A 43,800-nucleotide genomic window follows, 5' to 3' on the forward strand; every position below is an offset into this window, starting at 1 on the left:
GCTGCTGCCGCACGAGGGTTTCCTGTGGATCACGCGCATCGGGCTGCTCGTCGCGCTCGTCGCGCACGTGACGGCCGCGGTGATCCTCGCGAACCGTGCGCGCCGCGCCCGCACCCAGCGCTACGCGGTCAAGAAGAACCGCGCCTCCTCGCTCTCGTCGCGGACGATGCGCTGGGGCGGCGTGACGCTGCTGCTCTTCATCGTGTGGCACCTCGTGAACTTCTCGTTCGGCAAGGTCAACGTGGCGACCGGCGAGACCGGCGACGCGGCCGGCGACCCGTACTCGCTGCTGGTCGACACGTTCGACGTGTGGTGGATGACGGTGATCTACCTGGTCGCGATGCTCGCCCTGGGCTTCCACCTGCACCACGGCACCTTCAGCGCCGTCCAGACGCTGGGCTACACCAACACCGCCGCGTCCCGGAAGCGGGCGAAGCAGGCCGGTTGGCTGCTCGCGATCGTCATCGCCGGCGGTTACTCGCTGGTCCCGCTGGCCGTGCTGACCGGCATCATCGAGAAGTAAGGGAGCCACGACACCATGGCTGGAACCCAGCTCCACGACGGCCTCACCCCGCTGAACAAGGCTTCCGAGCAGATCTCGGACGACGCGGCCGGCTTCTACACCCTCGGTGAGAAGCTCGTCGACGCGTCGGCCCCGGTCGGCCCCATCCGGGACCGCTGGACGACCCGCAAGTTCGAGAACCGCCTCGTCAACCCGGCGAACCGCCGCAAGCTCGACATCATCATGGTCGGCACCGGCCTGGCCGGCGGCGCCGCCGCCGCCACGCTCGGCGAGGCCGGCTACAACGTGAAGACGTTCTGCTACCAGGACTCGCCGCGCCGGGCCCACTCGATCGCGGCCCAGGGCGGCATCAACGCGGCGAAGAACTACAAGGAGGACGGCGACTCCACGTTCCGTCTCTTCTACGACACGGTCAAGGGCGGCGACTACCGCGCCCGCGAGTCGAACGTCTACCGCCTCGCCGAGGTCAGCGCCAACATCATCGACCAGTGCGTCGCGCAGGGCGTCCCCTTCGCCCGTGAGTACGGCGGCCTGCTCGACAACCGCTCGTTCGGCGGCGTGCAGGTCTCCCGCACGTTCTACGCCCGCGGCCAGACGGGCCAGCAGCTGCTGCTCGGCGCGTACCAGTCGATGGAGCGCCAGGTCGCGGCCGGCACGGTCGAGCAGTTCACGCGCCACGAGATGATGGAGCTCATCGTCGTCGACGGTCGCGCCCGCGGCATCGTCGCGCGCGACATGGTGACCGGCGAGATCGAGACGCACCTCGCCGACGTCGTCGTGCTCGCCTCCGGCGGCTACGGCAACGTGTTCTACCTGTCGACCAACGCGATGGGCTCGAACGTCACGGCCACCTGGCGCGCGCACCGCAAGGGCGCCTACATGGCGAACCCCTGCTACACGCAGATCCACCCGACGTGCATCCCCGTCACGGGCGGCCACCAGTCCAAGCTGACCCTGATGTCGGAGTCGCTGCGCAACGACGGCCGGATCTGGGTGCCGAAGAAGGCCGAGGACTGCGACAAGGACCCGCGCGAGATCCCGGAGGAGGACCGCGACTACTTCCTGGAGCGGATCTACCCCGCATTCGGCAACCTGGTCCCCCGCGACATCGCCTCGCGCGCCGCGAAGTACATGTGCGACGAGGGCCGCGGCGTCGGACCGCAGGTCAAGGAGATGGGCACCGACGGCGAGGAGCGCCTCGTGCGTCGCGGTGTGTACCTCGACCTCGGTGCCGCCATCGAGCGGCTCGGTCGCGACAAGATCGAGGAGAAGTACGACAACCTCCTCGACATGTACGCCCGGATCACCGGCGAGGACCCCTACGAGCTGCCGATGCGGATCTACCCCGCGGTGCACTACGTGATGGGCGGCCTGTGGGTCGACTACGAGCTGCAGACCTCCATCAAGGGCCTGTTCTGCACCGGCGAGGCGAACTTCTCCGACCACGGCGCCAACCGTCTCGGCGCCTCCGCCCTCATGCAGGGTCTCGCCGACGGGTACTTCGTGCTCCCGAACACCATCCGCGAGTACCTCGCGGACGGCCCGTTCGAGAAGGTGCCGGCCGACCACCCGGCCGTCGTCGAGGCGCAGCAGGAGGTCCGCGAGCGGATCGAGAAGTTCCTCTCCGTCGGCGGCACCCGCTCGGTCGAGTCCTTCCACAAGGAGCTCGGCACCATCATGTGGGAGTACTGCGGCATGGAGCGGACCAAGGAGGGCCTGACCAAGGCCATCGGTCTGATCCGGGAGCTCAAGAAGGAGTTCTGGAGCAACGTGAAGGTGCTCGGCTCGGCCGACTCCCTCAACCAGGACCTCGAGAAGGCCGGCCGCGTCGCCGACTTCATCGAGCTCGGCGAGCTCATGTGCATCGACGCGCTCAACCGTCGCGAGTCCTGCGGCGGTCACTTCCGTGGCGAGTCCCAGACCGAGGACGGGGAGGCGCTGCGTCACGACGACGAGTTCGCCTACGTCGCGGCCTGGGAGTGGGGTGGGGACGACGGTGCTCCCGTGCTGCACAAGGAAGACCTGATCTACACCGCCATCGAGATGAAGCAGAGGTCGTACAAGTGAAGATCACCCTCAAGATCTGGCGCCAGCCCGGGGCTTCGAGCGAGGGCGCGCTGCACACGTACGAGCTGGACGGCGTCTCGCAGGACATGTCGTTCCTCGAGATGCTCGACCTGCTCAACGAGCAGCTCCTGGTCTCCGACGAGGAGCCGGTGGCGTTCGACTCCGACTGCCGCGAGGGCATCTGCGGCACCTGCTCGCTGATGATCAACGGCCAGGCGCACGGCCCGGAGGTCACCACGACCTGCCAGCTGCACATGCGCTCGTTCTCCGACGGCGACACCATCACCGTCGAGCCGTGGCGCGCCGACTCGTTCCCGGTCGTCAAGGACCTGATCGTGGACCGCTCGGCGTTCGACCGGATCATCCAGTCCGGCGGCTACATCTCCGCCGACACGGGTTCGGCCCCCGAGGCCAACTCGGTCCCGGCACCGCGCGACAAGGCCCAGCGGGCCTTCAACGTCGCCACGTGCATCGGCTGCGGCGCCTGCGTGGCGGCGTGCCCGAACGGGTCGGCGTCGCTGTTCCTCGGCGCGAAGATCACCCACCTCGGCGAGCTGCCCCAGGGACAGCCGGAGCGCTACGGCCGGGTGGCCTCGATGGTCGCGCAGCACGACCACGAGGGCTTCGGCGGGTGCACGAACATCGGCGAGTGCGCCTCGGCGTGCCCCAAGGAGATCCCGCTCGACGTGATCAGCCAGCTGAACAAGGACCTGCGCACCGCGATGTTCAAGGGCTTCTGAGCCACGAGCACGGGGCGTCCTGCCCCACGGTCCACGCACGAGGGCCCGCCCGGAGCTTCCGGGCGGGCCCTCGTCGGGTCACGGCGGGGTCACGAGCGGGTCACGCACGCCGTGACCTCCCGGTCTCAGGCGTCCAGGGCGGAGGGCGTGCGCGCCCCGTCGCGCGTGGCGCGCAGCGCCTTCAGCCCGAGCCGACCGAGCACCGCCGCGATCGCGACGTTGACCACGACCAGGACGACGTGGGCGACCCAGTAGCCGGTGGGGCGCTCCTCCCCCGCCTGGTAGGTCTCCCACAGGTTCCTCGCGAAGTTCCCGAAGGTCACCACGTTCCACACCGCCACGCCCAGCAGCAGCAGGGCGTGCTTGCGCTCGAACCTCATCGTGCCTCCTCGTCAGCCCTGGTCGGCTCGTCGGTCTCTCAGTCGATGTCGGTACGCGCGCCCGCGCGCGGGCGCCGCAGCAACGCGTACAGGCCGGCCACCGTGCCGGCGCCCAGCGCGAACGAACGCGCGGCAGCCTGGTTGACGGTGATCCCGTCCTCGTCCTCCTTGTCGAGGTCGACCCGCAGGGCGGCGAGGCGGGCCTCCTCCGCGGCGGCGGCGGCCTCGCGGCGCAGGCGGGCCGACGTCGACGTCTGCGCCCACGACGCCGCGTACATGACGACGCGGGAGAAGTAGTTGATCCACACGACCAGGATCAGCGCGATGCCGAAGGCCTGGAACGCGGGCTGCCCGCGGGTCGAGCCGAGCAGCAGGCCGGCCACCTGCTTGAGGACCTCGAAGCCGACCGCGCCGACCAGCGCGGCCCGCCACAGGTCGGCCCGCGGGATGTCGGGCTTCGCCAGCAGGCGGAACATCGCGGTGAAGAGCACCGAGCTGACCAGGATGCCGACCACCACGGTCAGGATCCGCAGGAGCCAGGAGAGCTCCTCCCCCAGGCCCACCAGGTCGAGGATCTCCGTGGCGAAGTTGCTGAGCACGCTCGAGACGGCGACGCTGGTCAGCAGGATGACGCCGATCGAGGCGAGGGCCACGAGGTCGCGCAGCTTGCCGACCACGAAGCTGGGCTGCTCCTTGGCGGGCTCGTCGAAGACGACGAGGAGCGACTCGCGCAGGCCGGAGAGCCAGCCCAGGCCCGAGTAGAGGACGCCCAGCAGACCGATCACCCCGGCCGCGGCCGCGGCCTGCTCGAAGTCGCTGATCGCGATCTGCCCCTCGTCGGAGCCGATCATGCCGGGGAACACGTCGGTGATGGCCTGGACGAGACCGTCCTCGGCGGCGGGATAGACCCGTGAGACCCAGCCGACGGCGAAGAACGCGAGCGCCAGCAGCGGGAAGAACGACAGGAAGCCGAAGAACGTGACCGCGCCGGCCTGGGTGTTGCCCTTCACGGCCGTGTAGTGCTGCTGCGTGCGGACGACGTGGTCCAGCCAGGGCCGGGCCGTGCGCTGTTCCGCGAACCAGACCTTCGCCCGCTCCCCGAGGCTCGCCACGTGGGTCCTTCCGTCGTCGGTGTGTGTGCTGGTGCTGCCCCGTACCCGCCTCAGGCGCCGGCACGCTCCGCGAGCGCGAAGTCGTCGGTGAGGATCCAGCCCTCGACCGGGTCCTGCACGTAGAGGTGGAAGCGCTCGAGCTCGAACGCGGCGTCGATGTCGACGAGGTCGTCGAACGCGCGGTCGAGCGCCGCGTCGTCGAGGTTGTGCGCCACCGTGACGTGCGGGTGGTAGGGGAAGTTGAGCACCACGTCGAGCGGCCCGTCGCGCAGGTCGCCGGCCAGCTGCTCGCACTCGCCGATGCCGCCGGCGACCGTCACGAACACCACCGGCGAGGTCGGACGGAAGGTGCCCGTCCCGCGCAGGTGGACGCGGAAGCGCGGGTGCTTGCCCGCCACGAGCCGCAGGTGCTCGCGCAGCCGCTCGACCTGCTCGTCCGTCGCCTCCGTCGGCGGGACCAGCGTGATGTGCGACGGGATGAGGTCGGCCGTGGCGTCGCCGAGCCCTCGCCGGTAGTCCTGGAGCTGCGAGCCCCAGGGTTCCGGGATGGTGAAGACGACACCGATCGTGGGCACGGATCGACCCTAGCGGACCGGCCGGACGAAGCCGACGCGGTCGTAGACGTCCGCGAGCGTGCGCTCCGCGACCTCCCCGGCGCGGGCGGCGCCGTCGGCCAGCACCGCGTCCAGCGCGGCCCGGTCGTCGAGCAGCGCCTGCGTGCGGTCCCGCAGCGGCGTCACGAAGTCGACCACCACGTCGGCCAGGTCGCCCTTGAGGTCGCCGTAGCCGCGGCCCTCGTAGTCGGCCGCGATCTCGACCGGGCCGCGCCCGGTGAGGGCGGAGAAGATCGTCAGCAGGTTGGACACGCCCGGCTTCGCCGCGGGGTCGTACGCCACCACGGCCTCGGAGTCCGTGACCGCGGAGCGGATCTTCTTCGCGCTGACCTTGGGGTCGTCGAGCAGGTCGATGATGCCGGCCGGCGAGGACGCCGACTTGCTCATCTTGGCCGTCGGGTTCTGCAGGTCGTAGATCTTCGCGGTGGCCTCGAGGATGTACGGCTCGGGCAGCCGGAAGGTCTTCTTGAAGCGCGTGTTGAACCGGTGCGCGAGGTCCCGGGTCAGCTCGAGGTGCTGCCGCTGGTCCTCCCCCACCGGCACGTACGCCGGGCGGTACAGCAGGATGTCGGCCGCCTGGAGGATCGGGTACGTGAACAGCCCGACGCTGGCGGCGCCCTCGCCCTGGCGGGCCGACTTGTCCTTGAACTGGGTCATCCGGCGGGCCTCGCCGAAGGCCGTGATGCAGTTCAGCACCCAGGCCAGCTGGGCGTGGGCCGGCACGTGGGACTGCACGAAGAGCGCGGAGCGGGCGGGGTCGACGCCCATCGCGAGGAGCTGGGCGGCCGAGCGGTAGGTGCGCTCGCGCAGCACCTTCGGGTCCTGCTCGACGGTGATCGCGTGCTGGTCGACGACCATGTAGAAGGGCTCGTGCTCGTCCTGCAGGGCCACCCACTGCCGCAACGCCCCGAGGTAGTTGCCGAAGTGGAACGAGTCGGCCGTCGGCTGGATGCCGGACAGGACCCGCGGTCGAGCGGTGGGTGCAGTGGGCATGAGGTTGATTCTTCCACCGTCGCTCGGCGCTCAGGCCGCGGGGCGGCGCCCGCGCAACGAGACGAGGAAGATCGCCAGGCCGCCGGCGGCCAGAGCGGCGCCGACGGCGCTCGGTGCGCGGTAGCCCCAGCCCGCGTCGATGACGATGGAGCCGAGGAGCGCACCCAGGCCGTTAGCCACGTTGAGCGCGGAGTGGTTGAGGGCGGCGCCGAGCATCTGCGCGTCGCCGGCGGACTGCATCAGCCGCACCTGCAGGGTCACGGCCAGCACGGAGCCGAGCACGCCGGCGCCGAAGACGATCGCGGCCAAGGCCACGGGGCTGCCCGCGAGCGGCAGCACCAGCGCGAGGACCACGACCGAGGCGACGAAGCCGCCGACGATCGATCGCACGACGTCCCAGTCGGCCAGCCGGCCGGCCAGCCAGGTCCCGGCCACGGAGCCGAGCCCGAAGGCCAGCAGGAAGCCCGGCACCGCGCTCTCGGCGAGCCCCGCCTCCTCGGTGGCGAGGGGGTTCACGTAGGAGTACATCGCGAACATGCCGCCGAAGCCGACCATCCCGGTCGCGACGGCGTACAGCACCGCGGGGCGGCGCAGGGCGGCGAGCTCGCGGCGTACCGTCGCGGTCCGGTCGCCGGGCGTGCGGGGCACGGCCAGCAGCACCAGCACGGCGGTGACGACGGTGACGACGAGCACGAGCCAGTACGCGCTGCGCCAGCCGACCTCCTGACCGAGCCACGTGCTGGCCGGGACACCGGCCACCGTGCCGACGGAGAGACCGAGCATGACGCCGCTGACCGCGCGGCCCTGCGCCTCCGGGCGCACGAGGCTGGCGGCGATCAGGGACGCGACGCCGAAGTACGCCCCGTGCGGCAGGCCGGCGACGAACCGGGCCGCCATCACGGGCAGGTAGCCCGAGGCCAGCGCCGTGGCCAGGCTGCCGACGCCCATGGCCAGCACGAGACCGACGGCGAGCTCGCGGCGCGGCAGCCGCGCCCCGAGCGAGACGATCAGGGGCGCACCCACGACGACACCGAGGGCGTACGCCGTGATGATGTGGCCGGTCGTCGGGATCGACTCGTCGATGCCGCGCGCGATGTCGGGCAGCAGACCCATCGTCACGAACTCGGTCGTGCCGAGCGCGAAGCCACCCATGGCCAGGGCGACGATCGCGACCGCGACCCGGGCGGGCGACAGCGGGCCCGCCGCCGGCGTCGAGGGCGACGAGGACGACGCGGGCGCGTGCGGGTCGACGACGGTCGAGCCGTCGGGGCCGCCGGGCAGGGAGGGAGTCGAGCTGGTCATCGCCACGCATGATGCAACCCGGCGCCCGCGCGGGACGATTCCGCGCGGGTCGCGTGAGTCACGCCACCGGGCTCAGCCGGACAGGTGCTCCCACTCCGGTGCCAGCTCGGCCCACGGACCCTGGGCGGCCACGCGGCCCTCGACGAGCACGACGACCCGGTCGGCGCGCGCCAGCGCCGCGCGCTTCGAGCTGGCCCCCAGCACCGTGGTGCCCCGCTCGGCCAGGGCGCCCCACAGCTCGAGCTCCGTGGCCGCGTCGAGCGCGCTGGAGACGTCGTCGGCGACCAGCAGCTCGGCGTCGGCGGCCAGCGCCCGGGCCAGCGCGAGGCGCTGCACCTGGCCGCCCGAGAGGCGTACCCCGCGGTGGCCGACCAGCGCGTCCACACCGCCCGCGTCCGCCAGGTCGCGGCCCAGCCGCGCCGTGCGCACCGACCCCTCGACGTCGCGACGGTGGTCGAGCCGGATGTTGTCGGCGAACGTGCCCGACAGCACCCGCGGCACCTGGGCGACGAACGCCACGTGCTGCGGCCGCAGGAACGTCTCCGGCTCGGCGACCTCCTGGCCGTTCCAGCGCAGCGCACCGCGGTGCTCGATCAGCCCGGCCGCGGCGGCCAGCAGGCTCGACTTGCCCGAGCCGACCTGGCCCAGCAGCAGCACGAGCTCGCCCCGCCCGACCACCAGGTCGACGTGCTCCACACCGATCGTGCCGTCGTCGTGCACGGCGCTGAGGTCGCGCAGCTCGAGCTGCTCGAGACGCGTGCGGGGTCCGGGAGCAGGAGGCGCGGGAGCCGTCCCGGCGACCAGGTCGACCCCGTCCGGCACCGCCATCAGGTCCCGGCCGCCGGCGAAGCCCGCCGTCGCGCGCTGCCACGCCCGGGTGCCGGGCGCCTCGGTGATCACCCAGCCGACCACGAGGCCGAAGTAGTCGAAGCCGGTCACCGCGGCCGCGACCAGCAGCGCGGTCGCGAGGTCCCACCACCCGGCGAGGTACGCCGCCCACGCGGCCACCACGCCCGCCTGCACGATGACCAGTGGCACGCCGTCGAGCGCGGCCTGCACCCGGTGCTCGCGCACCGCCGCCTCCACGCGGCCGCCGTCGACCGCACGCAGGTGCGCCCGCACCGCGGGCGTGGCCGAGGCCAGCTTGACCGTGCGGGCGGCGTCGAGCACCGAGACCAGCGTCCGGCCGAAGCCCGCCCGTGCGGTCGCCGCCGTCGCGGCCGAGCGCCCCGCGACGGGACGACCCGCCGTCGAGGCGGCGGCCGCCACCAGCATCACGGCCAGGAGCACGGCACCGGCGAGGGCGCTGCCGGCGAGCAGCGCCGTCACCACCACGATCACGCCCGCGTTGACGAAGTCGACCCACCGGTCGGCGTAGCGCGCGAAGCGGTCCGCGTCCATCGCGCGGGCCGCGATCTCCCCCGCCGGGTGCCGCGGCAGGCGCCGCTGGTCGGTCTGCGCGACGAGCACGGAGGTGCGCACCCGCAGCAGCACCTCGATCCACCACCGCGGGTAGCGCCGCATCGCGTCGTTGAGGAGCACCGGCCCCATCAGCAGGCTGACGACCAGGGCGACGAGCAGCACGACCGGGACGTCACCGTCCCGCACGTGCTGGACGATGCGGCCCCAGGCGAACGCGGTGACGGCGCCGAAGGCGCCCGCGAGGGCCGACAGCCCGAAGAGCACGGCGGCGTAGAGCCCCCACCAGGGACGCACCCGCAGCGCGTGCCAGATGCCCCGGGCCAGCGAGAGCCCCGCGCCGGGCTCGCGCGAGGGCGGCGCCTCGCCCGTGCGGCGCACGCCGCCGATCCCGGCGGCCGGCGCCTGCGCGGCGTCCGGGCCCGGACCGGCGGGGCTCGGCGCGCCCGTCCCCGGGCCGGCGTCGAGGTCCGGCGCCCTCGCCACCGTCTCGCGCTCGTCGGCGGCGGTGAGGAGGTCGCGGAAGGGACCCGCGACGCGGGCGAGCTCCGCTCGGGCGCCGCTCTGCACGACCCGGCCGTGCGACAGCACCGCGACCCGGTGGGCGCGGGCGGTCGTCGAGAGCCGGTGCGCGACGAGCAGGCCGGTCCGTTCGCGCAGCAGCCGGTCGGCGGCGTGGACCACGAGCTGCTCCGTGCGGGGGTCCATCCGCGCGGTCGCCTCGTCGAGCACGACGACCTGCACGTCGCGCACCAGGAGCCGGGCGAAGGCGACGAGCTGCTCCTCCCCCGCCGACAGGGTGGTGCCGCCGGGCCCCAGCCGGGTGTCGAGCCCGTCGGGCAGACCAGCGACCCATGCGTCCAGGCCCAGCTCCCGCACGGCGCCCTCGACCCGGCCGGTGTCCGTCGACGCGAAGAGGGTGATGTTCTCGGCCAGCGTGCCGGCCACGATCTCGGTGCGCTGGGTGACCACCCCGACGGTCCGGCGCAGCGCCGCCAGGTCGAGGTCCAGGACGTCGACACCACCGAGGCGGACCGTGCCGCGCGGCGGCTCGTGGCCGCGGGAGACGAGGGTGGCCAGCGTCGACTTGCCCGACCCCGAGCGCCCGACGAGGGCGAGGGTCTCGCCCGCGGGGACCCGCAGGTCGACCGCGTCGAGGCGGAACGTGCCCTCCGCGTAGGTGAACGTCAGGTCGTCGAAGTGCAGCTCGAGGGGGCCTGCGGGGACGGTGCGACCACCGACCGGCTCGCGCTCCGCCTCGTGGAGCTGGCGCAGCCGCACCAGCGCTCCGAGGCCGGCCTGCAGCTCGGGCAGGTGCCGGGCCATCTCCTCGACCTGCCCCACGAACAGCGTCGTGACCAGGAACAGGGTGACGAGGCGCGCGACCGTCAGGTCGTCCTGCGCCACGAGCGCCACGCCGACGACGCCGACCGCCGCGAGCAGGCCGTGCAGGACCATCGAGGCGCGGAACGTGATCTGCACCTGTCGGCGCACCACGTCGCGCAGGAGCTCGTGCACCTTGGCCGCCAGCTCGCTGGTGCGCCGCACGACGTACGCCTGACCCAGCGAGGTGCGCAGGTCGTCGCGCCCGGCGATGCCCTCCTCGAAGGCGGCGGCGTGGTCGGTCCAGGCGATCTCCTCGGCGACCTTGCGGCGGGTCAGCTCGGGCAGGAGCCCGCGCACCAGCACCCAGACCAGGCCGGCCATCGCGGGGAAGAGGAACCACGCGGGCCACCAGGTCAGGCCGGCCACCACCCACATCGGGAGGGCGGCGAAGACGGTGCGCAGCGCGCTCCACAGCTGGCGACGCGCGAGGGTGCCGACGTCGTGGGTGTCGTCGTCGACGCGGTCCAGGATCTCGCCCACCGCCTGCTCGGTCAGCGTGCCGAGCGGCTGGTCGAGCGCGGCGTCGAGCAGGTCCTCGCGCAGCCGCCCCTCGGCGCGGTCCACGACGCCGGCCCAGACCACGCGCCCCACCGAGTCGAGGACCGCGCCGCCGACCACGCACAGGGCGAGCAGCAGGACGAGGGTCTGGCTCGGGCCCTCCGCGAGACGGCCCGCGACCACCGTGCCGAGGGTCTCGCCGACGGCTCCGAGCACCGAGAGCAGCAGCGCGACCGTGGAGGTCGGACCGCCGAGACGACGCCAGTCGATGCGTCGCCGGCCGCCGGGCCGGGGCGCGGTGGCGTCCTCCACCCGCCCGTCGCGGGGCTCGGAGGAGGTGGTGGCCGGGGTGGCGTGGGGGATGGTCTCGGTTCCGCTCATGTCGAGCGTCGACGGTAGGCGCTCCCACCGACGACGCGCCCCTCATTTTCCGTGCGCCGGGCGCGCCCCCGCCCGGAGCCGGGGCCCGGTCCCCGGGGCGGCTCAGCAGACCTGCGTCAGGTCCTCGACCGCGCCGTCGAGCTCGGACTGCGCGGCGTCGACGGCGACGTCGTCGACCTCGGTGCCGTCCGCGGCCGCCTGCGCCTGCTCGGAGAGGGCGTCGAGCGCTCCCTCGGCGGTGCCGAGGTGGGTGGCGACCTCGTCGGAGACCCCGGAGGCTGCGGCGTCGACCGCGTCGCGCAGGGCGGTGAGCTCACGCTCCGCCGCGGCCGGGTCGGCCCCGAGGTCGGCGACCGCCTCGTCCGCCCGGGTGGTGACGCCGTCGACGGCCTCCTGCGCCGCCTGGCAGCCGGCCTCGCGAGCGGTGTCGCGGGCGGCGTCCTCGAGCTCCGCGCAGCCGCCGAGGACGCCCGCCGCCAGCAGGGCGAGAGCGGGGCCGAGGGTCACGAGGGCACATCGACGTCGCAGCTGCACACCGACATGGTCCCCGACCGCGCAAGCGGTCCGGACGAGCCGTCACGGGCCCCGGACGCGCACGAGGTGCGCCCCGCCGTGGCGGGACGCACCTCGTGGAGCGCCGACGTCGACGCCCGGACCGCTGCACTGCCGGGTCGTGACCTCAGAGCGCCGCGAGCGCGGCGTTGAGCGTCGCGCTCGGCCGCATGACCGCGTCGGCCTTGGCGCCGTCGGGGCGGTAGTAGCCGCCGATGTCCGCCGGGCTCCCCTGCACGGCGGCGAGCTCGTCGACGATCTTCTGCTCGTTCTCCCGCAGCGTGCTCGCCAGCGAGGCGAACGCGGCCGCCAGCTCGGCGTCCTCGCTCTGCTGCGCCAGCTCCTCGGCCCAGAACAGGCCCAGGTAGAAGTGCGAGCCGCGGTTGTCGATGCCGCCCACGCGACGCGTCGGGGACTTGTCCTGGTCGAGGAACGTCCCGGTGGCGCGGTCGAGGGTGTCGGCGAGGATCTGCGCACGGGCGTTGCCGGCCGTGGTCGCCAGGTGCTCGAACGAGGCGGCCAGGGCGAAGAACTCGCCCAGGCTGTCCCAGCGCAGGTAGTTCTCCTTGACGAGCTGCTGCACGTGCTTCGGCGCGGAACCACCGGCGCCGGTCTCGAAGAGGCCACCACCGTTCATCAGCGGGACGATGGACAGCATCTTGGCCGACGTGCCGAGCTCGAGGATCGGGAACAGGTCGGTGTTGTAGTCGCGCAGCACGTTGCCGGTGACGGAGATGGTGTCCTCGCCGCGGCGGATCCGCTCGAGCGAGTACGCCGTGGCCTCCGCCGGGGCGAGGATCTCGATGGTCAGGCCCTCGGTGTCGTGCTCCGGCAGGTAGGCCTGGACCTTCTCGATCAGGTTGCGGTCGTGGGCGCGGGTCTCGTCGAGCCAGAACACGGCCGGGGCGCCGGTCGCGCGGGCGCGGGTGACGGCCAGCTTGACCCAGTCGCGGATCGGGGCGTCCTTGGTCTGGCACGCGCGCCAGATGTCACCCGGCTGCACGTCGTGGCTCAGCAGGACGGCGCCGTCGCCGGCCCGCACCTCGACCGTGCCCGCGGCCGGGATCTCGAAGGTCTTGTCGTGCGAGCCGTACTCCTCCGCCGCCTTCGCCATCAGGCCGACGTTGGGCACGGAGCCCATCGTGGCCGGGTCGAAGGCGCCGTTCGCGCGGCAGTCGTCGATGACGGTCTGGTAGACGCCGGCGTAGGACGAGTCGGGGATCACCGCGAGGGTGTCGGCCTCCTCGCCGTCCGGGCCCCACATGTGGCCGGAGGTGCGGATCATGGCCGGCATCGACGCGTCGATGATGACGTCGCTGGGCACGTGGAGGTTCGTGATGCCCTTGTCGGAGTCGACCATGGCGAGGGCCGGGCCGTCGGCCAGACCCTGCTCCACCGCCGCCTTGATGGCGGCGCCGTCGGGCAGACCCTCGACCGCGCTGAGCAGCCCACCCAGGCCGTCGTTGGGCGAGATGCCCGCGGCGGCGAGCTGCTCGCCGTACTGCTCGAAGAGCGTGGGGAAGAACGCCTGCACGACGTGACCGAAGATGATCGGGTCCGAGACCTTCATCATCGTGGCCTTGAGGTGCGCCGAGAACAGGACGTCGTCGGCCTTGGCCCGCGCGACCTGCTCGACCAGGAAGCGGCGCAGCGCCGCGACGTCCATGAACGTGGCGTCGACGACCTCGCCGGCCAGGACCTTCACGGCGTCCTTGAGGACGGTCTCGGTGCCGTCGGCGCCGACGTGCACGATCGACAGCGTGTCGTCGGCCTCGACGACGACCGACTTCTCGTTGGAGCGGAAGTCGCCCTTGCCCATCGTCGCGACGTTCGTCTTGGAGTCGGCGCTCCAGGCACCCATGCGGTGGGGGTGCGCCTTGGCGTAGTTCTTCACCGAGGCGGGCGCGCGGCGGTCGGAGTTGCCCTCGCGCAGGACGGGGTTGACCGCCGAGCCCTTGACCTTGTCGTACTTGGCGCGGGTCGCCTTCTCCTCGTCGGTCTGCGGGTTCTCCGGGTAGTCCGGGATCGCGTAGCCCTGCTCCTGCAGCTCCTTGACCGCCGCCTTGAGCTGCGGGATGGAGGCCGAGATGTTCGGCAGCTTGATGATGTTCGCCTCGGGCGTCGTGGCCAGCTCGCCGAGCTCGGCGAGGGCGTCGTCGATCCGCTGCTCGTCACTCAGCAGCTCGGGGAACTGCGCGATGATGCGGCCCGCGAGCGAGATGTCCCGGGTCTCCACGTCCACGCCCGCCGTCGAGGCGTACGCCTCGATGATCGGGAGGAAGGAGTACGTCGCGAGCAGCGGCGCCTCGTCGGTGTGGGTGTAGATGATCTTGGCCATGGGTGAGGTCGACTCCTGAGCTCTCGAGGCGTATGAATCTCGACGTCAAGATACCTGACGTCCGGGCGTCCGGCACCTGGGGCGGTCTCGGCCGACGGCCCCGGGCCAGCGTCGCAGGTCACCCCGGCCGTGTCACCCGTGGCTACCTGTCGACGCGCGACCAGACGACGCCGTCGGCGGTGAAGCGGACCAGTCCCACGCCGCGGCCCAGGACCTCCTCGTCGACCGCGCTGCCGCTGTCCGCGACGCTCTCCGCCCCGGCGACCACCTCGAGGACGGTCGTCTCGAGCTCCTCGTCGCCCAGCTCCTCGACCCCGGACGTGTCGAGCACCCGCACGCGCAGGCCCGGCAGGCTGCCGAGGGCCTCGGGCGCGCGGCGCACGTACCCGTCCCCCACCCGCGGCACGGCCGTCACGACGAGGCCCGCGGGCGGGCCCGCGCTGCCGATGGTCCACGTGGCGCCGTCCGTGCCGGTGCCGCCGACCAGCCACACGTTGCCGCGACGGTCCTGGGCGTACCAGTCGGTCGTCACCGGCGGCGCCTGGCCCGCGGGCCACGTCGCGAGCACGGGTTCGGTGGTCACCGGGACCGCCGAGACGCCGGCCAGCTGGGTGGGCGCGGCGACGGTGCGGCGCAGCTCGCGGCCCGCGCCGTCGCGGAACACGGCGACGTCCCCCGTGGCCAGCGGCCACCAGGCGCTGTCGACGCCGACCACGAAGTCCGCGGGGTCGGGCGAGGGCGAGGGCACCGTGAGCTCGTCGACCCCCGACGTGCCGACCGGGGTGGGGCCGGTGCCGCAGCCCGCGAGAACGACCGCCGCGACCGCGGCGACGACGGCGCCGGGGAGCAGCCGGAGGCCGCGGGCGTACGCGCGGTTCCTCACGCGCCCGACTGCTCGGGGATGTCGCCGGCGAGGACCAGCATCACGGCCCCGACGCCGACCAGCAGTGCCGCGTCGAGGTAGCGGCCCCGCACGCCGAGCATCCCGGACTCCGCCTCCGGCAGCACGAGGCGGGCCACGCCGCCGGCGACCAGCGCCAGGGAGAACCAGCGGATCCCCGTGCGCCAGTCGCCGCCGACCACGATCCAGACCCCGACCGCGCACGCGACGAGCACGGCGAGGTAGACGAAACCGCCGACCCGCTCGGGCACGAAGCGCCGGCGCGGGCTCTCGGAACCGCCCTCGTCGGCGCGGGAGCCGGGAACGACCACGGCGTCAGGCCCGGCTCTCCGCCAGGGCGACGACGTTGGCCAGCAGCATGGCGCGGGTCATCGGGCCGACGCCGCCGGGGTTGGGCGAGACCCAGTCCGCGACCTCCCACACGTCGTCGGCCACGTCGCCGGCGATCTTGCCGTCGACCCGCGAGACGCCCACGTCGAGCACGGCAGCGCCCGGCTTGACCATGTCGGCGGTGATGATGCCCGGCACGCCCGCGGCCGCGACCACGATGTCGGCCGTGCGCACGTGGGCGGCGAGGTCGCGGGTGCCGGTGTGGCACAGGGTGACGGTCGCGTTCTCGCTGCGCCGGGTCAGCAGCAGGCCCATGGGCCGGCCGACGGTCACGCCACGGCCCACCACGACCACCTCGGCGCCCGCGATCGGCACGTCGTGGCGGCGCAGCAGCTCGACGATGCCGTAGGGCGTGCAGGGCAGCGGGGCGTCCTCGCCCAGCACCAGCCAGCCGAGGTTCGTCGGGTGCAGGCCGTCGGCGTCCTTCGCCGGGTCGATCAGCCCCAGCACGCGGTTCTCGTCGATGCCCCGCGGCAGCGGCAGCTGGACGATGTAGCCCGTGCAGGCGGGGTCCTCGTTGAGGCCGCGCACCGCGTCCTCGATCTCCTCCTGCGTCGCCGTCGCCGGCAGGTCCACGCGCAGGGAGGCGATGCCCACCTCGGCGCAGTCCTTGTGCTTGCCGTTGACGTACCACCGGCTGCCCGGGTCGTCGCCGACGAGCACGGTGCCCAGCCCGGGCACCACCCCCCGCTCGGCCAGCGCGGCCACCCGGGCCGCCACCTCGCCCTTGATCGCCTTCGCGGTCGCGGAGCCGTCGAGCCTGTTCGCGGTCATCGCCTCGTCCTGTCCTCTCGTCAGCGGGTCAGTGCGCGAAGTGGCGCGTGCCGGTGAAGTACATGGTCACGCCCGCCGCCCGGGCCGCCTCGACCGTGAGCTCGTCGCGCACGGATCCACCGGGCTGGACGATCGCGGCCACACCCGCGTCGATGAGGATCTGCGGACCGTCCTCGAACGGGAAGAACGCGTCGGACGCGGCGACCGAGCCACGGGCGCGCTCGCCCGCCCGCTCGACGGCGAGCCTGCACGAGTCGACCCGGTTGACCTGGCCCATGCCGACGCCGACGGACGCGCCGTCCTTCGCGAGCAGGATCGCGTTCGACTTCACGCCGCGCACGGCCCGCCACGCGAACGCGAGGTCCGCGAGGAGCTCGGGCGAGGCGGCCTCGCCGCTCGCGAGCGTCCAGGTCGTGGGGTCGTCGCCGTCGGCGTGCAGGCGGTCGGCCTGCTGCACCAGCTGGCCGCCCGAGACGGGTCGCACCTCGAGGGCGGGACGCTCGGCGTCCGCGGCGCAGCGCAGCACGCGGATGTTCTTCTTGCGGGTCAGCACCTCGACGGCACCGGGCTCGTAGTCCGGCGCGACGATCACCTCGGTGAACACCTCCGCCACCTGCTCCGCCATCGCGACCGAGACCGGGCGGTTGGCGGCGATCACGCCGCCGAACGCGGAGACCGGGTCGCAGGCGTGGGCGCGGGCGTGCGCCTGGGCGACGTCGTCGCCGACCGCGACGCCGCACGGGTTGGCGTGCTTGATGATCGCGACCGCAGGGGCGTCGAAGTCGTACGCGGCGCGGCGCGCGGCGTCGGTGTCGACGTAGTTGTTGTAGGACATCTCCTTGCCGTGCAGCTGCTCGGCCTCGGCCAGTCCCCCGGTGCCGTCGACGTAGAGCGCCGCCGACTGGTGCGGGTTCTCGCCGTAGCGCAGCACGGCCGAGCGCGTCAGCGCCGTGCCCGTGAACGCGGGCCAGCCGGCGCCGGCCGCGTCGGTGGCGGACGTGTAGTCACCCGCGAACCAGGACGCCACGGCCACGTCGTAGGCGGCGGTGTGCGCGAACGCCTGCGCGGCCAGCTGCCGGCGCGCGGCGAGGTCGAAACCGCCGGCCGCCACGGCGGCGAGCGTCTGCGCGTACGCCTCCGGCGAGGTCACCACGGCGACCGACGGGTGGTTCTTCGCCGCGGCCCGCACCATCGACGGTCCGCCGATGTCGATCTGCTCGACGCACTCGTCCGGGGTCGCACCCGACGCGACGGTCTGCGTGAAGGGGTAGAGGTTGACGACGACGAGGTCGAACGGCTCGACGCCGAGGTCGGCGAGCTGCGCGACGTGGGTGTCGAGGCGGCGGTCGGCGAGGATGCCGGCATGCACGCGCGGGTGCAGCGTCTTGACGCGGCCGTCGAGGCACTCGGGGAAGCCGGTGAGCTCCTCGACCCGGGTCACCGGCAGGCCGAGCCCGGCGATGAGTGCGGCGGAGCCGCCGGTGGAGACGAGCTCGACGCCGGCGTCGGCGAGCCCGCGCACGAGCTCCTCGAGCCCGGTCTTGTCGAAGACCGAGACGAGCGCGCGGCGGACGGGGATCTGGTCGGGGGTGCTCACAGAAGGCTCCTCGCGAGGGTTGCGGTGCGGACCGTGCGCGCACCCAGGCGGTCGATGCGCACGCTGCTCACTCCCTGGTGGTCACCCACCTGCGCCAGTCGTGTGCGGTCAGGTTAGTGCACCGGGCCCGGGGTGCCGAACCGGGCGTGGCGCCCCGACACGACCAGCCCGTCGGCCGCGATCCGGGCCACCGCGTCGACGAGCATCCGGCGCTCGGCGACCTTGATCCGCTCGTGCAGCGCGGCCACGTCGTCGTCCGGCTCGACCGCCACGGCCGTCTGCGCCACGATCACGCCGGTGTCGACCCCGGCGTCGACGACGAACAGCGTCGCGCCGCTGACCTTCACCCCGTGGGCCAGGGCGTCGGCGGGGCCGTGCATGCCGGGGAAGCTGGGGCTCAGCGCCGGGTGGGTGTTGAGCACGCGGCCCTCGAACCGGGCCAGGAACGCGGGCCCGACGAGCCGCATGAAGCCGGCGAGCACGACCCAGTCGGGGCGGTGGGCGGCCACCGCGTCGGTCAGCGCCGCGTCCCAGGCCGCGCGGTCGGGGTGCTCCGCGAGCGGCACCACGAAGGTCGGCACGTCGGCGGCACGGGCCCGGTCGAGGCCCGCGGCACCGGGGCGGTCGGCGCCGACCGCGACGACCTCCGCGGGGTAGGCACCGTCCCGGGCCGCGTCGAGCAGCGCCTGGAGGTTGGACCCCGCCCCGGAGACGAGGACGACGACGCGGGCGGCGGGCGAGGAGGCGGGCTCGGGCACGGGCGCCGATCCTAGGCCGTCGCGGTCAGGCGTCGGCGCGGCGGCGCTGCAGCGCCGTCGTGGCGAGCGCCGCGAGCACGGCCCCGGTGGTGAACGCGACGACGGCGTGCACCAGCACGTCGCCGACGAACGGACCGACCTGCTCGAGGCGGCCGGGGCCGGCCGAGCCCCCCGCGAGGCGCGCCAGGACCGCGAGACCGATGCCGGCGAGGACGCCCGAGGCCGCGCTGCGGGCCAGCGCGACCTCCCAGCGCAGGGTGGGCCGGCGGCGGTGCACCAGCACCGTCACCACAGCGGCCAGGACGAACGGGAGCGCCAGGGCGGCGTCGGCGGCCGCGCCCGGCAGGGGCCCGCCGGGCACGCCGGCGAGCAGCGGGAACAGCGGCAGCGGCCCGAGCGCCACGGCCGACGGGGTGACCAGGGTGCCCGCGCCGACCGAGAAGCCGGGCCCCAGCGCGTACGCCCCGCCGAACAGCACCGCGTTGGGCACCAGGAGGAGCGCGAGCCCGACGACGAGCACGGCCGAGCCGGTGCCCGTCTCGACCTGGGAGAGCAGCGACGCCGCCTCGGAGTAGCCCAGCGCGAGCCCCGCGGCCAGCACCAGCGCCCCCAGCGCCAGCCACGCCAGCAGCAGCGCCACGGCGGCCGCGACGGTGTCGCGCACCTCCTCCGGCAGCAGGAGGACCCACTCGGCCGCACGCCCGGAGCCCACCGCGACGCCGGCTCCGCCCACGCCGCCGGCGAGCAGGAGGGACCACCCGACGACGGCCACCAGCGACACGCCGTCCCCCGCCGAGCCCGCGACCACGGCGGTGAGGACCGCCACGAGCACGTACGCGGCCGTCAGCACCCCGGCGACCGTCGGCACCACCAGGTCCTTCTCCCCCGCCGCCACGCCGGCGGCGTCGGGCCCGTGCTCCGCCACCTGCTCACCGGCCCGCAGGCCGAAGCGCCAGCACACGACGGCGATCACGAGGGTGACCCCGAGCGGCATCGTGGTGAGCGGCACGCCCTGCACCGAGACACCCGAGCCGTGGCCGGTCAACCAGCCCAGGGCGCCGACCCGCAGGCCGTCGGACGGGCGGCCGTGGGTGCCGGCGTCGGAGAGGAACCAGCCGAGCACCCCCACGCCGAGGGCGACGGTCAGGGTCGAGGCGGCCGCCGCGGCGCCGCCGAGGGCGGCGACGGCGACGGGCCCCAGCGGGGGGCGGGCGGCGCCGGGGCGGCGCAGGGGCGGCAGGACGGAGGTCATCGTGGCCCCATCCTCACCGGTCGCGACGGCCCCCACGAGCAGCCCGCGGGCGACACGCCGGGACCGGGACGGGTCGGCTACGGTGGTCGCCGCCATGGCCGACACCGAAGCGTTCGACGCGTTCTACAAGGACGCCCGAGGACGGTTGCTCCTGCAGACGTACCTGCTGACCGGCGACCTCCCGGTGGCCCGCAGCGCGGTGCGCGAGGCCTTCACGATCGCGTGGCACCACTGGTCGAAGGTGGGTGCCCGACCGGACCCGCTGCCGGAGGTCCGCACCCGCGCCTGGGCGATCGCGCAGCGTCGGTCGACGGCCCGCCCGTGGCACCGCGAGAAGGGCATCGACCCCGAGGTCGCCCGCACCCTCGAGGTGCTCGACGACCTCGACGGCACGCCCCGGCGGCTGCTCGTGCTCTCCGAGACCGAGGGCACCGCGCTGGCCGAGGCCTCCCGCGAGCTGGGCGTCACCGTGGAGGACGGCGCGCGCCACCTCGCGGTCGGGCGCGCGGAGTACGCCCTGCAGCGCGGCCTCGAGACCCCCGAGGCCGTCGACGCGTCCTTCGCGGCGGTCGCCGCCTCGCTCGGCGACGTGCGCTGGCCCCGCCCGTCGATCCTGCGGCGCGCGGGCACGCGGCGTCGGCGGGTGCACACCGTGGTCGGCGTCGCCACCGCCGTCGCCGCGGTCGTCGCCTCGGGCGCGGTGGTGCACGACGACAGCGGCACCGCCACCTCGCTGGCCCGCTCCGTCGAGCGGGAGGGCGCCCCGGCCACGCCGACCCCGGAGCCGCCGCCCAGCACCTTCGGCACCGACATGCTGCTCGACGCGCAGCAGGTCGGATCGGTCACCGGCACCGGGTGGAGCGCCGAGGTCGACGACAACACGTCGGGCGACGGCCTGGTCGTCCCGTGCCAGCAGTCCCGCTACGCCGACGTCGAGGGCCTCGCCGGGTACGTCAGCACGTTCACGCCCACGGGCGAGCAGGGTGAACAGGGCGGACAAGAGGGTCAGCAGGACGCCGGTCAGCGGGTGCTGCAGATCAACGAGCTCTCGAGACAGGCCGAGGAGGCCGACGCCACCTTCGACACGTGGCGCGGCTGGTTCGCCGGGTGCAGCGTGCCCCGCACCCAGCTCGTGGGGACCTACGACGTCACGGGCGTGGGCGACGAGGCGGCCGCCTTCGTGCTCTCGACGGCGGGCGATCCCGGCACCCTGCTCACCGCGGGCGTCGCGCGCACCGGCGACGTGACCACGGTCGTGGCCTACGACGGCGTGGGCGCCGCCCAGGACTCGCGCGAGGGCGTCGTCCAGCTGCTCGCCGGCGCGGTGGACCGCCTGTGCGCGGCCGACGACTCGCGCACCTGCGCCACGACCGCCGAGGCGCGCTCCCGGCTGCCCTTCCCCGTCGGCGAGACCCCGCAGATGCTGGACGTCATCGACCTGCCGCCGCTCGGCAGCGTCGACCAGCCCTGGACCGCCACCCGCCCGGTCGAGGCCAGCGCGAACGACGCCGCCACCGTCTGCGACGCCGCCCAGTTCTCCAACCTCACCGATCCCCTGACCCGCACCTTCGTCGTCACCGACGCCGGGCTGCCCGACACGTTCGGCCTGACGCAGACCGTCGGAGCGCTGCCCGACGACCAGGCCGCCGACGACTTCGTCGGCACCATCGAGGGCCGGATGGGCAGCTGCGTGTCCCAGGACCTGGTCACCGACGTCACCCCGATCGGCGGTGCCGACTTCGACGACGGTCGGCTGCTCGCGTGGCGCCTCGACGTGCGCGTCGACGAGGACCGCACCGTCTCGATCCTCATGGGGGTCGCCCGCGTCGGGAACCGGGTGACCCAGGTCGGCTTCGCACCGACCGGCAACCAGGACGTCGACGACGAGACCTTCACCCAGATCGTCACCCGCGCCCGCGAGCGGCTCGCCGCCGCACCCTGATCCGCGCCCGGATCCGCACACGATGCAACCCCGCCGGCGGCCCGGGCGTCTCCACCTCGAGCGGCGCCCACCCGGGGCGTCCGACCGGCGTCGACGCGGGGGGTGAGATGGACGAGCGCGAGTTCGACGAGTTCTACCAAGCCTCCTTCGGGCGCGTCGTCAACCAGGTCACCGCGATGATCGGCGACCGGGACGAGGCGCACGAGTGCGTGCAGGAGGCGTTCGTGCGCGCCTGGGCGCACCGCCGGCGCCTGGCCCGCGTCGACCACCCCGAGGCGTGGGTGCGCACCGTCGCCCACCGTCAGGCCGTCAGTCGGTGGCGACGCGCCTCGCGCGGCCGGCGCGACCCCGACCGCGCGGTCGCCGCGCCCCTCACCGCCGACGGCCCGGCGCCGGACCGGGTCGCGGTGGTCGCCGCGTTGCGCCACCTGCCCGCCGCCCAGCGCGAGGCGCTGGTCCTGCACCACGTCTACGACCTCCCGGTCGCCCAGGTCGCACGTGAGACCGGCACCGCGGAGGGCACGATCAAGGCCCGGCTCTCGCGCGGACGCGCCGCGCTCGCCGCCCTGCTGGCCGACGACGTCCCCGACCTGCGGGAGGGAACCACCCATGCCTGAGCGCCCGCCCGACCCCACCGACCCGACCGATCCGCCCGACCCGACCGAGCGTCTCCGCGCGCTGCGCTCCTCAGGACCCGCCATGCCCGCTCTGCCCCCGCACGAGATCCGTCGTCGCGGCGACCGTCGCCGCCGCCGCACGCACGCCGCCGTCGCGGCGACCAGCCTGGCGGTCGTGGCCGTCGTGGCCGGGGGCGGGATCGCCCTCACCGACGTCCTGCGCGGCGACGACCGGGGCCGCGACGCGGCCTCGACGGCGACCGCCCAGGCCGTGCGCACCGACGTCCCCGGCGCCTTCCCCCTCGACGCGGGGTGGCCCGCGGAGGCGGCCTCGACCGCCGTCGAGACGGACCCGGTCGGCACGTCCCCCGACCTGTGCGGCGAGGCGCTCTCCCCCGCCGACGCCTCCGGGCGCGCCGAGAGCCGCACGCTCGCCGCCGGCGGCGAGGGCGAGAGCGACGCGCTCGAGCGCACGCTGGTCGCCTTCGACGACGTCGCGGACGCGCGGGCGTACCTCGGGCGTGTGCAGCGCGCCGTCGCCGGCTGCGCCACGACGCAGCGCGACGACGTCACGCTCACCAACGACACCCTCGTGGTCGCCACGTCCACCGAGGCCGACGACTCGCTCGCCGTGACCCGGACCGCCGACGGCGCCGAGGGCGGCGCGGACCTCCTGCGCTACTACCGCACGGAGAACGCCGTGCTCGTCAGCCGCACGTACGCCGTCGGATTCGCGGGCGACGACGAGGCGCTCGCGCAGCTGGTGGCGCAGACCGCCGGCGACGACGCCGCGGCCGTGGACGCGCTGCGCTACTACCGGGGCGAGGACCTGCCCACCCAGCCGCCCACCGACGGGTCGTCCGACGACGGCGGCCCGGACGGCGACGGCCAGGGCGACGACGGGCAGGGCGACGACGGCACCGGTGACGGCACCGGTCGCAGCGTCTCGGCCGCGCAGCTGGTCGGCACCGACCTGCTGCCGCCGCTCGACGGCCTGGGGCCGTGGGAGGAGATCGGGCTGACCGACGAGCCGACGCTGCCCTGCGCCGCGGCCGGCCTGCGCACGCTCGGCCCGACCGACGACGGGTACGCCGAGTTCACCGCCCTGCCGTCCGACGGGTCGGGCGCACCCGGGGTGCGTGAGGCCGCGGTCAACTCCGCGGTGCTGGCCTTCGACGACCCGGCCGCCGCCGGGGAGGCCTACGCGACCGCGACCGGCTGGCTCGAGGCGTGCGGGGAGGGTTCCGGCGCCGAGGGTCTGGTCGTCGACCCGGCGCCGCAGCCCTCGCTCGTCCTCGTCGACGGGGCCGAGGGGACGTGGGTCGCGACCACCGCGCCCGCTCCGGAGGCCTGCGGCGGGGGCGCGGACTGCGACGCCGTCCGGTACGCCCGTCAGGGCGTCGTGCAGGTGGGCAGCGACCTGGTCGTCCTCACGCTGAGCCGGCTCGGCGGCCCGACCGAGCCCGCGGGTCTCGACGGCGCCATGGACGAGCTGCTCGGCGCGGCGGCCAGCCGCGCCGCGTACGGCATGTGACATCCGCTCCCGAGACGGAACCGCCCCCGACCCGGTCGCCTGGGCGACCCGGTCGGGGGCGGTGTCCGTCGTGCTGCTGCGCCCGGGGGCTCAGCGGTTCTGCAGGATCTCCCGCGCGAGGGCGGCGGTCTCGGACGGCGTCTTGCCGACCTTGACGCCGACGGCCTCGAGCGCGTCCTTCTTCGCCTGCGCCGTGCCGGCCGAGCCGGACACGATGGCGCCGGCGTGGCCCATGGTCTTGCCCTCGGGCGCGGTGAAGCCCGCCACGTAGCCGACGACCGGCTTCGTGATGTTCTCCTTGATGTAGGCGGCCGCCCGCTCCTCGGCGTCGCCGCCGATCTCGCCGATCATCACGATCAGCTCGGTCTCCGGGTCGTCCTGGAACGCCTGGAGGGCGTCGATGTGGGTGGTGCCCACGATCGGGTCGCCGCCGATGCCGATGGCCGTCGAGAAGCCGAAGTCCTTCAGCTCGAACATCATCTGGTAGGTCAGCGTGCCCGACTTGGACACGAGGCCGACCGGGCCCTTGCCGGTGATGGTGTGGGGCGTGATGCCCGCCAGCGACTCGCCCGGCGTGATGATGCCGGGGCAGTTCGGACCGATCATCCGCGTCTGCTTGCCCTGCAGGTACGACCAGACCTCGGCCGTGTCCTGCACCGGGACGCCCTCGGTGATGACCACGATCAGCGGCATCTGCGCGTCGATGGCCTCGACGGCGGCGGCCTTGGTGAAGGCCGGCGGGACGAAGAGGACCGACACGTTCGCGCCCGTCTTCTCCATCGCCTCCGCGACGGTGCCGAAGACCGGCAGCTCGACGTCGGCGCCCGTGGCGTCCTTGTGCGTGACCGTGGTGCCGGCCTTGCGTGCGTTCACGCCGCCGACGATCGAGGCGCCCGAGTCGAGCATGAGGGCGGTGTGCTTCGCACCCATGCCGCCCGTGATGCCCTGGACGATGATCTTGGAGTCGGAGTTCAGGTAGATCGACATTGCTCTCTCGTCTCTTCTCTGTCCGCGCTCAGCCGTTGGCCAGCTCGGCGGCCTTGTCGGCCGCGCCGTCCATCGTGTCGACCTGCGTGACGAGCGGGTGGGCCAGCTCGTCGAGGATCGCCCGACCCTGCTCGACGTTGTTGCCGTCGAGACGGACCACGAGCGGCTTGGTCGCCGCGTCGCCCAGGAGCTCGAGAGCACCCTTGATGCCGTTGGCGACCTCGTCGCACGCCGTGATGCCGCCGAAGACGTTGACGAAGACGCTCTTGACCTGCGGGTCGTTGAGGATCACGTCGAGGCCGTTGGCCATCACCTGCGCGTTGGCGCCGCCGCCGATGTCGAGGAAGTTGGCGGGCTTCACGCCGCCGTGCGCCTCGCCGGCGTAGGCGACGACGTCGAGGGTGCTCATCACGAGGCCCGCGCCGTTGCCGATGATGCCGACCTGGCCGTCCAGCTTGACGTAGTTGAGACCGAGGTCCTTGGCCTTCGCCTCGAGCGGGTCGGCCTCCTCGCGGATCTCGAACTCCGCGTGGTGCGGGTGCCGGAACTCCGAGGCGTTCTCGTCGAGCGAGACCTTGCCGTCGAGGGCCTCCAGCTTGTCGCCGGCCAGCCGCGCGAGCGGGTTGACCTCGACGAGGGTGGCGTCCTCCTCGACGAAGACCTTGTAGAGCGCCTGGATCATCTCGACCGCCTGGTCGAAGACGGCCTCGGGGAACTTCGCCTCGGTCGCGATCGCGCGGGCCTTCGCCTCGTCGACGCCCGTGCCCGGGTCGACGGCGATCTGGCGGACGGCCTCGGGGTTGGTCTTCGCGACCTCCTCGATCTCGACACCACCCTCGACGGAGGCGATGCAGAGGTACTGACGGTTCGAGCGGTCGAGCAGGAACGAGAAGTAGTACTCCTCCTCCGGCGGGGTCGCGGGCGTCACCAGGACGCGGTTGACCGTCAGGCCCTTGATCTCCATGCCGAGGATGTTCGACGCGTACTCGTACGCCTCGTCCGCGGTCTTCGCCAGCTTCACGCCGCCGGCCTTGCCGCGGCCGCCGGCCTTGACCTGCGCCTTGACGACCGTCACGCCACCGATCTCCTCGGCGGCGGCCCTGGCCTCGTCCGCGGTCTCCACGACCTTGCCGAGCGTGGTCGCCACGCCGTGCTTGGCGAAGAGCTCCTTCGCCTGGTACTCCATCAGGTCCACGATCCGACCAATCCTTTGGGTTGAGGGTGAGAGTCCCGATTCCTCGCGGCACGATAGCCCCGTCCCCTCTCCGGGTGGACAGCGGTGTCCTCCGCCACGTCGAGCGCACTACCACACGTGTGACCCGGGCCACACGGGCAGGTCCGAGCGCGCCGGGAAGTGCGTGGTGACGGGCGGGTACGCGGATCCGGACGTCTCCGGCTCCACCCGGGAGGCGGGTGAAACGATCCACAGGATCCGGCGATCCGATTTCGGAGGCCCTGGTGCGTCCGTTACAGTCAGGCGCTGATTCACGGAGCACTGGCGAGACGACACGAACAAGCGGGCCCCGCCCCGCACGGACGAACGAGGAACCAGAGGTACATGGGCAACCACCGAGGCGATCGACGCGGCCCCCGCCGCAGCGCATCTCCGGAGGCCCCCTCCCCTCGCACCGCCGGCGGCAAGCGCGCTGCCCGCCCCGCCCCCCGGCGCCGCGCCGAGGCCGAGGTGCTCGCGGACGAGGCGTACGAGGTGGAGGCCGTCGCCCTCCCGGCGACCCGCACCACCGAGATCCCCCTGGCCCTCACCCCGGCCGTCGCGCCCGTCGCGGCCCAGCTGCGGCGCGAGACGGACTTCGAGGACACCACGCTGACGCTGCCGGCCGTCCCCGCGGACGACGCCCCGGTCGCGACCACCTACGACGTGCGCGGCTTCGAGGCCCAGCGCCGCGAGGAGGCGCGGGCCGCCCGCAGCGCCACCGCCGCGACGGGCCGCCGCAAGGCCGTCAAGCCGACCCGACGCCCCGCGGTCCCCGCGGGGTTCCGGCTGCCCGTCCTGCCCTCCGCCCCGGTCGTCGCCGGCGTCGCGGTGCTCGCGATCTCCGCCGCCGGCGCGGTCACCGCCTCGGGCGCCGGGCCGCTGGCCGGGACCGACGAGCAGGCGTACCGCGTGTCCGCGTCGACGGCGCTGTCCGGCAACTCCGTCTCGACGAGCGGCGACCTGCTGACCGAGCGCAACCGCGCCGTGAGCCGCGACTCCGAGCGCGACGCGCTCGAGGACGCCGCGGCGGACAGCGAGCTCGCCGAGACCGAGGCGCAGGCGGCCAAGCGCTCGACCGCGCTCGAGACGCTCGCGCAGTCGGCCGAGGAGCAGGCGGCCATCGTCGCCGCGAACGCCTGGGTCCTGCCCGTCGACAGCTACCGCCTGACGAACCGCTTCGGCGACGCGCGGTCCTACTACTCGTCCGGCTACCACACCGGCCTGGACTTCGCGGCCGCCTCGGGCACCCAGATCCGCGCCGTCGCGGGCGGCGTCGTGACCTCCGCCGGCTTCGAGGGCTCCTACGGCAACAAGACCGTGATCACCCTCGAGGACGGCACGGAGATGTGGTACGCCCACCAGTCGTCGCTCGCGGTCTCGGTCGGCGACACGGTCGCCGCCGGGGACCTGATCGGCTACGTCGGCTCGACGGGCAACTCGACCGGCCCCCACCTGCACCTCGAGGTGCGGCCGGGCGCCGGCGACCCGGTCGACCCGTTCCGGGCGCTGCAGGTCAACGGCGTCACCCCCTGAGCACGGCCGTCCACGCACGGCAGCAGCGAGCGCCATCCGGTCCGACCGGGTGGCGCTCGCTGCGTCTCAGAGCCGTCGCAGGAGTTCTCAGAGCTTCTCGACGGGCGCGTAGCGGAGCAGGAGCCGCTTGACACCCTGCGAGCCGAAGTCGATCGACGCGACCGCCTTCTCCGCCGCGCCCTCGACCGAGACCACGGTGCCCATCCCGAAGGCGTCGTGCACGACCCGGTCGCCCGGGTCGAGGTTCGGCACCGGCCGGTTCTTCTTCGACTTCGCCGAGGCGTCGGCGCGCGCTGCGGCGGCGGAGAAGTTGCGGCGCCCGGCCGCGGTCGGCGCACCCAGGCCGCCGCCCCCGGCACCCCCACCGCCGACGGCGGGCGAGGAGCTGCTGAGGTCGGGGCGTCGCCACGAGGTCATGGCCGCCGCGGTGCGGCGCCACTGCACCAGGTCCACGGGGAGCTCGTCGAGGAACCGGGACGCGGGGTTGTGCGACGGCGCACCCCACGCCGAGCGCACGACGGCGCGCGAGATGTAGAGCCGCTCACGCGCCCGCGTCAGGCCCACGTAGGCCAGACGCCGCTCCTCCTCGATCTCCTTGCGGTCGCCGAGGGTCCGCATGTGCGGGAAGACGCCGTCCTCGAGACCGGTGAGGAACACGACCGGGAACTCCAGGCCCTTCGCCGTGTGCAGCGTCATCAGGGTCACGACCCCGTCGGCGCCGTCGTCGTCGGGGATCTGGTCGGCGTCGGCCACCAGGGCGACGCGCTCGAGGAAGTCGCCGAGCCCCGGCGTCACGACGCCCGCCTCGACGTCGCTGGGGTCCGCCGACGGACCGGCCTGTGGGTCGTCGGCGAACTCGCGGGCGACCGCGACCAGCTCGGCGAGGTTCTCCACCCGCGTGTGGTCCTGCGGGTCGTCGGAGTCCTCCAGGTCGGTGAGGTAGCCGGACCGGTCGAGCGCCGCCTCGAGGATGACGTCGGGCCGCTCGTCGGCCTCGACCATCTGCAGCAGCTCCTCCACGACCTCGACGAAGGCGCGGATCGCGTTGAGGGATCGGGTCGCGATGCCGTCGGCGCGGTGCGCGACCCGCAGCGCCTCCCAGTACGTCGTGCCCTCCCGCTGCGCCAGGGCCGCGACGCAGGCCTGCGCGCGGTCGCCGATGCCGCGCTTGGGGGTGTTGACGATGCGCCGCAGCGAGATCTCGTCGGCCGGGTTGGCCAGCAGCCGCAGGTACGCCAGCGCGTCGCGCACCTCCTTGCGCTCGTAGAAGCGCACGCCGCCCACGACCTTGTAGGGCATCCCGACGCGCACGAAGATCTCCTCGAACACGCGCGACTGGGCGTTGGTGCGGTAGAAGACCGCCACGTCGGCGGGACGCACGCCGTGGTCGTCGCCGAGCTTGTCGATCTCGTCGGCCACGAACCGGGCCTCGTCGTGCTCGTCGTCCGCGACGTAGCCGACGATGGGCTCGCCGTCGCCGGCGTCCGACCACAGCCGCTTCGGCTTGCGTCCCTCGTTGTGGTCGATCACCGCGTTGGCGGCCGTGAGGATCGTCTGCGTGGAGCGGTAGTTCTGCTCGAGCAGGATCGTCGTCGCGTTCGGGAAGTCCTGCTCGAAGTCCAGGATGTTGCGGATGTTGGCGCCGCGGAAGGCGTAGATGGACTGGTCGGCGTCACCCACCACCATCAGCTCGCTGGGCTCGACCCGCTCGCCGCCCGAGCCGCCGGTGTCGCGCGCCCCCTCCGGATCGTCGGCGCACAGCTGGTGGATCAGCGCGTACTGGGCGTGGTTGGTGTCCTGGTACTCGTCGACCAGCACGTGGCGGAACCGGCGCCGGTAGACCTCGCGGACCTCGGGGTACGCCCCGAACAGGTGCACCGTGGTCATGATCAGGTCGTCGAAGTCGAGGGCGTTGGCGTCCCGCAGCCGCCGCTGGTACTCCACGTACGCCGACGCGTAGGCCTCCTCCACCCCGTTGCTCGCCTCCGCGCGCGCGGTCTCGGGGTCCTTCAGCTCGTTCTTCGCGTTCGAGACCCACGCGAGGACGGCCCGCGGCTGGTAGCGCTTCGGGTCCAGCTCGAGGTCGCCCAGCACGAGGGTCATCAGCCGCTGCGAGTCCGCGGCGTCGTAGATGGAGAAGCTCGAGGAGAACCCCAGGCGCTCGATCTCCTTGCGCAGGATGCGCACGCACGAGGAGTGGAACGTGGAGACCCACATGATGCGGGCGCGTCGGCCCACCAGCTCCTCGACCCGCTCCTTCATCTCGGCCGCGGCCTTGTTCGTGAAGGTGATGGCCAGGATCGACCCCGGGTGCGCCTTGCGCTCGCCGACGAGCCAGGCGATCCGCCGCGTCAGGACCCGGGTCTTGCCCGACCCGGCGCCGGCGACGACCAGCAGCGGCGCGCCGGCGTGCACGACCGCGTCCCGCTGCGGACCGTTCAGCCCGTCGAGCAGGGCGGCGGCCCGCGCGGCGGCGTCGGCGGAGGGGTCCGCGGAGCCGCCCGTGGCGGACGCGGACGCGGCGGCGAGGTGTTCGAGACCGGGGATGACGGAGGAGCTCATGAGGGGGCCCAGCCTACGACCGCCGACCGACGGTCCCGACCGCAGCGGGCGGGCGACCCGGGGACGTCAGAACGCGTGCGCCGGCGACCAGAAGATCGCGACGACGACGTTGAGCACGCTGAGCCCCAGCAGGCCGAGGAACAGGCCGTCGGGGATCCGCGGCTTGCGCGTGTTGGCCATCACCAGCACCAGCAGCACCAGCCCGATGCCGAACTTGACCGCGATCTTGGCGTGGTCGACGTCGGCGTCACCGGCCTCGAGCACCCCGACGAGCAGCAGCCCGGCGACGAACGCCGTGCCGACGCCGTCGCGGACGGGCGCCGTGATCCGCTTCTCCTCGTCGCGCACCTGGGCGAGCAGCCCGCCGATCAGCGCGGCGAAGCCGAGCACGTGCAGGGTCAGCAGCACCAGCCGGAGGATCTCCACGCCCGACACCCTAGGGCCCCGGGGAGCCGGCGGGGTCAGCCGGACGGCACCACCTCGAGGTCGACCTCCTCGGCGATCCGGTAGGGCGCGCTCGCGAGCATGGCGCCGAGCACGCGGCGCATCCGCGAGATCTCGGCGCGCACGGTGACGAGGTGGCTCTCGTCGCCGAAGAGCTGCCGGCTCAGCGCCGCCGGGGTCAGGCCCGCGCTGCCGGCGGCGGCGAGCCGCACGAGGATGTCGGCGTGCCGCGGGCTCAGCGCGCGCCGCCAGGACTCGCTGCCCGAGGTGACCTCGAGCACCGGCTCGAGACCCGAGCGGTGCAGGCGCAGCCGCAGCCGCCGCTCCGCGTCGGAGGGTCGCACCAGCCATCCCCCGTCGAGCCGCTCGGGCAGGCAGACCCCCAGCCCGGGGACGGCCACCGTGGTCTCGGGCCGGGGCACGGCGATGCGCTCGCGCACCGCGATGCCCGAGCGGTGCGCGACCCACCCGTCGTCGTCCACGACGAGGAGCGGACCGGTGCTCGTGCCGATGAGGTGGTCGCAGTCGCGACGCAGGCGCTCGAGGCGCTCGGCGTGCAGCTGCGCCAGCCGGGCCTCGGCCAGCCGCACGGCGGTCTCGACGAGGGCGGTGATCGCCGGGTGCAGCGTCAACGCCGGGCCGCTCACGTCGACCACCCCGAGCAGGTCGCCGGTGCGCGGGTCGTGGATGGGCATGGCGGTGCAGTACCAGGCGTGCTGCTGGGCCTCGAAGTGCTCGGCGGAGAACAGCTGCACGGGCGCCTGCTCGGCGATCGCGGTGCCGATGGCGTTCGTGCCGACCTGCGACTCGGTCCACAGCGCGCCCTCGGAGAACCCGAGACCGTCGGCCCGGCGACGCACCGCGCTGGCGCCCTCCCGCCACAGGATCACGCCGTCCGCGTCGGTGACCACCAGCAGGAAGCGGGACGCGTCGGCCACCGAGGTCAGGGCACGGCGCAGGTCGTCGATGACCCAGGTCAGCGGGGAGGCGCGGCGCCGGTGCTCGACGTCGGCACGCGGCAGCGGGTCGCGGGCGCCCGCGCCGTCGGGGTCGAGCCCGAGCGCGAGCATCCGCTCCCACGACCGGGCCACCACGGCCCGGGGACGTCGTGGCGGCGCGGCGCCGCCGAGCATGGCGTCGTGCACGCGCCGCAGCTCCCGGGCGTACACGCTGAGGTCGGTGCCGGGCGCGACCGCGCCGAAGCTGGTCGAGCCCGCTCGGGCAGTGGGCACCGGCACCTCCTCGCACGCGTCACGTCGACGGCCTCGAGCATAGGTCGGCCGCGTGACCCAGGTCACGTGCAACCCGGTGCAACTCTTCCGCCCCCGGGAGCGCCGGAGGTCTGCTGTGCCGCAGCTGCCCGGACCGGGCCGCTGCGAGAGGAGCCCCCATGACCCAGACCGTCGACCGCCCCGACGCCGCGAGCGCGACCACCGCCGACCCGACGGAACGTGCCCGCCGGTGGTTCGCCGACCTCGAGGACGCCCTGGTGGCCCGTGACGTCGAACGGGCCGCCGGCACGTTCGCGACCACGAGCTTCTGGCGCGACCTCGTCGCGTTCAGCTGGAACCTCACCACGGTCGAGGACCGCGCCGGGGTCGCCGAGCTGCTCGGCGCCACCCTGTCCCGTGTGGACCCGTCCGGCTTCGAGCTGTCCGAGGAGGCCACGGAGGAGGACGGCGTCGTCACCGCCTGGTTCACCTTCGCGACCGCGCACGGCCGGGGCCGCGGCCTCGCGCGGTTGCGCGACGAGGACGGGTCCCTGCGGGCCTGGACCTTCCTCACCACGCTGTACGAGCTCACCGGCCACGAGGAGCCCCGCGGCACGCGGCGGCCCAGGGGCGCCGAGCACGGTGCGCAGCGCGACCGGCGCTCGTGGTCGGAACGGCGCCAGGAGGAGGCGGAGTCGCTGGGTTCGACCACCCAGCCGTACGTGCTGGTGATCGGCGGCGGGCAGGGCGGGATCGCGCTGGGCGCCCGACTGCGCCAGCTGGGCGTGCCCAGCCTCGTCATCGACAAGCACGCCCGCCCCGGCGACCAGTGGCGCAGCCGCTACAAGTCGCTGTGCCTGCACGACCCGGTCTGGTACGACCACCTGCCGTACCTGAAGTTCCCCGACAACTGGCCGGTCTTCGCCCCGAAGGACAAGGTCGGCGACTGGCTCGAGTTCTACACCCGGGTGATGGAGGTACCCTACTGGTCCTCGACGGTCGCGACGGCCGCGTCGTACTCGGAGGCGACCGGCACCTGGACCGTCGAGGTCGAGCGGGACGGCGAGCGGCTGACGCTGCAGCCCACCCAGCTGGTGCTGGCGACCGGGATGTCCGGCAAGCCCAGCGTGCCGACCCTCCCCGGGCAGGACGTCTTCCGCGGCGAGCAGCAGCACTCCTCGCAGCACCCCGGCCCCGACGCGTACCGCGGCCGGAAGGTGGTGGTGATCGGCTCGAACAACTCCGCCTTCGACATCTGCGGGGCCCTGTGGGAGCACGACGCGGACGTCACCATGGTGCAGCGGTCCTCGACGCACATCGTCAAGAGCGACTCGCTGATGGAGATCGGGCTGGGTGACCTCTACTCCGAGCGCGCCCTGGCCGCGGGGGTGACCACGGAGAAGGCCGACCTCATCTTCGCCTCGCTCCCCTACCGGATCATGCACGAGTTCCAGATCCCGCTCTACGACCGGATGCGCGAGAAGGACGCCGACTTCTACGCCCGGATGGAGGCGGCCGGGTTCGACCTCGACTGGGGCGCCGACGGCTCGGGACTGTTCATGAAGTACCTGCGCCGCGGCTCCGGCTACTACATCGACGTCGGCGCCGCGGAGCTCGTGGCCGACGGCGAGGTGAAGCTCGTCAACGGCCAGGTCGACCACCTCACGGAGGACGCGGTCGTCCTCGCCGACGGCACCACCCTGCCGGCGGACCTGGTCGTGTACGCCACGGGATACGGCTCCATGAACGGCTGGGCGGCCGACCTGATCAGCCAGGAGGTCGCCGACCGCGTGGGCAAGGTGTGGGGCCTGGGCTCCGACACCCCGAAGGACCCGGGTCCCTGGGAGGGCGAGCAGCGCAACATGTGGAAGCCGACGCAGCAGGAGAACCTGTGGTTCCACGGCGGCAACCTGCACCAGTCGCGCCACTACTCGCTGTACCTGGCTCTCCAGCTCAAGGCACGGTTCGAGGGCATCGACACGCCCGTGTTCGGCCGCCAGGAGGTGCACCACCTGGCGTGAGGCCCGGCACCCGCCCACGACCGGCCGGGCACCGCGCCGGCGTCGCTCAGCGGCGCCGGCGTGGCGCCGGGCGCACCACCAGCACCGGGCACGGGGCGTACTGCTGCACCCGCTGCGCCGTGCTGCCCAGCAGCACCCGCTCGGACAGCCCGCGGCCACCGGCGGCGACCACGACGAGGCCGGCGGAGGTCTGCTCGGCGACCTTGATGATCTCGTTCGCTGGCGATCCGGAACGCACGGCCCTGCGCACCTTCGGACCCCACCCGTCGAAGACGGCGGCCACGCTCTCGGTGGCCGCCTTCGCGGCGGCGCGGAAGCCGGCCACCTCGGTCTCCGTGGAGGCGCGCCGCCCCTCGGTCAGGTCGTCGACGAACGAGACCGCAGCCAGGGGCCGCACGACCGCGAGCACCGTGACCTGGCTCAGCGCCGTCGGGTCCGCGAAGGAGCGCAGGTGCCGCGCCGCAGCGAGGGACTGCTTCGAGCCGTCGGTCGCGACCACCACGTGCATGCCGCTCATCGCGCGCCCCCTCCGAGTGCCGTGCCGTCCTTCGCCGACGGGCCGCCCGGCGGCGCGGTGCGCCCGCCGAGGAAGCGCTCGGCGAGGTAGAGCAGGACGCCGAGGGTGAGCAGACCGGCGCACCACACCAGCGACGTCCAGTCGTCGACGACGACGTAGACGAGCAGCGTCGCGTTGCCCACGAGCCCCAGCACCAGCAGCGCGGTCGGCGCCCGGAAGGTCTCCTCGCTCTCGTCCTGGCCGCGCAGCACGAACGCCGCGACGATCACGAGCCCGTAGATGAACAGGGTGAGCACGACCGTCACGTTCGCGAGGGTGGTGACGAGGCCGTCGCTGCCGCCCCACCCGGCCCGGTCGACCGCGGTGCCGATGCACAGCAGCGCGGTGACGACCATCGCGGCGAAGATCAGCGCGACCCACGGGCTGCGCCGCGCGGCGTGGATCTTGGCGAAGGCGCCGGGGACGACGTCCTCGCGGGCCATGCCGAACAGGATCCGCGACTGCGTCACGACCGCGACCAGGGTGGTGTTGGTGATCGCCACCATCGCGATCACCGAGAAGACGGTGATCATGATCGCCGACGGGATCGGCACGATGTCGGCCTGCACCACCTGCAGCAGGGCGGGGTCGCCGCTGGTGTCGGTGAGGGCGTCGAAGGGCACGACGATCGCCGCGCTGATCGCGACGAGCACGTAGATGACGCCGGCGCCGACCATGCCGCCGACCAGCGCGCGCGGGAAGCTGCGCTTGGGGTCGACGGTCTCCTCCGCGACGTTGGCGGCGTTCTCGAAGCCGGTCATCGCGAAGAAGGCCAGCGCGACGCCGGCCACCAGGGCGAAGACCGGGTTGCCGTCGGTGTCGAAGTGGGTCAGCACGGAGAAGTCCGCGTCGCCGCTCAGGGCGTACGCCACGCCGATCGCCATGATGATCACCAGTCCGGAGACCTCGACGATCGTCATCACCAGGTTGGCCGTCACCGACTCCGTGATGCCGATGAAGTTCACCGCCGCGAGGGCGCACACGAAGATCACCGAGACGAGCAGCGCCGGCGGCAGGTCCCACACGGCGGCGAAGTAGGTGGAGAACCCGGTCGCCAGCGACCCCGCGGCCGCGAAGGTCGCCGACAGCATCGAGATCGTGACGATGAAGGTGACGAAGGGGCGGCGGAACGCGCGCTGGACGTAGAGCGCCGCGCCGGCCGCCTGGGGGTACTTGGTGACCAGCTCCGCGTACGCCAGCCCGGTCAGGGTCGCGACGGTGACACCGGCCATGAAGGCCAGCCAGAAGGCTCCGCCGACCGCCGCGGCGACGGCGCCGATGAGGACGTAGATGCCGGAGCCCAGCACGTCCCCGAGCACGTAGAAGAAGAGCAGGCGACCGGTGATCGACCGCTGCAGGTCGTCGGGCCCGTCGAGCTCCTCCGCGGGGTCCGTCAGGTCGTCGGGCGGGTCGTGCGGCTCCGACCGGTCGGCCTGCTCGGCCCTCCGGCCGTGCGCTGGCGTGTCACCCATGGGTCCTCCCGAGGTCAGGGTGCTCCGGCGCGCCACGACGGACGGGTCGGACTTGGGGCGACTATGCCCCCGTGACCCAAGCCACGCCGCTCGGGTGGCCGCCCCCGCTCAGAGCAGGCGCCGGTCGGAGGCCCAGCGGGTCAGCTCGTGGCGCGAGCTGAGCTGCAGCTTGCGCAGCACGCTCGACATGTGGGTCTCGACGGTCTTCACGGAGATGAACAGCTCCTTGGCCACCTCCTTGTACGCGTACCCGCGCGCGATCAGCCGCATCACCTCGCGCTCGCGCTCGGAGAGCCGGTCCAGGTCCGAGTCGACCTCCGCGACCTGGATCGCCCCGGCGAACGCGTCGAGCACGAAGCCCGCCAGCCGCGGCGAGAACACCGCGTCGCCGTCGGCCACCCGGGAGATGGCGTCGACCAGCTCGACGGCACTGATCGTCTTGGTGACGTAGCCGCGCGCACCGCTGCGGATCGTGCCGATGACGTCCTCCGCCGCGTCGCTGACGCTGAGGGCGAGGAAGCGCGTGCCGGGCACCGTCCGGTGGGTGCGGCGGATCACCTCTCCCCCGCCGCCGCCGGGCAGGTGCACGTCGAGCAGCACGACGTCGGGCCGCGCGGTCTGCACCGCCCGGACCGCCTCGTCCACGTCCGCGGCCTCGGCCACGACCTCGACGCTCGCGGCGCCGGCGGAGGCGAGCTCGCTGCGCACCCCGGCGCGGAACATCGAGTGGTCGTCGACCACCACGACCCGCACCCGCGGCTCGCGGGCCCCCGGCGCGCCGGGCTCAGTGCTGCTGCTCATCGTTCTCCCTCTCCGCCGGCAGGTGCAGCCGGACCTCGGTGCCCGTCGCGGGCGAGGAGCGCAGGGTCGCGCGTCCGCCGTGCCGGGCCATGCGCTCGACGATGCTGCCCCGGACGCCGTGCCGGTCGGCCGGCAGGTCCTCGGGGTCGAAGCCGACGCCACGGTCGCGCACGAAGACCTCGACGGCGCCGCCGACGACCTCGACGTAGACGTCGACGCGGCCCGTGCCGGCGTGCTTGGCGGCGTTGACGACCGCCTCCCGGGTCGCCCCGACCAGGGCGTCGAGCCGCTCGACGTAGGGCGCGTCGCCCACGGTGACGACCTCGACCTCCACGCCGTGGTCGTCCTCGACGGCGGCGGCCAGCGCGCGCACGGCACCGGCCAGGGTGTCGGCGGTGGGGCGCTCCTCGGCGAACAGCCAGGCCCGCAGGTCCCGCTCCTGGCTCCGGGCCAGGCGCGCGACGGCGGCGGGGTCCTTCGCGTTCTTCTGGATCAGCGCCAGCGTCTGCAGGACGGAGTCGTGCAGGTGGGCCGCCACGTCGGCGCGCTCCTGGCTGCGCACGCGCTCGGCCCGCTCCTCCCCCAGGTCGGCGACCAGCCGGCTGACCCAGGGGCCGACCACGACCCCGAGGCCGACGATGCCGAGCAGGACGGCGACGACGACCTCCCGGGCGGCGCCGACGCCGCCCTCGCGCAGCACCAGGACGAGCAGGCCCGAGCCGAGCAGCGCGGCGCCCGCGGCGATGCGGGCGTACGCGGCCCAGCCGCCGGAGCCCAGCACCATCCCGACCGGGTCGATCGACTCCGAGCGCTCCACCCAGCGCTCCCGCTGGGCCTCGTCGGCCTGGCGCCACAGCAGCGCGACGCCGCCGAGGACGAGCGCGGTCGCCCACACCAGGGTGCTGCGCCCGACGACCGCCTCGGCGACGAGGACGCCGCCGACGGCGATGGAGCCGACCACCGCCGCCTGCCCGACGTTCGCGACGTGGCGGCCGCGGGCCGGCCGGCGGCCGCCACGGCTGGCGCTGGCCAGGCCGGGGGCCGCGGTCGGCGCCGAGGTGCCGGCGGGCAGGAACATCCAGTACGCGCCGTAGAGCACGACCCCGAGACCGCTCAGCAGGGTCGCCACCGCGAACGCGACGCGCAGCGCGGGCAGCGGCACGCCCAGGTGCGTCGACAGGCCCGCGGCGACGCCGCCGACCATCCCGCGGTCCAGGTCGCGTCGGGCGCGTCGCACCGACGGCGCGGCCGGGCCGGGCACAGGCCCGGGCATGGGTCCGGGGCCGGGCGGGCGTCCCGCGGGATGGGTCTGGCTCATGGTGGCGTCATCGTCACACGCGGGCGCGCGCCCGGGCATCCAGGAGATCCCCGACCCGGACCCCGACCCGGGACCCCGACCCGGTCCCCGACCCCACCCCCGTCCCGCGGCTCGGGGCAGGATCAGGGGACATCCCGATGGTGCGGGACGGACGACGCGACGACGCTGGACGGCATGATGACGACGAACGACGGGCCGGCTGGCCCCTCCGGGCCCGAGAGCGGCCACCCCCACCCGACCGGCCCCCAGCCGGGCGACGGCGGCGGCCCCCGGGTCGGGTACGCCGAGATGCGCGACGTGCGGCGACTGCGCCGCACGTCCCAGGACCGCTACGTCGCCGGCGTGGCGGGCGGGATCGCCCGGCACTTCGACGTCGACCCCGTGGTGGTCCGCGTGACGCTCGCCGTGCTGACCCTGTTCGCCGGCAGCGGTGCGCTGCTCTACCTCGGCCTGTGGCTGCTCGTGCCGGCCGACGACCGGGAGCAGGCGGTGATCCACCTCGACGAGCGCAGCCGCACGGTCGCGGTCGCCGTGACCGGCGGCATCGCCGCGCTCGCGCTGTTCGGCTGGATGCTCGACGGCTGGGTGCCCTGGCCGCTGCTCGTCGTCGCGCTCGTGGCGGCCCTCGTGCTCGGCAACCGGCAGCGCCGGGGCCCGGCGACCGCTCCCCCGGCGTACCCGGCGTCCCCCTCGGGACCGGCGTACCCCGCGGGACCGGGGTACCCCCCGGGACCGACCGGGCCGACCCACCAGGCGTACGCCTCCGGCCCCGCCACCGCGGGCCCGACCGCGCCCTACCGGTCGTCCCCGGTCGACCCGTCGCCCGGGTTCGACGCGACGAAGCCGTACTACGGCGTCACGGCCCCGCCGCGGCCGGCCAGTCCCGCCAAGCGCGGGCCGGTCCTCTTCTGGTTCACCCTCGCCCTCGCCGCCCTGGCCGTCGGCGTGCTCGCGGTGGTCGACGTGGCCGGCGCACCGGTGGCGGGCTCGGCCTACCCCGCGACCGCCCTCGGCGTGGTCGGCGCGATGCTGCTCGTCGGTGCCTTCTGGGGCCGCGCGGGCGGCCTGATCCTCGTCGGCCTGGTGCTCACGGTGGCGACCGCCGGCAGCCTCGCCGCCGAGCGCGTCGACTCCGAGCGTCGCACCGTCGCGCCGACGACGGCCGCACAGGTCCAGGACCGCTACGAGTACCGCCTCGGGGAGACCGTGATCGACCTCGGCGACGTGCGGGACCCCGAGGGTCTCGCGGACCGCGTGGTCGACGTGCGGGCCGGCGTCGGCCGGGTGGAGCTGGTCCTGCCCACCGACCTGCCCGTGACGGTCGACGTCGAGGTCGGCCTGGGCTCGATCACCCTGCCCGACCAGTCGTCGGGCGGCGGGGGCATCGGGCTCAGCGGCTCCTACGGCGCCTCGGGCGACGGGACCGTGGTGGACCCGGTGGACGCTCTCGACGAGCCGGCCCCCCTGGTCATCGACGTCGAGCTGGGCGTCGGCGAGGTCGTGGTGACCCGATGACCGACCACGACCGGCACGCGCCCGACGCCGCCGCCCACACCGGCCCCCAGCCCACCGGCCCCCAGCGCACCGACATCCCGGAGGAGACGACCATGAGCACGCTGCGCGACGACGACCTCGGGACCGACCGGTCCCACGACGACTCCTGGCTCGCGGCCGGGCGTCACCCCGTCAACGTCGGCCACCTCGTGATGGGGATCGCGTTCCTCGGGCTGCTCGCCGTCTGGGCCCTCATCAGCGCCGGGGCCGTGGACGGCGCGGACACGCGGTGGCTGCTGCCCGTGCCGTGGCTCGCCGCGGGGGCGGCGGGGATCGCGGCCACGGTCCTCACCGCACGTCGCGCCCACCGCGCCGGGACCTGAGCCGCCGCGTCGGTCAGCGGCGCGGTCGGTGCGGCCGCTGGTGCTCGGCGACCCAGGCGTCGCGGGCCGCGACGGCGACGTCGGGGTGGTCGGAGAAGACGACGTCCACCCCGGCGTCGAGGTGTGCGCTGACCTCGCCCGCGAGGTCGCCGTGCGCGTTCGGGTCGTCGCTGCTGCGCAGGTTCGTGGGCAGGAACTGGTTCTCCGCCCGCAGCGTCCACACGACCACCTCGAGCCGCGCACGGTGCGCGTCGCGCACCACGTCGCTCGGCTCGCCGATTGCGCCGGCCTCGTCGCGGGGCAGCACGAGGTCCTTGTGCGGCGCCACGTAGTCGGCGTACCGCGCCACCTCGCGCAGCCCGCGGCGGCTCGCCAGGTCGGCGTAGGTGGTGTCGTCGCCGGCGGCGACGAGGTCGTAGGGCGCCCCGGTGGCGTCGAGCAGCTGGACCAGCGGCGTGTCGACCAGCTCGTCGAGCTCGCGCAGGTTGGTCGTCTCGAACGACTGCACGACGACCGGCGAGTCGGCCTCGTCGTAGTCGCGCTCCTCGAGCACCTCGACGACGAGCGGGGTGAGGTCGAGGCCGATGCTGTCGAAGTACGTCGGGTGCTTGGTCTCCGGGGCCACCCGGATCTCGCGACCCGTCTCCTCGGAGAGCTCGTCGGCGAGGTCGAGCACCTCGTCGAACGTCGGCACCTCGTAGAGACCGTCGTAGGCGGCGCTGCCGGGTCGCACCTCGGGCAGCCGCTCCTCCGCCCGGAGGGTGCTGAGCTCGGCGTAGGTGAAGTCCTCGGTGAACCAACCGGTGACGGCGGTGCCGTCGATGAGCCTGGTCGTGCGGCGATCGGCGAACTCCGGGCGGTCGGCGACGTCGGTCGTACCGCCGATCTCGTTCTCGTGGCGCGCGACGAGCACCCCGTCGCGGGTGGCGACGAGGTCGGGCTCGATCGCGTCCGCGCCCTGCGCGACGGCGAGCTCGTACGCCTCCAGCGTGTGCTCGGGGCGGTAGCCCGACGCCCCCCGGTGGGCGATGACCTCGGGGGCGCTGCGGTGCCCGTGTCCGTGGCCGTGTCCGGGGCCGTGTCCGGGGCCGTGTCCGTGGCCGTGTCCGGGGCCGCCGCGGCCGTCGGCGTCGTGGGCGGTCGCCGGTCCGGCGACGAGGAGCGCCGACGCGACGGCGCCGGCGGCGAGGAGGGCGGGGGTGGTGCGCAGGGTCCGAGAGGTCATGACCGCGATCCGAGCCCACCCGCGCGACGACCGCGTGACGTCGAGACGGACGGTCGGTGAACCCGCTGCGGGGCCGTGCGACGGTGCGCTACCGCACGGACGACCGATCAGTCGCGGGCGACCGGGGCGAGCGTGAGGTCCTCGGCGACGGCCACGAGCTCGTCCTCGGAGAGGTCGCCGAAGACGACCACGACGTACGGCAGGTCCGCCTCCGGGGTCGGCGTGGTGCCCGGGCCGGAACCCTCGGGGAGCTCGTGCACCAGGGCGGTGTCGTCCTCCTGGGTGGCCACCTGCCACGTGCCGTCCAGGGCGGGGTCGCTCGCCTCGACCTCGACCTCGCCGCCCTCCTCGAAGTCCTCCCCCAGCGCCGTCTGCAGCAGCGTGCGCGCCTGGGCGGCCGACACCTTGATGCCGACGTAGCGGTCGTCCTCGTCGAGGAAGTTGAGGGAGAACTCCGGCGTCGCGCCGCGGCCGTACCCGCCCGGGGTGGGGACCCACCCGTCCGGGAGCTCGGCGGGGTAGGCGACGGGGAAGCCGCCGAGCTGCGCGGCCTCGACCGCCGTGAGGTAGTCGAAGCGCTCGACCTCGACGGTCGGGTCGGCGCGGACGAACCCGCGGAACACGACGAAGGCCAGCACCGCGACGACGAGGACCACCATGGAGGTCACCAGCCCGGCGAAGCTGCGGTTGTAGCGGCCGGGCTTGCCGGCGGGGGGCGGGGACGCGGTCGAACTCACGGGCCCCATCCTCTCAACCGCCCGATGGCCGCCGAGCTGCGGGTTACGCCGCGGTTCGGGGCGTCGAGTTGCGGGTTGTGCCGCGGTTCGGGGCGTCGAGTTGCGGGGTGTGGCTGGGGGTACGCGCGGGAGGGCGGTCAGGTGGCCTGACCTGCGGAGACGTCCTCCACAGATGGGTCCGCGACCCTGGTTATCGAACGCACGTTCGGGTAGAATTCGGCGTATGGATCGGGGGACCCAGCAGCACACCAGCAGCCCGTCGCGGGCTGCGCTGCTGGACGCCGCCGGCGAGGCGATGCGGGCCCAACGCGCGGCCGAGGCGGCCGCGTTCTTCGCGGCCGCCGACTACGCCGATGCCCACCTCGACACCAAAACCGGGACCGCGGTCGTGGGCGATCCGATCGGTCCGCAGGGGATGTGGGTCGACGACGAGCAGGCCCTCGCGGCGGTGCCGGGTGGGGACCGGTGGCTCGCGTACGGCGGACCCGGCGCGCCGCTGGTGTCGGAGTTCGCGGTCCTCGAGCTGGTGACTGCGATGGGGCTGTCCCAGGACACCGGTCGCGCGCTCGTGGGCGATGCCATCGAGGTCCGACACCGGCTTCCCCTGATTGCCGGCCGAGTCGCTGCGGGTGGGGTGCAGGTGTGGCGGGCCCGTCGGATCGCCCGCGCCACGCGGACCCTCACCTTGGAGGGTGCGGGGTTCGTGGACCGCAACCTCGCCCACGTGGCTCACTCGATCTCGGGTGCTGGGATCGATCGGCTGGTCGCTGAGGCGTCGGCGCGGTTCGACCCCGAGACCACCGAGGCGGATCGGGCGGATGCGGACGCGGGGCGGTTCTTCTCGATCGACTTCCGTGCCCGTGAGGCGCTCGGGGTGCACGGTCAGGTCGGCGGAACCGTGCCCGTGTCCGGTGAGCTGGATCTGGCCGACGCGCGTGACCTCGAGGGAGCCGTCGCCCGTGGTGCTGCCGGGCTCGCCGCACTCGGGTCGGGTGAGTCGCTCGACGTCCGCCGGTCCATCGCGGTCGGTGAGCTGGCCCGTAGGCAGACCGCCCTCGACCTCACCGGACAGGCGCAGGCCTCCTCGGTGGCGGCATCGACGGTGGCGGCGCGTCAGGTGGTGCTGTACGTCCACCTGTCGCAGGCCGCGTTGGCGTCGACGTCGATCGGGATCGACCCGCTCACCGGCGGCACCGGGATCGACCTGGCCACCGTGACCGCCCCGGGGATCGGGCTGCGGGCCGTGACCGCGGAGCAGGTGCGTGACTGGTGCCGCACCGACGGCACCCAGGTGGTTGTGAAGCCGGTCATCGACCTCAACGAGCGGATCGCGACCCCGAGCTACCGGATCCCCCAGCGCCTCGTCGAGCAGGTCCAGCTGCGCCACCCGACGTGTCGGTTCCCGTACTGCAACCGGCCAGCACGGGCCTCCGACCTCGACCACCGCGTCGAATGGGACGCCGGCGGCCCGACAGCCAGCGACAACCTCGTCCCGCTCTGCCGCCTGCACCACCGCGCCAAGACCCACCCCACGCACCCCGGCACCGACCCACCCGACGGACCAAACCACGAGCAGCACCACGAGCGCCGCTGGCGCTACCGACCCACACGCCCCGACGAACCACCCGACGGCTTCATCTGGACCAGCCCGCACGGTCGTCGGTATCTGGTGACACCGACCGGAACGACGGCACTCGAATAACCGGATCCGACGACAGCCCTACACCCGCCCCGCACCACCGGCAGGCCCGCCGACACCACGTCGCCGGG

The 43,800-nt window shown here is 74.0% G+C and carries 36 protein-coding genes and 1 riboswitch (1 of these 37 cut by a window edge); of the genes, 11 read left to right on the forward strand and 25 right to left on the reverse strand.

Features of this window, described 5'->3' with window-relative positions:
• The 3 genes in view from RDV89_RS06760 to RDV89_RS06770 are tightly spaced (at most 15 nt apart) and all read left to right on the forward strand, a layout consistent with a single transcriptional unit that may run on beyond the window.
• Positions 1–523, forward strand: partial view of a succinate dehydrogenase cytochrome b subunit gene (locus RDV89_RS06760; protein ID WP_315732180.1) — the 3' portion only. 191 nt of this gene lie to the left of the window's left edge; the window shows 523 of its 714 coding nt (coding positions 192–714); its start codon lies off the left edge, out of view; the stop codon is at positions 521–523.
• Between the two features lie 15 nt (positions 524–538).
• Entirely contained in the window at positions 539–2,590 is a 2,052-nt protein-coding gene (locus RDV89_RS06765) for a fumarate reductase/succinate dehydrogenase flavoprotein subunit (protein WP_315732181.1), read from the forward strand.
• Positions 2,587–3,330 carry a succinate dehydrogenase/fumarate reductase iron-sulfur subunit gene (locus tag RDV89_RS06770; protein WP_315732182.1) on the forward strand — a complete coding sequence of 248 codons (744 nt, stop codon included), beginning with the start codon at positions 2,587–2,589 and terminating at the stop codon, positions 3,328–3,330. The genes RDV89_RS06765 and RDV89_RS06770 overlap by 4 nt, the downstream gene beginning before the upstream one ends.
• 125 nt (positions 3,331–3,455) lie before the next feature.
• Here the strand turns inward: RDV89_RS06770 and RDV89_RS06775 are convergent, their stop codons facing one another.
• From RDV89_RS06775 to RDV89_RS06840, 14 genes are all read right to left on the reverse strand, one after another.
• Entirely contained in the window at positions 3,456–3,710 is a 255-nt protein-coding gene (locus RDV89_RS06775; protein WP_315732183.1) for an SCO4848 family membrane protein, read from the reverse strand.
• Positions 3,711–3,748: 38 nt separating this feature from the next.
• Positions 3,749–4,822, reverse strand: coding sequence for a YihY/virulence factor BrkB family protein (locus RDV89_RS06780; RefSeq protein WP_315732184.1), 1,074 nt, complete (start codon positions 4,820–4,822; stop codon positions 3,749–3,751).
• A gap of 50 nt (positions 4,823–4,872) precedes the next feature.
• Positions 4,873–5,397, reverse strand: coding sequence for a 2'-5' RNA ligase family protein (locus RDV89_RS06785; protein ID WP_315732185.1), 525 nt, complete (start codon positions 5,395–5,397; stop codon positions 4,873–4,875).
• 9 nt (positions 5,398–5,406) lie between these two features.
• Positions 5,407–6,429 carry a tryptophan--tRNA ligase gene (trpS, locus tag RDV89_RS06790; RefSeq protein ID WP_315732186.1) on the reverse strand — a complete coding sequence of 341 codons (1,023 nt, stop codon included), beginning with the start codon at positions 6,427–6,429 and terminating at the stop codon, positions 5,407–5,409.
• A gap of 30 nt (positions 6,430–6,459) precedes the next feature.
• On the reverse strand, positions 6,460–7,731 hold the full coding sequence (locus RDV89_RS06795; RefSeq protein ID WP_315732187.1) for an MFS transporter: 1,272 nt from the start codon (positions 7,729–7,731) through the stop codon (positions 6,460–6,462).
• A gap of 72 nt (positions 7,732–7,803) precedes the next feature.
• Entirely contained in the window at positions 7,804–11,415 is a 3,612-nt protein-coding gene (locus RDV89_RS06800) for an ATP-binding cassette domain-containing protein (protein ID WP_315732188.1), read from the reverse strand.
• A gap of 102 nt (positions 11,416–11,517) precedes the next feature.
• Positions 11,518–11,922 carry a hypothetical protein gene (locus RDV89_RS06805; protein WP_315732189.1) on the reverse strand — a complete coding sequence of 135 codons (405 nt, stop codon included), beginning with the start codon at positions 11,920–11,922 and terminating at the stop codon, positions 11,518–11,520.
• A 172-nt stretch (positions 11,923–12,094) separates the two neighbouring features.
• Positions 12,095–14,305 (reverse strand): NADP-dependent isocitrate dehydrogenase, encoded by a 2,211-nt coding sequence (locus RDV89_RS06810; RefSeq protein WP_315732190.1) that lies wholly within the window; start codon positions 14,303–14,305, stop codon positions 12,095–12,097.
• A gap of 142 nt (positions 14,306–14,447) precedes the next feature.
• Positions 14,448–15,188: a hypothetical protein gene (locus RDV89_RS06815; protein WP_315732191.1), complete on the reverse strand. Its 741-nt coding sequence runs from the start codon at positions 15,186–15,188 to the stop codon at positions 14,448–14,450.
• Positions 15,185–15,517: a DUF3017 domain-containing protein gene (locus RDV89_RS06820; RefSeq protein WP_315732192.1), complete on the reverse strand. Its 333-nt coding sequence runs from the start codon at positions 15,515–15,517 to the stop codon at positions 15,185–15,187. The genes RDV89_RS06815 and RDV89_RS06820 overlap by 4 nt, the downstream gene beginning before the upstream one ends.
• A 4-nt stretch (positions 15,518–15,521) precedes the next feature.
• Complete coding sequence (locus RDV89_RS06825) at positions 15,522–16,370, reverse strand: bifunctional methylenetetrahydrofolate dehydrogenase/methenyltetrahydrofolate cyclohydrolase (protein ID WP_315732193.1); 849 nt, start codon at positions 16,368–16,370, stop codon at positions 15,522–15,524.
• A 28-nt stretch (positions 16,371–16,398) separates the two neighbouring features.
• Positions 16,399–17,967, reverse strand: coding sequence for a bifunctional phosphoribosylaminoimidazolecarboxamide formyltransferase/IMP cyclohydrolase (gene purH / locus RDV89_RS06830; protein WP_315732194.1), 1,569 nt, complete (start codon positions 17,965–17,967; stop codon positions 16,399–16,401).
• A 34-nt stretch (positions 17,968–18,001) separates the two neighbouring features.
• Positions 18,002–18,079: riboswitch (ZMP/ZTP riboswitch) on the reverse strand.
• A 1-nt stretch (position 18,080) separates the two neighbouring features.
• Positions 18,081–18,725, reverse strand: a complete 645-nt coding sequence (gene purN, locus RDV89_RS06835) for a phosphoribosylglycinamide formyltransferase (protein ID WP_315732195.1) — start codon at positions 18,723–18,725, stop codon at positions 18,081–18,083.
• Between the two features lie 25 nt (positions 18,726–18,750).
• Positions 18,751–19,977: a cell division protein PerM gene (locus tag RDV89_RS06840; protein WP_315732196.1), complete on the reverse strand. Its 1,227-nt coding sequence runs from the start codon at positions 19,975–19,977 to the stop codon at positions 18,751–18,753.
• A 94-nt stretch (positions 19,978–20,071) separates the two neighbouring features.
• Here RDV89_RS06840 and RDV89_RS06845 point away from each other — a divergent pair, with 94 nt between their 5' ends.
• The 3 genes from RDV89_RS06845 (at position 20,072) to RDV89_RS06855 (ending at position 24,070) form a co-directional block, all read left to right on the forward strand.
• On the forward strand, positions 20,072–21,919 hold the full coding sequence (locus RDV89_RS06845) for a SigE family RNA polymerase sigma factor (RefSeq protein ID WP_315732197.1): 1,848 nt from the start codon (positions 20,072–20,074) through the stop codon (positions 21,917–21,919).
• A 107-nt stretch (positions 21,920–22,026) separates the two neighbouring features.
• The gene (locus RDV89_RS06850) at positions 22,027–22,536 is read left to right on the forward strand and encodes an RNA polymerase sigma factor (protein ID WP_315732198.1); all 510 of its coding nucleotides are present in this window, start codon (positions 22,027–22,029) and stop codon (positions 22,534–22,536) included.
• Positions 22,529–24,070 carry a sensor domain-containing protein gene (locus tag RDV89_RS06855; protein ID WP_315732199.1) on the forward strand — a complete coding sequence of 514 codons (1,542 nt, stop codon included), beginning with the start codon at positions 22,529–22,531 and terminating at the stop codon, positions 24,068–24,070. Before RDV89_RS06850 ends, RDV89_RS06855 begins: the two co-directional genes overlap by 8 nt.
• A gap of 90 nt (positions 24,071–24,160) precedes the next feature.
• On the opposite strand, the gene sucD is transcribed toward RDV89_RS06855, so the two are convergent.
• Positions 24,161–25,057: a succinate--CoA ligase subunit alpha gene (gene sucD / locus RDV89_RS06860; protein ID WP_315732200.1), complete on the reverse strand. Its 897-nt coding sequence runs from the start codon at positions 25,055–25,057 to the stop codon at positions 24,161–24,163.
• Positions 25,058–25,085: 28 nt separating this feature from the next.
• Positions 25,086–26,252 (reverse strand): ADP-forming succinate--CoA ligase subunit beta, encoded by a 1,167-nt coding sequence (gene sucC / locus RDV89_RS06865; protein ID WP_315732201.1) that lies wholly within the window; start codon positions 26,250–26,252, stop codon positions 25,086–25,088.
• 363 nt (positions 26,253–26,615) lie between these two features.
• On the opposite strand from sucC, the gene RDV89_RS06870 reads away from it, so the two are divergent.
• Complete coding sequence (locus RDV89_RS06870; RefSeq protein WP_315732202.1) at positions 26,616–27,806, forward strand: M23 family metallopeptidase; 1,191 nt, start codon at positions 26,616–26,618, stop codon at positions 27,804–27,806.
• Between the two features lie 87 nt (positions 27,807–27,893).
• On the opposite strand, the gene pcrA is transcribed toward RDV89_RS06870, so the two are convergent.
• From pcrA to RDV89_RS06885, 3 genes are all read right to left on the reverse strand, one after another.
• On the reverse strand, positions 27,894–30,368 hold the full coding sequence (gene pcrA, locus RDV89_RS06875) for a DNA helicase PcrA (RefSeq protein WP_315732203.1): 2,475 nt from the start codon (positions 30,366–30,368) through the stop codon (positions 27,894–27,896).
• Between the two features lie 66 nt (positions 30,369–30,434).
• Positions 30,435–30,794: a hypothetical protein gene (locus tag RDV89_RS06880; RefSeq protein WP_315732204.1), complete on the reverse strand. Its 360-nt coding sequence runs from the start codon at positions 30,792–30,794 to the stop codon at positions 30,435–30,437.
• A gap of 35 nt (positions 30,795–30,829) precedes the next feature.
• Positions 30,830–32,044, reverse strand: coding sequence for a GAF domain-containing protein (locus tag RDV89_RS06885; protein ID WP_315732205.1), 1,215 nt, complete (start codon positions 32,042–32,044; stop codon positions 30,830–30,832).
• Between the two features lie 158 nt (positions 32,045–32,202).
• Here RDV89_RS06885 and RDV89_RS06890 point away from each other — a divergent pair, with 158 nt between their 5' ends.
• Positions 32,203–34,044 (forward strand): flavin-containing monooxygenase, encoded by a 1,842-nt coding sequence (locus RDV89_RS06890; protein ID WP_315732206.1) that lies wholly within the window; start codon positions 32,203–32,205, stop codon positions 34,042–34,044.
• Positions 34,045–34,090: 46 nt separating this feature from the next.
• Here the strand turns inward: RDV89_RS06890 and RDV89_RS06895 are convergent, their stop codons facing one another.
• The 4 genes from RDV89_RS06895 to RDV89_RS06910 all read right to left on the reverse strand — a co-directional run bounded on the left by RDV89_RS06895 (position 34,091) and on the right by RDV89_RS06910 (position 38,191).
• Positions 34,091–34,561, reverse strand: coding sequence for a universal stress protein (locus RDV89_RS06895; RefSeq protein ID WP_315732207.1), 471 nt, complete (start codon positions 34,559–34,561; stop codon positions 34,091–34,093).
• Complete coding sequence (locus RDV89_RS06900) at positions 34,558–36,072, reverse strand: APC family permease (RefSeq protein WP_315732208.1); 1,515 nt, start codon at positions 36,070–36,072, stop codon at positions 34,558–34,560. Before RDV89_RS06900 ends, RDV89_RS06895 begins: the two co-directional genes overlap by 4 nt.
• A 108-nt stretch (positions 36,073–36,180) precedes the next feature.
• Complete coding sequence (locus RDV89_RS06905) at positions 36,181–36,873, reverse strand: response regulator (protein WP_315732209.1); 693 nt, start codon at positions 36,871–36,873, stop codon at positions 36,181–36,183.
• Positions 36,857–38,191: an ATP-binding protein gene (locus RDV89_RS06910; RefSeq protein WP_315732210.1), complete on the reverse strand. Its 1,335-nt coding sequence runs from the start codon at positions 38,189–38,191 to the stop codon at positions 36,857–36,859. The genes RDV89_RS06905 and RDV89_RS06910 overlap by 17 nt, the downstream gene beginning before the upstream one ends.
• Before the next feature lie 174 nt (positions 38,192–38,365).
• Here RDV89_RS06910 and RDV89_RS06915 point away from each other — a divergent pair, with 174 nt between their 5' ends.
• Positions 38,366–39,706 carry a PspC domain-containing protein gene (locus RDV89_RS06915; RefSeq protein ID WP_315732211.1) on the forward strand — a complete coding sequence of 447 codons (1,341 nt, stop codon included), beginning with the start codon at positions 38,366–38,368 and terminating at the stop codon, positions 39,704–39,706.
• Positions 39,703–40,068, forward strand: coding sequence for a hypothetical protein (locus RDV89_RS06920; RefSeq protein ID WP_315732212.1), 366 nt, complete (start codon positions 39,703–39,705; stop codon positions 40,066–40,068). The genes RDV89_RS06915 and RDV89_RS06920 overlap by 4 nt, the downstream gene beginning before the upstream one ends.
• 13 nt (positions 40,069–40,081) lie before the next feature.
• On the opposite strand, the gene RDV89_RS06925 is transcribed toward RDV89_RS06920, so the two are convergent.
• Both RDV89_RS06925 and RDV89_RS06930 read right to left on the reverse strand, forming a co-directional pair.
• Positions 40,082–41,293, reverse strand: a complete 1,212-nt coding sequence (locus tag RDV89_RS06925; RefSeq protein ID WP_315732213.1) for a glycerophosphodiester phosphodiesterase — start codon at positions 41,291–41,293, stop codon at positions 40,082–40,084.
• Positions 41,294–41,400: 107 nt separating this feature from the next.
• Complete coding sequence (locus tag RDV89_RS06930; RefSeq protein WP_315732214.1) at positions 41,401–42,030, reverse strand: DUF4245 family protein; 630 nt, start codon at positions 42,028–42,030, stop codon at positions 41,401–41,403.
• A 223-nt stretch (positions 42,031–42,253) separates the two neighbouring features.
• On the opposite strand from RDV89_RS06930, the gene RDV89_RS06935 reads away from it, so the two are divergent.
• Positions 42,254–43,732, forward strand: a complete 1,479-nt coding sequence (locus RDV89_RS06935) for an HNH endonuclease signature motif containing protein (RefSeq protein ID WP_315732215.1) — start codon at positions 42,254–42,256, stop codon at positions 43,730–43,732.
• The last annotated feature ends 68 nt before the right edge of the window (positions 43,733–43,800 follow it).

The organism is Nocardioides imazamoxiresistens (genome assembly GCF_032378595.1).
In the GTDB taxonomy this organism is placed as follows: domain Bacteria; phylum Actinomycetota; class Actinomycetes; order Propionibacteriales; family Nocardioidaceae; genus Nocardioides; species Nocardioides imazamoxiresistens.

Bases quoted from the DNA above. Each gene is read 5' to 3' on its own strand.
- RDV89_RS06840 (WP_315732196.1), bottom strand. From the start codon at position 19,977: ATGACCTCCGTCCTGCCGCCCCTGCGCCGCCCCGGCGCCGCCCGCCCC.
- RDV89_RS06810 (WP_315732190.1), bottom strand. From the start codon at position 14,305: ATGGCCAAGATCATCTACACCCACACCGACGAGGCGCCGCTGCTCGCG.
- RDV89_RS06895 (WP_315732207.1), bottom strand. From the start codon at position 34,561: ATGAGCGGCATGCACGTGGTGGTCGCGACCGACGGCTCGAAGCAGTCC.
- trpS (WP_315732186.1), bottom strand. From the start codon at position 6,429: ATGCCCACTGCACCCACCGCTCGACCGCGGGTCCTGTCCGGCATCCAG.
- RDV89_RS06845 (WP_315732197.1), top strand. From the start codon at position 20,072: ATGGCCGACACCGAAGCGTTCGACGCGTTCTACAAGGACGCCCGAGGA.
- RDV89_RS06775 (WP_315732183.1), bottom strand. From the start codon at position 3,710: ATGAGGTTCGAGCGCAAGCACGCCCTGCTGCTGCTGGGCGTGGCGGTG.
- RDV89_RS06920 (WP_315732212.1), top strand. From the start codon at position 39,703: ATGACCGACCACGACCGGCACGCGCCCGACGCCGCCGCCCACACCGGC.
- RDV89_RS06915 (WP_315732211.1), top strand. From the start codon at position 38,366: ATGATGACGACGAACGACGGGCCGGCTGGCCCCTCCGGGCCCGAGAGC.
- RDV89_RS06795 (WP_315732187.1), bottom strand. From the start codon at position 7,731: ATGACCAGCTCGACTCCCTCCCTGCCCGGCGGCCCCGACGGCTCGACC.
- RDV89_RS06800 (WP_315732188.1), bottom strand. From the start codon at position 11,415: ATGAGCGGAACCGAGACCATCCCCCACGCCACCCCGGCCACCACCTCC.
- RDV89_RS06825 (WP_315732193.1), bottom strand. From the start codon at position 16,370: ATGACCGCGAACAGGCTCGACGGCTCCGCGACCGCGAAGGCGATCAAG.
- RDV89_RS06765 (WP_315732181.1), top strand. From the start codon at position 539: ATGGCTGGAACCCAGCTCCACGACGGCCTCACCCCGCTGAACAAGGCT.
- RDV89_RS06905 (WP_315732209.1), bottom strand. From the start codon at position 36,873: ATGAGCAGCAGCACTGAGCCCGGCGCGCCGGGGGCCCGCGAGCCGCGG.
- RDV89_RS06850 (WP_315732198.1), top strand. From the start codon at position 22,027: ATGGACGAGCGCGAGTTCGACGAGTTCTACCAAGCCTCCTTCGGGCGC.
- RDV89_RS06925 (WP_315732213.1), bottom strand. From the start codon at position 41,293: ATGACCTCTCGGACCCTGCGCACCACCCCCGCCCTCCTCGCCGCCGGC.
- RDV89_RS06870 (WP_315732202.1), top strand. From the start codon at position 26,616: ATGGGCAACCACCGAGGCGATCGACGCGGCCCCCGCCGCAGCGCATCT.
- RDV89_RS06935 (WP_315732215.1), top strand. From the start codon at position 42,254: ATGGATCGGGGGACCCAGCAGCACACCAGCAGCCCGTCGCGGGCTGCG.
- sucD (WP_315732200.1), bottom strand. From the start codon at position 25,057: ATGTCGATCTACCTGAACTCCGACTCCAAGATCATCGTCCAGGGCATC.
- RDV89_RS06910 (WP_315732210.1), bottom strand. From the start codon at position 38,191: ATGAGCCAGACCCATCCCGCGGGACGCCCGCCCGGCCCCGGACCCATG.
- pcrA (WP_315732203.1), bottom strand. From the start codon at position 30,368: ATGAGCTCCTCCGTCATCCCCGGTCTCGAACACCTCGCCGCCGCGTCC.
- RDV89_RS06890 (WP_315732206.1), top strand. From the start codon at position 32,203: ATGACCCAGACCGTCGACCGCCCCGACGCCGCGAGCGCGACCACCGCC.
- RDV89_RS06900 (WP_315732208.1), bottom strand. From the start codon at position 36,072: ATGGGTGACACGCCAGCGCACGGCCGGAGGGCCGAGCAGGCCGACCGG.
- RDV89_RS06855 (WP_315732199.1), top strand. From the start codon at position 22,529: ATGCCTGAGCGCCCGCCCGACCCCACCGACCCGACCGATCCGCCCGAC.